Raw genomic sequence first — 53,709 nt, forward strand, 5'->3', positions numbered from 1 at the left:
GTTGCGCCGGGCCACCGCAACGGTGTGCGGTGGCCCGGCGCAGCGCTCGTGTCAGCTGGCGTAGGACCGCAAGCGATCGGCGCGTTCGCCGTGCCGCAGCTTGGCCATCACCTCACGCTCGATCTGGCGGACCCGCTCGCGGGACAGGCCGAACAACTTGCCGATCTGATCCAGCGTGCGGGGCTGTCCGTCATCGAGGCCGAACCGCAGCCGGATCACCTGGTGCTCACGCTCGTCCAGCGTCGCCAGCACGCTGCGGATGTCGGTGTGCAGCAGTTCGGAGATCACCGCGTTCTCCGCGGACATCGCCTCGGAGTCCTCGATGAAGTCACCCAGCGGCGCCTCCTCGTCGGAGCCCACCGGCATGTCCAGGCTGACCGGGTCGCGGCTGTGTTCCAGCAGGTCGTTGATCTTCTCCGCCGGAATGCCTGATTCTGCGGCGAGTTCCTCGTCGGTGGCCTCACGGCCGAGCTGCTGGTGCATCTCCCGCTTGATCCTGGCCAGCTTGTTCACCTGCTCGACCAGGTGCACCGGCAGCCGGATGGTGCGGCTCTGGTCGGCCATACCACGGGTGATGGCCTGGCGAATCCACCACGTCGCGTAGGTGGAGAACTTGAATCCCTTTGCGTAGTCGAACTTCTCCATCGCGCGGATCAGCCCGAGGTTGCCTTCCTGGATCAGGTCCAGCAACGGCATGCCCCGCCCGGTGTAACGCTTGGCCAGCGAGACCACCAGGCGCAGGTTGGCTTCCAGCAGATGCCGGCGGGCGGCCTCGCCGTCGCGGACCACGATGGCCAGCTCGCGCTTGCGCTTCTCGCCGAAGCGCTTGCGGGTCTCCAGCAGGTGCTTCGCGTACAGCCCGGCCTCGATGCGCTTGGCGAGCTCCACCTCGTCGGCGGCGTTGAGCAGTGCGGTCTTGCCGATACCATTGAGGTACACCCGCACCAGATCCGCGGCTGGACTCTGCGCATCCAGATCGCCATCGATCCGACTGATGGTGGCATCTGCCTTTGCCATTACGGCCTCCCGTTGATCGGCTTCAGCTGTCACAGGTGTCAACGTCCGACACGGGTGCAGAGTTCCCGCCCGATCGCTTTTCCACACCACTTGACGTGCGGGAATACGGCGATGACTTTGAGAATGTGCTAAGAACCGCTACCTTGCGGCGGTTCGCCGGCCCCGTCGGCGCCGGCGGGCCCCGGCCCGAACTCCGGCTCAGGACCGGCCGGTTCAGGCTGCGGCGATCGCGGATGTTCCAGCTCGCGGCGCGGCGCGGTGGGGAACAAGGGCGTGCGCGTCGGGGCGGCGTCGTAGCGCCGCGGCTCATCGGCGCTGCGGGGCGGCCGGTCGTTGGCGATCAGCACCGCGATCCACGGCAACGGTATCGAGGCGATCAGGATCGCCAGGGAGATCCAGCCGTTGTGCCAGATACCGTAGGCGGCCGCGGCCAGAATCAGCGCCGGGACCCGGAACGCCATCAGCGTCAGGTACTTACGTACCCGCTCACGGTGCTGCTGTTCGAAAGACGGGGCGGCCGCGGTGATGAGCACCGGCCGACCGTCGTCGTCGAAACCCAGCTCGGGGCCGTGCTTCATCACTCCACTGTCGCACACGGATCGGCCCGCAGCCACGAAGGGTTTTAAGATCCGCTGAGTTGCGGGCACAATGGGGCAATGGGCATACAGACCGACACCCTCGAACGCACCGATGCCGAGGAACGCGTCGATGACGGGACCGGCGACGACACCCCCAAACACTTCCACTACGTCAAGAAGGACAAGATCGCCGAGAGCGCGGTCATGGGCACCCACGTGGTGGCCCTGTGTGGCGAGGTCTTCCCGGTGACCAAGTCGGCGAAGCCCGGATCGCCGGTCTGCCCGGACTGCAAGCGGATCTACGCGACACTCAAGAAGAGCTGACCGGGTCGTTCACCGGCTCGTCGCCGGGGCCGCTTCGGCCCGTCCGCGACACCAGCCAGACGCGCAGCTGACGCAGGTGGGTGGCCTCCGCCGGCCATTCCTCCTGAATGGCGGCATTCAGTTCGGCGCCCAGCATGATGGCGAAACCGAGCAGAAACGCAAACAGCAGGAAGGCGATCGGCGTCGCCAGCGCACCGTAGGTGTAGCCGGTGCTGGTGATGTAGCGCAGGTAGACCCGCAGCCCGAGAGTGGCCACGACGAACACCGTGGTGGCCAGCAATGCCCCGATCACCAGGCGGTGTGACGGCAGCGGTTTGGGCAACGAGACCCGATAGAGCACGGTCACCGCCAGCAGCAATCCCAGCACCAACGTCGGGTAGTAACCGAACCGCAGCAGATCTGTCCACCGCGCGGGAAGGTGCTCGGCGATCGCGTGCGGCCCCAACGCGGCGAACGGCGCCCCGGCGACGGCGATCACCAGCATCGCCACGTACAAGCCGAGCGCGAAGAACCGTTGCCGCACCGGATGGCGTAGCGGGGTCTGATCGTGTGCCTCGACCACTGAGTCGACGAAAGCCGAGATCGCCGAGGAACCGGCCCACAGCGAAATCACGAAGCCCAGCGAGACCACCTCACCGCGCGCGTTGGAGACGATGTCGCGCACGGTGGGTTCGATGATCTCCGCCACCACGTTCTGCGAGAAGAAGCTGCTGGCCATCCCGATCAGCCGGTCCTGGATGGTGGCCAACGTATCCGGGCCGAACAACGGCGCCACATACGACAGGCTGCCCAGCATCCCGAGCAGCAGTGGCGGCAGCGACAGCACCGACCAGAAACCGGCCTGCGCGGACTCGGCGAAGATGGAATCGTCCCAGCTCTTCGCCAAGGTGCGGCGTGCGATGCGCAGCAGGTGATGCCGGGAAGGTTTGGGGATTTGGTCAGCCATGACCAGCCCAGCATTCCTGACGAATGGTGCTAGCGCCCAATTCCCTCCATAGGGCGTGTTGCGCGCGGATCCGGGGCTGCGATCGGCTAGTCCTCGACGGGGGCGCTGACCTGCAGCACGGCAGCCAGCTCAATCAGCTTGGCTTCGTGCTCGTTGGCGTGGTGCTGGCAGAACAGCAACTCGGCTCCGGAGGGCAGCGTGGCTCGCACTCGGGCCGCGGCACCGCACCGGTCGCATCGATCAGCCCGAGTGAGTTCGGGACTGGTCAGAGTCGCGTTCATGGGCTCCTCCGTTTCTCGCGGGTCTGTCAAGTGTGTCAGACGCTCGGGCGTTCGGCGTTGTTCCCCGCTTCGGCTGTGTCGTGTCTCACCCCCCGCGCGGCGCTGGGGCAGGATCAGCAGCGATGGAACACGACATTCTGGTACACCTGTGCGGCACCCGGGATTGGGCGGCGGCACAGGCGTCCGGCGCGCTGCGGCCGGAATCGCTCTACAGCGCGGGGTTCGTGCACCTGTCGACCCCACAGCAGGTGCATCTGCCCGCCAATCGTCTCTATCGGGGGCGCACCGATCTGGTGTTGCTGCAGGTGGACCCGGTAAAGGTGGCGTCGCCGGTGCGCTGGGAGCCGGGCGTGCCGGGTGATCCCGAGGCGATGCTGTTCCCGCATCTGTACGGACCGCTGCCCGTGGATGCGGTGATCGGCGTCAGGTCGTATCGGCCCGGCCCGGACGGCGCGTTCGGGCCGGCGGATTGAGTTTGAACGGGGTGGTGGGCTTGGCCGCCGACGCCCGGGTGAGTTCGCTACGGGCGAACGTGGTCTGAGCCTTGTTGATTAGCGCGGCGGGCACCCGCGGCCAGGCGGCGGCCACGGCGTTCAGCGCGGAGATCACGGCCGGATCCAGGCCGGCCTCGGCCGGAACCCGGTGACCGTGGCGCACCGCGCGGTTGAGCAGCGCGGCGAAGGTCTGGGCGTCGCCATCGGTCGGCATGCTCGGCGATATTACCGGCGGGACCGGCGACCGGGCGTCAAACCGGAGCGGCCACGATGATCGACATCGGGCTGGCGGTCGGCACCACCCGCTGCAGCCGGAATCCCGCTCGCGAGAGCAGCTCGGCGTATTCGCGCCGGGTGCGTTCCAAGCCACCGGCGGCCGCCAGCATTTCCAGATCGAGCAGCAGGCCCAGGTGGGCGGGCGCGCCCTCGGGCAGCACCATCTCCAGCAGCAGCAGGGTGCCGTCCGGGGCGATGGCGCTGCGGACGTTGCGCAGAATCGCGCACGAACGCTCGTCGTCCCAGTCGTGGATGACGGTCTTGAGCAGATAAGTGTCACCGCCGGCCGGCACCGATTCGAAGAACGACCCACCGGCGACATCACACCGCGACGTCACGCCGGCGGCCGCCAGGGTGGCCTCAGCCCCGGCCACCACCGCGGGCAGGTCGAACAGCACGCCGCGGGCGCCGGGCGCGGCGCGCAGCACCGCGGCCAACAGCGCACCGTGGCCGCCGCCCACGTCGATGATCAGTTTGCTGGCGCTGAAATCATATGCGGGCACCGCACTTTCGATCGCCACGGCGGACGCCCCGGTCATCGCATTGTTGAAGACCTGCGCCAGTTCGGGGTCGGTGTCCAAGTAGGAGAAGAACGACATCCCGCGCACCTTGTCGACCGCGGTCTCGCCGGTGCGCACCGAGTGTTCCAGGTGTGACCAGTGCTCCCGGTGCGCCGGGTCGCCGATGAACGCGATCATCGGCGCCACGCTGGCGGGATCATCGGCGACCAGGGCGCGCCCGATGCGGGTCAGTGCGAACCGGCCGTCCCGGCGCAGTTTGAGCACCGATTGGCTGGCCAGCGCCCGCATCAGCCGGTAAGTGGCTGCGGGGTCGGTGCCGACCCGCCGTGCGGTCTCGTCGGCGGTCAGCGGGCCGGCTCGGAGCGCATCGGGGATTCCCAGCCGTACCGCGACGTGCATCGCCTGGGCCAGCCATGCCCCGAATCCCAGTTCCAAGACGGCGACACCGGCGGGCACCGTCGCATAACGCAGTCGCTGCAGGCCGCCGCGCATCGCGGTGAGGGCGGCCAGCAGCGCCGCCGGTGGGGGTTTTGCCACAGCCGGCTAGTCGAGGTAGTCGCGCAGGACCTGGGAGCGGCTCGGGTGCCGCAGCTTCGACATCGTCTTGGACTCGATCTGCCGGATCCGCTCGCGGGTGACGCCGTAGACCTGGCCGATCTCGTCGAGGGTGCGCGGCTGGCCGTCGGTGAGCCCGAACCGCAGCCGAACCACGCCGGCCTCTCGCTCGGAGAGCGTCTCGAGCACCGACTGCAGCTGGTCCTGTAGGAGCGTGAACGAGACGGCGTCGACGGCTACCACCGCCTCGGAGTCCTCGATGAAGTCGCCGAGCTGCGAGTCGCCCTCGTCGCCGATGGTCTGGTCCAGCGAGATCGGTTCCCGGGCGTACTGCTGAATCTCCAGCACCTTCTCCGGGGTGATGTCCATCTCCCGGGCCAGTTCCTCCGGGGTGGGTTCGCGGCCGAGATCCTGCAGCAGCTCACGCTGGATGCGGCCGAGCTTGTTGATCACCTCGACCATGTGGACCGGGATGCGGATGGTGCGCGCCTGGTCGGCCATGGCCCGGGTGATGGCCTGGCGGATCCACCAGGTGGCGTAGGTGGAGAACTTGTAGCCCTTGGTGTAGTCGAACTTCTCCACCGCACGGATCAGGCCGAGGTTGCCCTCCTGGATCAGGTCCAGAAACGCCATGCCCCGGCCGGTGTAACGCTTGGCCAGCGAGACCACCAACCGCAGGTTGGCCTCCAGCAGGTGGTTCTTGGCCCGGTCGCCGTCACGGCAGATCCAGGCCATGTCGCGCCGGTAGGCGACGGCCAGCTTCTCGCCCTTCTCGGCGTGCTCGGCCATCTTCTGGGTGGCGAACAGCCCGGCCTCGATCCGTTTGGCCAGCTCCACTTCCTCTTCGGCGTTGAGCAGCGCCACCTTGCCGATCTGCTTGAGGTAGGCGCGCACCGAGTCGGCCGAGGCGGTGAGCTCGGCGTCCTTGCGGGCCTGGCGCAGCGCCTCGGACTCCTCTTCGTCCCAGACGAAATCACCTGAAGCCTTGTCCTTCTCGCTGGGCTCGGCGATCTCGTCGTCGTCGTCGGCTGCCTCCTCGCCGGCTTCCTCGGTCGCCGTCCCGGCGGCCACCACGGCTTCGTCGGCGCCGGAGTCCTCGGCGTCCTCGTCCAGCTCTTCCAGGTTCAGGTCGGTGTCGTCGATGTCCTCGTCGCCGGGTTCGGCGTCCAGTTCGGTGTCGGCGTCCAGCTCCTCGTTCGCGAGGCCGACCTCGGTGTTCTTGGCTGCGCCCTTGGCGCCCCGGGCGGCGGCCTTCTTCGCCGGGCCCCGGGCCGAACGGGTCTTGGGCTTGGTGTCGCCGTCGTCGGCGGTCTTGGCGGCCGCCCGCGCGGTGCTCTTGGCGGCCTTCTTGGCCGGTGCGGCCTTGGTGGCCTTCGCCGCGGTCCGCTTGGCGGGTGCGGCGGCGGCCTTGGCGGGGGCCTTCGCAGTCGACTTGGCGGCGGCCTTGGCGGGTGCCTTGGCGGGTGCCTTGGTGGCACTGCGCTTCTTGGGCTCCTCGGTCGCCGGCTTTGCCTTGCTCGCTGCCACGTCCACCCCTTCGGTCGGACTGACTTTCGGGTCGCAGCGCTGTGCGCCACCGAAAGTGTCGGGTATATCGGATGTCGGCTCTATTTCAGTTGGGTGATCAACTTGGATAGTCGCCGCTATCGGTTAGGCGGCCGCCGCGGACCATTGTAACGACAGCGTGCCGCAACAATCGCTGAGCGGGCGCTATTCAGCGGGTCACGTCGGCCGTGGCGGCCATCGCGGCCCCGACGATCCCGGCGGTGTTCTGCAATGTCGCGGCGACCACCGGAGTCCGGTTGCGCAGCAGTGGCACCCACTGGTCAGCTTTGCGGCTGATGCCGCCGCCCGCGATGATCAGGTCCGGGCACAGCGCGTCCTCGATCGCCACCAACACCTTGGTCACCTGCTTGGCCCACTTCTTCATGCTCCAGTTCTTGCGCTCCTTGACCGACGCGGCGGCCCGGTGCTCGGCCTCCTTGCCGGCCACGTCGATGTGCCCGAGTTCGGTGTTGGGCAGCAGTTTTCCGTTGTGGATCACCGCCGAGCCGATCCCGGTGCCGAAGGTGAGCAAAACGACGACGCCGGTGTTGTCCCTGCCCGCGCCGAACCGCTCTTCGGCCAGTCCGGCGGCGTCCGCGTCGTTGAGGACGACGACGGGCTGCCCATCGAGCGCGGCCTGGATCGCGGCTTGCGCGTTCACCCCGATCCAGGACTTGTCGACGTTGGCGGCGGTTCGCACCACGCCGTCGATCACCACACCGGGGTAGGTGACCCCCAGCGGACCGGTCCAGCCGAACTTCCGGACCACCTGGGCGACGGTCTCGGCAACCGCGGCCGGGGTCGCGGGGCTCGGTGTCGGCAGTTTGTAGCGTTCGCCGATCAGTGCACCGGTGTCGAGGTCGACCACGCCGCCTTTGATGCCGCTGCCGCCGACATCGACGCCGAAACCGCGTCGGTGCGGTCGCCCGTCGCCGGTCCCGGCAGCGGGCGCGCCGGGCGGGGAATCGGTCGGGTCTGTGCCGGTCATGGATCTCCTCGGCGGGTTGTCAGCAGGTACCGGAATGGATCTTGGTCAGCAGTGCCGGGTCGGGCAGCCCGGTGGCGTCCGGACGCAAGCCCGCCAGCGCCGCCTCGATGTCGTCGCTGTGGGCCAGGCTCACGAAGTCGCTGCCGACCGCGAGGTCAACGGAGTCGTCGAGGCGGTCATCGCGGAACAACTCGGTGCACGGCGCCACCAGCCACAAGGCCGCAGCGGCGGCCTGTCCCGCCTCACCGAAGCGGATCTGGCCGTTGCAGTCCAGGCGGCTGTTGGCATAGACCGGGTCGTTGGCGGCGGTCGGCTGGGCAAAGCCGTCGTCACGCAGGGCGTCGGCGACGTCGGCGGCCTGCCCGGCGCGGCCGCTGGCGTTGAGGACACGCGCTTTGATGTCGGCGAGTTTGGCCGGGGTGGTGGTGATCATCGCGGCGCGGGGCACCTGGGTGCCCAATCGCGGCTGGTCGGGCTCGGTGGGTGCCGGCGGTGCGTTGCATACCGCGACCTCGTGGATGTCGGCCGGTCGGGTCAACGCCACCGCCCATGCCACCGCGGTCAACAGCGCCAGGGCGGCCAGGGCGTAGGCGGCGGGGCGGTAATTGCGTCGCCGGAACGGCAGACCATGCTTGTCGAACTCGGTACCGGAAGTGATTTGCGTGACCACGTACGCACTCTAGAGGGCGCGGGCGACCCCGATGGCCGTGGTCAGCAAGGTGATGTGACGTAAATCACACTTGATCTGGGCGGGATCGGGGCACGAATCATTTGGTGGATGCGTTCGACGCTGGTACAAAGCTCGCGCAGGGTTACCGAGGGGACTGAGGGGAGAAGACGATGGCTACCGACTACGACGCCCCGCGGCGCACCGAGACCGACGACGTTTCTGAGGACTCGCTCGAGGAACTCAAAGCGCGGCGGAACGAGGCGCAATCCGCCGTGGTCGACGTCGATGAATCGGAATCGGCCGAGTCCTTCGAACTGCCCGGCGCGGATTTGTCCGGTGAAGAGTTGTCAGTGCGCGTCGTGCCCAAGCAGGCCGACGAGTTCACCTGCTCGAGCTGTTTTCTGGTTCAGCACCGCAGCCGGCTGGCCAGCGAGAAGAACGGCGTGATGATCTGCACCGACTGCGCGGCCTGACCCGCACCGTCCCTCAACCCTGCAAGGCCGCCAACACGCGCTGCGGATGACGGCAGCTGATCAGCCAGTACGGCGTCGGGTCGTCGGGATCGTCGAGCACGATCAGCACCATTGGCCCAACCCAGCCGCGATGCACGACGTAGGCCGCCGGATCGAGTTGGCGGCCCAGCGCCGCCGACTTGGCTGACTGCGGGACCTCGGCGGAACGGGCGATCACGCCGGCCGGCAGGTGCGCCTCGCCCACCCAGAGTTCGACCTCGCCGCCGGTTTCGACGACGCGGACTTCGATGCGTCCCAGCCACAGCAGGGCGGCCACGGTGATCGCGAAGAACACCGCGAACGGCAGCCAACCCGGCAGGCTGCGCAGCCCCAGCCGCACCTCGTAGGCCATCAGCCCGTTGCCCACGAACCCCAGCGGCCACCACCACCAGGGCACCCACAGTTGCTCGCGGTACCGCACGGTTTGCGGTGCCCGGTGGTTCACACGCGATCCCGACATCCGGTTAAGAGTAGTCTTGCGCCTCGTGTCGCCCAGTCTCGCGGTTGTTCGCCTAGATCCTGATCTCCCGCTGCCGAGCCGTGCCCACGCCGGCGACGCCGGCGTCGACCTGTACAGCGCGGTCGATGTCGAACTGGCCCCTGGCCACCGTGCGCTGGTGCCCACCGGTATCGCGGTGGCGATTCCGTTCGGCATGGTCGGCCTGGTGCACCCGCGGTCGGGTCTGGCTGCGAGGGTAGGTCTTTCAATCGTCAACAGCCCGGGAACGATCGACGCGGGTTACCGCGGTGAGGTTAAGGTGGCGTTGATCAACCTGGACCCGGCGACCCCGATCGAGATCCACCGGGGGGACCGGATCGCCCAGCTGGTGGTGCAGCGGGTCGAGCTACCAGAACTGGTCGAGGTGACCTCGTTCGACGAGGCCGGTCTGGCCGGGACCACCCGGGGCGGTGACGGCCACGGCTCGTCGGGCGGGCACGCGAGTTTGTGACGGCATGTGTAACCGCTGGTGACGGCAGAAGTGACGGAGATGGGCGGCTGTGATGGCATTCGGTAGGGGCAAGAGCAAGGTGGGCGGCGACGAGCCGACGCGCGCCGTGCCGGCACCCGAGGAGCTGGAGGACCTCGACGAGGACGCGGGCGAGGAACTCGAGGGCCCGTTCGACATCGAGGATTTCGACGACCCGGCGGCGGCGGCGACGGCCCGGCTCGATCTGGGTTCGGTGCTGGTGCCGATGCCCGCAGGCGCCCAGGTCCAAGTCGAGCTCAGTGAGGCGGGCGTGCCCAGCGCGGTCTGGATGGTGACGCCCAATGGCCGGTTCAACATCGCCGCCTACGCCGCGCCCAAATCGGCGGGGCTGTGGCGTGAGGTCGCCGCCGAGCTTGCCGAGGCGCTGCGGCGGGACTCCGCGAGCGTCAGCGTCATCGACGGCCCGTGGGGCCGCGAGGTGGTCGGATCGGCGGCCGGCGCGGTCCGGTTCATCGGGGTCGACGGCTATCGCTGGATGGTGCGTTGCGTAGTCAACGGCCCCCACGAGTCGTTGGAGGCGCTGTCCCAGCAGGCGCGAGAAGCCCTGGCGGACACCGTCGTCCGGCGTGGCGACACGCCGCTACCGGTGCGTACCCCGTTGCCGGTGCGGCTGCCCGAGCCGATGGCCGAGCAATTGCGAGCCGCCGCGGCCGCGCAGGCCGCCAGGGGCGCGGCGCCCGGTGGTGGTCAGCAGCCCGGGGGGGTCCAGCCCGGCCCCGGCGGCGATGTACCGCCGCCCGCGCCGACCGCGCGCCGCAGCGTGGAGGGATCCGCGATGCAGCAGTTGCGCACCATCACCGGCGGTTAGCGAGGCTCGACGCAGGAGAGCCGAAGCTGGACCGCCGAATCAGCCCCGGCGGTTAGCGAGGCTCGACGCAGGAGAGCCGAAGCTGGACCGCCGAATCAAGCCCGGCGGTTAGCGAGGCTCGACGCGGCGATCAGCGCCGTCACGCAGGCGGCGCCCAGGGCGGACGGGTCGGCACCGATCTGTGCCAGCGTGACTGTGCGCAGCGCCGCCCGTGGCGCGGCGGATACCCACTCGGTGGCAGTGTGCAACGGATGGACCGGGTCGTCGACGGCCGCGGTCACGCCCAGCGGCGCCGTCAGCGTCGCCAGCTCGACACGGGTCGGCGCCGTATAGGCCGCCGCCTGCTCCAGCGCGTCGGGCAGCAGCGGCCACTGGGCGGTCCACGACCGGGTCAGCTCGTCGGCGAGCCATGCCGGGCTGGACGCCCGCATGCGGGCCACCACGGCCGGCAGGCCGTCCCGGCGCAGCTCCTCGGCGCTGAGGCGGGCGGCGTGCGCGGCCGGTGCGCCATCGGGGGCACCCGTCCATGCTGGCAGCGCGGCCAGCACCCCGCGCACTCGCCCGGGATGCCGCAGCGCCCACGCGGCGGCCACCGCCGCGCCGATCGACACGCCGCCGGCGATGATCGGGACGCCTCGCGAGGCTGCGGTGTCCAACGCGGCCAGGTAGCCCTCGACGAGGCCGTCAGGTTGCGGCCGGTGGACCACCAACTCGGCGCCTACCTGCTGCAACGGTTGCGAAAACACCCGGTGGATGTAGTCGTCGTCGGATCCGGTTCCCGGCAGCAGGACTGCCGTCACACCGTGCAAATCGAATGCCACCCCTCGATGGTGCCGGGTGCTGCTCGGCGCGCCGTAGGCCGGTCTTGTGGCATTAGGTAATCAACAGGTCTACCCTAGCGTGCGCACACAACTGAGGGAGAGTGCAATGGCTGCGCCCAAAGGCTATCTGCGGCGGCTGACTCGGAGACTGACCGAAGACCCCGAGCTGCGCGATGTCGAGGAACTGTCCGACGAGGCGCTCAACACCGGCGCGCAGCGCGCCATCGACTGCGAACGCGGTCAAGAAGTCACCATGGTCGGGGTGCTGCGCAGCGTGGAAGCCAACGCCAAGGGCTGTGTGGGCGGGGTCCGCGCCGAGTTGTTCGACGGCACCGACACCGTGACATTGGTGTGGCTGGGGCAGCGCCGCATTCCCGGCATCGACTCGGGCCGCACGCTGCGGGTGCACGGCCGGCTCGGCAAGCTCGACAGCGGCTGCAAGGCCATCTACAACCCCCACTACGAAATTCAGCAGTGACGGGCGGAGACCGTCAGGCCGGTGTGACGATGACCGACGGGTTCGGCGCCCAAGGGCCGCAGCGACTGCTCGAGCAGATCGGCGGAGTGTCCGGCCTGATCTACTCGTCGCTGCCGATCGTGGTGTTCGTGCCGACCTCCAGTGTCTTCGGGCTGCGAGCCGCCGTGGTGGCGGCGCTGACGGTGGCCGCGGCGGTGCTGGCCTGGCGGCTCATCCGCCGAGAAACGACCCAGCCGGCGGTGTCGGGGTTCTTCGGGGTGGCGGTCTGTGCCGTGATCGCCTACCGGATGGGCGACTCCAAAGGCTATTTCCTGCTCGGCATCTGGACGTCGCTGGCATGGGCGCTGGTCTTCGCCGGATCCATCCTGATCCGGCGACCGGCGGTCGGCTACATCTGGAGCTGGGCCAGCGGGCAGAGCCGAGCCTGGCGCGGGGTGCGCGCCGCGGTCTACGCCTACGACATCGCGACCCTGACCTGGGTGCTGGTCTTCGGTTCCCGCTTCGTGGTGCAACGACTGCTCTACGACGCCGACCAGACCGGGTGGTTGGGGGTGGCCCGCATCGCCATGGGCTGGCCGCTGACCGCGCTGGCGGCGGTGATGACCTACCTGGCGGTCAAATACGTGCAGCGGACACTGGACGAGCAGCCCGGCTCACACCCGGCAGACGACTGCGAACCCCGGTCAGTGCGCCGGTAGCAACAGCTCGCGCAGCGCGTCCTCGACGCCGGTGGACGCGACGAACAGCAACTCGTCGCCGCCTTCCAGCGGCTCGTCGTCCTGCGGCACGATCACCCGGGTGCCCCGCAGGATCGTCACCAGTGCGGCGTCGCGGGGCAGCGTCAACTTGCGCACCGGTTTGCCGCCCCAGGGGGTGTCGTCGGGCAGCGTGATCTCCAGCAGGTTGGTTTCGCTCTTGCGGAATTCCATGAGCCGCACCAGATCCCCGACCGCGACGGCCTCCTCGACCAGCGAGGCCAACATCCGCGGCGTGGACACCGCCACGTCCACGCCCCAGGCATCGGTGAACAGCCATTCGTTGCGGGGATCGTTCACCCGGGCCACCACCCGGGGAACGGCGAATTCGGTCTTGGCCAGTAGCGACAGCACCACATTGGCCTTGTCGTCGCCGGTGGCGGCGATGACGACGTCGAAGTCTTCCAGGTGCACCGATTCCAGCAGAGTCAACTCGCAGGCGTCACCGAGATGCCACTGCGCCTCGGCGATGTCCTCGACGTCGATGTGCTCCGGATTGCGCTCGATCAGCGTCACCTGATGCTCGCTGTCGAGCAGTTCCCGTGCGATCGACCGGCCGACGGCCCCGGCTCCGGCCACGGCGACCTTCATTCGTCCAGGTCCTCGCTCGGCGGCAGCGCGGCGATAGCGATCGCCTCGGCGACGCGGCCCGACACCGCGACGATGTAGACCTGGTCGCTGGCCTGGATGACGGTCTTGGGCTCGGGCAGGATGCCGGTGCCGAACCGGATCAGGAACGCCACCCGAGCGTTGGTGGCCGCCTCCAGGTCGGTGACGGGGCGGCCGATCCAGTCCTCGTGCAGGACGACTTCGGCGACGGCGACGGTGCCGGTGGGGTCACGCCATTTGGTGGTCTCGCTCTCCCGGGTCAGCGCGTCGAGCAGCCGGTCGGTGGTCCAGGGCACGGTGGCGATGGTCGGAATCCCGAGCCGCTCGTAGACGGCGGCCCGCTTGGCGTCGTAGATCCGGGCGACCACTCGCGCCACGCCGAACGTCTCGCGGGCCAGCCGCGCGGCGATGATGTTGGAGTTGTCACCCGAGGAGACCGCCGCGAACGCACCGGCCTCTTCGATGCCGGCGCGCAGCAGCACGTCGCGGTCGAAGCCCATGCCCAATACCCGTTCGCCGTTGAACTCCGGGCTGAGTCGGTTGAACGCGGTGGAGTCGCGGTCGATGATGGCGACCTCGTGGCCGATCCGGGACAGTCCGTCGGCAACCGAGGCCCCCACCCGGCCGCATCCCATCACAACTACCCGCACGTGCACGGTCCTTTCGGCTGGTTCGACTAGTTTTCGACTGCAGTCGTGCCCGTATTCGGTGAACGCTACCGCCAGCGCCGGCCTGGCTTACCCTTGGCTCTCGTGTCGAAGATTTCCACCGCTGCTCGCCGGCTGGTGCTGGGGCGGCCGTTCCGCAGCGATCGGCTCAGTCACACCCTGTTGCCCAAGCGTATCGCGCTGCCGGTGTTCGCCTCCGACGCGCTGTCCTCGGTGGCCTACGGGCCTGAAGAGGTCTTCCTGGTGCTATCGGTGGCCGGCATCGCGGCCTACCGGATGACGCCATGGGTCGGTCTGGCGGTGGCGTTCGTGTTCATCACCGTGGTGGCCTCCTACCGGCAGAACGTGCATGCCTACCCCTCCGGGGGCGGTGACTACGAGGTGGTCACCACCAACCTGGGCGGCACCGCGGGCTTGACCGTCGCGAGTGCACTGATGGTGGATTATGTTCTGACCGTTGCCGTTTCGATCTCATCGGGGGTAGCCAACATCGGCTCGGCGATTCCCTACATCGCCGACCACAAGGTGGCGTTCGCGGTGGGGACCGTCGTCGTGGTGGCCGCGGCCAATCTGCGCGGCATCCGGGAATCGGGTACCGCGTTCGCCTTCCCCACCTATGCGTTCATGATCGGGGTCTTCGCGATGCTGGGCTGGGGGCTGTTCCAGATCTTCGTACTGGGCCACCAACTTCAGGCCGATTCGGCATCGTTCAAGATCCACTCGGCGCACGGCGAGGTGGTCGGGCTGGCCCTGGTGTTCCTGGTGGCGAAGTCGTTCTCGTCGGGGTGTGCGGCGCTGACCGGGGTGGAGGCTATCAGCAACGGCGTGCCGGCGTTTCGCAAGCCGAAGTCGCGCAACGCCGCCACCACCTTGCTGATGCTGGGCGTGATCGCGGTGACGCTGATGATGGGCATCATCGTGCTGGCTCGCCAGACCGGTGTGAAAATCGCCGCACGGCCGCACGAACAGCTGATCGGGGCGCCGGCAGACTACGACCAGAAGACGCTGCTGGCGCAGTTGGCCGAGACGGTGTTTCGCGGTTTTCCGCCCGGTCTGTGGATCATCGCCGGCGTGACCGCGCTCATCCTGGCGCTGGCGGCGAACACCGCGTTCAACGGTTTTCCGGTGCTGGGATCGATCCTGGCCCAGGACCGGTATCTGCCGCGTCAGCTGCACACCCGTGGTGACCGGCTGGCCTTCTCCAACGGCATCGTGTTCCTGGCGGTCGTGGCCATTGCCTTCATCGTGGCGTTCGGGGCCGAGGTGACCGCACTGATCCAGCTCTACATCGTCGGGGTGTTCGTCTCCTTCACCTTGAGTCAGATCGGCATGGTCCGGCACTGGAACCGATTGCTGCGCACCGAAACCGACCGTGCGGCCCGCGCCAAGATGGTGCGTTCCCGGGTGGTCAACACCATCGGGTTCGTCGCCACCGGGACGGTGCTGCTGGTCGTGATCGCCACCAAGTTCGTGGCCGGCGCCTGGATCGCGATCGTCGCGATGTCGGTGCTGTTCGCCATGATGAAACTGATCCGCCGCCACTACGATGGCGTCAGCGAGGAGTTGGCCGCGCAGTCCGCCGCCCTCGAAGACCAGGCGGTGTTGCCCAGTCGCAACCACGCCCTGGTCCTGGTCTCCAAGCTGCACCTGCCGACCCGCCGTGCGCTGGCCTACGCGCGGGCCACCCGCCCGGACACCCTGGAGGCGATCACCGTCAACGTCGACGACACCGAGACCCGGGCCCTGGTCCGCGAATGGGAGGACAGCGATATCACCGTGCCGCTCAAGGTGATCGCGTCGCCGTACCGGGAGGTCACCCGGCCGGTGCTCGAGTACGTCAGACGGCTCAGCAAGGAGTCGCCACGCACCGTGGTGACCGTCTATATCCCGGAGTACGTGGTGGGCCACTGGTGGGAGCAGGTGCTGCACAATCAGAGCGCGTTGCGGCTCAAGACCAGGCTGCTGTTCATGCCGCAGGTGATGGTCACCTCGGTGCCCTGGCAGCTGAACTCCTCGGAGCGGCGCAAGGAGTTGGCGCCGCACCACGCGCCCGGCGACACCCGGAGAGGCTTCACGGAGTGACCGAATTGATCCTGGACGTGGGCCCACCGGCCAACCGGGGCAGTTGTGTGGCCCGCCATGACGGTCGGGTGGTGTTCGTGCGCTACGCGCTGCCCGGCGAACGGGTGCGGGCCCGCATCACCGCCGAGCGCGGCTCCTACTGGCACGCCGAATGCGTCGAGGTGCTCGAAGCGGCGGACGGGCGGATCGCCTCGCTGTGTCCGATCGCCGGCGTCGACGGCGCCGGCTGCTGCGACCTGGCGTTCGCCGAGCCCGCCGCGGCGCGGGCGCTCAAAGCGGAGGTGGTCACCAACCAGCTGGGCCGGCTCGGCGGGCACGACTGGCACGGCGAGGCCGAACCGCTGGGTGAGGACGGTCCGACCGGCTGGCGCACCCGGGTCCGGCTGGAGGTCGGCGCCGACGGACGGGCCGGATTTCACCGGTATCACAGCGACGAACTGGTCACCGATCTGCGGTGCGGCCAATTGCCCGCCGGGATGACCAAGGGGCTGGCTGAGCAGACTTGGCGGCCGGGCGATCAGCTGCACGTGGTGACGGACGACGACGGCGTCCGGCATGTGGTGGGCACCAGCCGCAACCACCGTCCGCAGGTCCTCGAGGGCGACTATCACGCCACCCAGTGGGTCGGGCGCCGACGCTGGCGGATCCCGGTGACCGCGTTCTGGCAGGCGCATCGCCGGGCGGCCGCGCTCTACAGTGCGCTGATCTCCGACTGGGCGCAACCGGAGGCGGGCATGACCGCCTGGGACCTCTACGGCGGGGCCGGGATCTTCGCTGCGGCACTGGCCGAGGCGGTGGGGACCTCCGGCGAGGTGGTCAGCATCGACACCTCACGGGCCGCAACGGCCGCCGCCCGGGCCGCCCTCGCCGATCTGCCGCAGGTATCGGTGCGCACCGACTCGGTGCGCCGGGTGTTGGCCGCACAGCCGAAGGCTGCCGACGTCGCGGTGCTGGACCCGCCGCGCGCCGGCGCCGGCCGTGAGGTGATCGAGGCGCTGGCGGCCGCGGAGGTGCCGCGGCTGGTGCACATCGGTTGCGAGGTGGCGGCGTTCGCCCGCGACATCGGGCTGTACCGCGATCACGGCTACGCCGTCGAGCAGATCCGGGTGTTCGACGCGTTCCCGCTCACCCACCACGTGGAGTGCGTGGCGCTGTTGACGCGGACTTAAGAACCTCCCGCGAGCAGACGCGAAAACCCCTAAATCCTGGTTTTTTTGGGGGCTTTCGCGTCTGTTCGCGCCGGACAAAATCAGCCGAATACGAAGTAGCGCAACCACAGATACAGCGCGGACAGTGCGACCGAGACCGCGGTGACCACGATGCCCTTGCGGGTGAACTCCCAGAACGAGATGGGATGGCCGGCGCGACGGGCGATTCCGAGCATCACCACGTTGGCGCTGGCGCCGACCGCGGTCAGGTTCCCGCCGAAGTCGGCGCCGAGCGCCAGCGCCCACCACAGCGCATCCGGGTGCAGGTCATTGGGCAGCGTGGTGCTCAGCTCGGCCACGATCGGCGTCATGGTTGCGACGTAGGGGATGTTGTCGATGATCCCGGACACCGGCGCGGACACCCCCAAGATGCCCATCGTGGTCAGCAGCGCGTTGCCCCCGGTGAGGTCGGTTGCCGCGTTGGCCAGGGTGGCGATCGCGCCGGTGTCCACCAGGGCGCCGACCATCACGAACAACCCGGCGAAGAACAGCAGGGTCTCCCATTCGACGCCGGAGAGATAGTCCGAACGCTCCAGCCTGGAGATCACGATCAGCGCCCCGGCTCCGAGCAACGCCACCACCGACGGTTCCAGGTGCAGCGCGCCATGCCCCAAGAACCCGGTGAACACCGCGGCCAGCACCACGCCGCACTTGATCAGCAGGCTGCGGTCGCGGATCGCCTCACGTTCCTCCAGGGCCATCACGTCGGCGACGCGGTCGGCCTCGACGGTGAACGATCCGGGAAACAGCCAGCGCAGCATGATGACGAACACCACCATCACGATGAGCACGATCGGAGCCAGATGGATCAGAAACGCGTTGAACGTCAACCCAGCCCGGCTCGCGATGATGATGTTCGGCGGATCGCCCACCAGGGTGGCGGCGCCGCCGATGTTGGAGGCGAACACCTCGGCGATCAGAAACGGTGCGGCGCCGATCTCGAGGCGATCGCAGACCAGCAGGGTGACCGGGGCGATCAACAACACGGTGGTGACGTTGTCCAGCAGCGCCGAGGCCACCGCCGTCACCAGCACCAGCAGGATCATGATCCGCAGCGGGGACCCGTTGGCGCGTTTGGCGGCCCAGATCGCGATGTACTCGAACACCCCGGTCTGGCGCAGCACGCTGACGATGATCATCATCCCCAGCAGCAGGAAGATGACGTCCCAGTCGATCCCGGTCGTGTGCGAGTAGAAGATGTCATGGGAGCTGATCACCGGTAGGACGACGACGGCCGCCGCTCCGGCCAATGCCACCAGGGCTTTGTTGACGCGGTCAGCGGCGATGAATGCGTAGGCGATCACAAAGACCGCTACCGCGAAATAGGCCATCCGGGGAGGATCAGGCTTTCAGCGCCGTGGCCAGCAAACGCGACGCGGTGATCACGCCGTGCAGTTTACCGTCCTTGACGACGGCGACCAGCGGGGTGCGCAGCCGGGCCATGGTCGAAGCGACTTCGATGAGGGTGTGGGCGGGCCCGGCGGTCGGCAGCTCGGGCAGGTGTTCGGGCAGCACGTCGCGCACCGTCTTGCCGCGCAGCTTCTCGGCGGCACGATCGGCCACGCTCTCGCTGAGCACGCCGGCCAGCGACGGGTCGTCCTGGACGTAGCCCGGCACGATGAAACGCACCACCTGGGAGGCCGGCAGCACCGCGTGCGGCTTGCCGTCCTCGTCGGCGACCACGATGCCGGGCAGCCGGTGCTCGGCCAGTAACCGGGCCGCGTCCAGGGCGTCGGAGTCGATGGCCACCACCGGGAATTCCTCAGCGATCTCCTCGGCCTGCATAGGACGACCATACGGGTGGTGCCGGTCGCCATGCGTAGACTAGCCGGATGCTTGAAGGGATCCGCGGCCCCGCCGATCTGCAGCACCTCTCGCAGGCGCAGTTGACCGCTCTGGCGGCGGAGATCCGGGAATTCCTGATCCACAAGGTCGCCGCGACCGGGGGACACCTGGGCCCCAATCTGGGTGTGGTGGAGCTGACGCTGGCGCTGCATCGGGTCTTCGACTCCCCGCACGACCCGATCATCTTCGACACCGGCCACCAGGCCTACGTGCACAAGATGCTCACCGGCCGCAGCCCCGACTTTCACAGCCTGCGCCGCAAGGGCGGGCTGTCGGGGTACCCGTCGCGCGCCGAGAGCGAGCACGACTGGGTGGAGTCCAGCCACGCCAGCGCGGCGCTGTCCTACGCCGACGGACTGGCCAAGGCCTTCGAGCTGACCGGCCACCGCAACCGGCACGTGGTGGCCGTCGTCGGCGACGGCGCCCTGACCGGCGGCATGTGCTGGGAGGCGTTGAACAACATCGCCGCCGGTAACCGGCCGGTGGTGATCGTGGTCAACGACAACGGCCGCAGCTACGCGCCCACCATCGGCGGTTTCGCCGACCACCTGGCCGCGTTGCGGCTGCAGCCCGCCTACGAACGGCTGCTCGAGCGCGGCCGCGCCGCGGTGCGCGGGGTGCCGGTCGTCGGCGAGATCGGTTACCAGGTGATCCACAGCTTCAAGGCGGGCCTCAAGGATGCGCTGGCCCCGCAGGCGCTCTTCACCGATCTGGGCCTGAAATACCTGGGCCCGATCGACGGGCACGACGAGGCCGCGGTGGAGTCCGCGCTGCGCCGTGCGCGGGGCTTCGGCGCGCCGGTGATCGTGCACGTGGTGACCCGCAAGGGCAAGGGTTACGGGCCGGCCGAGGACGACGAGGCCGAGCAGATGCATGCCTGCGGCGTGATCGACCCGCTGACCGGGTCTGCGACCGAGACCGCCGGCCGCGGCTGGACGGCGGTGTTCTCCGATGCACTCATCGAGTACGGCGCCAAGCGCCGCGACGTCGTCGCGATCACCGCCGCCATGCCCGGCCCCACCGGGCTGACCCCGTTCGGCCAGCGGTTCCCGGACCGCATGTTCGACGTCGGGATTGCCGAACAGCATGCGCTCACCTCGGCGGCCGGGCTGGCGATGGGCGGGCTGCACCCGGTGGTGGCGGTCTATTCGACCTTCCTCAACCGCGCCTTCGACCAGCTGCTGATGGATGTCGCGCTGCATAAGCTGCCGGTCACCGTGGTGCTCGACCGAGCCGGGATCACCGGTCCCGACGGCGCCAGCCACAACGGCATGTGGGATCTGTCGATCCTGGGCATCGTTCCGGGCATACGGGTGGCCGCACCGCGCGACGGTGTCCGGCTGCGCGAGGAACTCGGGGAGGCGCTGGACATCCATGACGGACCCAGCGCGGTTCGGTTCCCGAAAGGGGATGTGGGCGAAGACGTCCCGGCGATCGAGCGACGGTCCGGGGTGGATCTGCTGGCGCTGCCGGCCGACGGGCTGCCCGCCGACGTGCTGCTGGTCGCGGTCGGCGCGTTCGCGCCCATGGCGCTGGCGGTGGCCGACCGGCTGCACAACCAGGGCATCGGCGTGACGGTGGTCGATCCCCGCTGGGTGCTGCCGGTTCCCGCGGTGATCATCGAGATGGCCGGCGCCCATAGGCTGGTGGTCACCTGCGAGGACAACGGCGTCGCCGGTGGTGTCGGCTCGGCGGTGTCGGCCGCGCTGCGGCACGCCGAGATCGACGTGCCCTGCCGTGACGTCGGGTTGCCGCAGCGTTTCTACGACCACGCCTCCCGCGGTGAGCTGCTGGCCGAGGTGGGCCTGACCGCCCAGGACGTGGCCCGCCAGATCACCGGCTGGGTGGCGGCGATGAGCAGTAGCAACTGCGTCGAAGAGGTCAGCGAGCGGCTGGATTAGGGCGTGGCCCGGTGGGCGGCCACACCTTGTCGAACACCCAGGTGAATACGAACGTGTAGACCAGGAAGAACACCAGCAGGCCGGCCTCGAGAGCGAACGCCTGCGGCAGCGACACCTGCAGGATCCAGGCGACTATCGGCAACAAGAACACGACCAGTCCGCCTTCGAAACCGATGGCGTGCGCCACCCGGCGCCGCAGCGTGCGGGCCCGGGAGCGCTGCCGCCGCTCCCACGCCTCGAACATGGTGTTCCAGAGGTAGTTCCACAGCACCGCGACGGTCGATGCCGTCACGGCCATGACACCGGAACTGCCGCCGCCGAATCCCAGGACGACAAAACCCAGGGCGGTGAGCACGATGGCGACGATCTCGTAGCTGATGACGTAGCTGACCCGGCGAACAACTGGTGACACGAGGTGCTCCAAGGAAAATCGACCATGGGAAGTCCTCGAAGGTTCGCGTCCATGGTGGTCGTGGCGTGAGAAGCGATGGCCGATCGACGAATACGGCTGACGCTTCCAGCAGTCTAGCAACACGTCGACCGCGCCGCCGGGCGCAGCAAGCCGGCCGCGCTAGCCGCCGGCGACCGTAGCCCCGAGGGCCTGGGCGAGCAGCGGCACCGTCAACTGCCGCTGCCAGGGCCGGGCGCCGCCGGTGTTGAGGAACTCCTCGATCGCGGCCGTGGGATCCGGTGTCGCCGCATTCCAGTCCCAACACAGTCGGCGCAGCAGGTCGGGGGAGAGCAGGTTCTCGGTGGGCACGTTCACCTGCTCGGACAGTTGCCCGAGCGCGGCGCGGGCCGCCTCCAGTCGCGTGGCCGCCTCGGGTTTGCGCCGCGACCAGCGCGAGGGTGGCGGTGGGCCGCTCGGGGGTTCGGCGGAGTCCGGCGGTTCCGGGTTGTCGCGAGCGGCAGCCAGCGCTTCCAGCCAGGTCGCCGCGCTGCGGCGCTGCTTGGGTCCGCCGAATACCGGCAGCGCGAGCAATTCGTCGACGGTGGTGGGATCGGCGACGGCTGCGGCGATGATCGCCGCATCGGGCAGGATGCGCCCAGGCGCGATATCGCGGCGCTCGGCGATCCGGTCGCGCACCGTCCACAGTTCACGAACGGCGGCCAGCCCGCGCCGGTCGCGCACCTTGTGGATGCCCGAGGTGCGCCGCCAGCGGTCCCGGCGCGTCGAGGTGGTGAAGTCGGTGCTCCGCAGATGATTGAATTCCTGTGCCGCCCAATCGCTTTTACCCTGACCGGACAGCACCTCGGCGATGGCTTCACGCAGTTCGATGAGGACCTCGACGTCCAGCGCCGCGTAGTTGAGCCACTCGGCGGGCAGCGGACGCTTCGACCAGTCGGCGGCGCCGTGGCCCTTGGCCAGGCCCAGACCCAACAGCCGCTGCACCATCGCCGCCAGGTTGACCCGGTCGAAGCCGGCCAGCCGGCCGGCCAGTTCGGTGTCATAGAGCGCCTTCGGCCACATGCCGACCTCGGCCAGACAGGCCAGATCCTGATCGGCGGCGTGCAGAATCCACTCGTCGTCGTCGAGCACCTCGGCGACCGGGCGCAGCAGGACCGCCGGATCCGAGCCGGCCCCGACCGGGTCGATCAGCACGGTGCCGGCACCGGCGCGCCGGATCTGGATCAGGTAGGCGCGGTTGGAGTAGCGAAAGCCCGACGCGCGTTCGGCGTCCACCGCGAACGGACCGTGGCCGCCGGCCAGCTTCTCGGCGGCGGCGCCGATCTGCCGGGTGGTGACCGACACCTCCGGTACGCCGCCGGCGGGATACGGCAGCGGCGTCGGTTCGGGCGCTTCGGTGGCCGGTTCGGTGGTCTGTCCGGTCATCTCAGACGCGGGTTCGCGAGCTCAGGTCGGTGATCCCGACCGGCGGCAGGCCTGCGGCATGTTCGAGGACCTCGCAGAACGCCTGAACGTGCGTGCCCAGCTCCGGAGTGGTGGCGGTCCAGGACGCTCGCAACTCCAGCTGGTGTCCGCGGGGCGGACCGGAGATGTCGCCGTAGCGCACCGATGTGGTCGCGGTGACGGTGCCGCCCAGCGCGGTCATGTGTTCGGTGCGCGAGGCCAGCGCTTCGACCAGCCAACTCCAGGCGACTTCCGGCAGCAGCGGGTCGATCGCCTCCTGCGGGTCCAGGTCGGCCTGGATGAAGGCCACCAGGCGCATGGTGCCGTCCCAGGCGTCGGTGCCGTCCGGGTCGTAGAGCAGGATCAGCCGGCCGAACGCATCGCCGTCGGAGTCCTGCGGGACGAAATCGGCTTCGGGATGTTTGACCTCGGCACCCAGCGCATAGCTGTAAGGCGCCAGCCGCTGGGGTGGCCGGATCGGGCCGAGCTCGATCTCGGACCGGACCGTTGCGGCGTGCATGGTCGCCACCGCTTCGCGGAAGGGGGCAGGCTCGGCTGATGTCACGGGTGCCGCTCCTTAACTGATCGCTCTGCCCCGCGCCGCCAGCGGCCGGCCCCCGGGTGCTGTTGCGCACCGCCGCGACGCGGGTCGCCGAATCTCACGCTAACCCCCGACGCCGGCCGGCGCAGAAAGGCGCGCCGAATCACCGGCGGTTCGGCGAGGCTCGGTGGAGTCGGCCCCCGGGCCGGCGGAGGCGAGGGGAAGCCGGGACCGCCGCGCCAAACACCGGCGGTTCGGCGAGGCTCGGTGGAGTCGGCCCCCGGGCCGGCGGAGGCGAGGGGAAGCCGGGACCGCCGCGTCAAACACGGGCCGTTCCCGCGCCGTAACCGGTCGTGGCAGCATTGAGGCCGATGAGTGCCCGTCGAGAACTGCCCGATTCGCCCTACCTGGCCGCCGCTGCGGGCCGGCAACCCGCCCGGGTGCCGGTCTGGTTCATGCGGCAGGCCGGCCGGTCGCTGCCGGAATACCGAGTGTTGCGCGCCCAGCACCGCATGCTGGAGGCCTGCTTCGACCCCGAGCTGGTCTGCGAGATCACGCTGCAGCCGGTCCGCCGCCACGGCGTGGACGCGGCGATCCTGTTCTCCGACATCGTGGTGCCGCTGCGCGGGGCCGGGGTGGATCTGGACATCGTGCCCGACGTCGGGCCGGTGATCGCCGAGCCGCTGCGCAGCGCGGCCGATGTCGCTGCGCTGCGGCCGCTGGAACCGCAAAGCGTGACCGCCGTCGCCGAGGCGGTGTCGCTGCTGGTGGACGCGCTGGGCGACGTGCCACTGATCGGTTTCGCCGGAGCGCCGTTCACACTGGCGTCCTACCTGGTCGAGGGCGGGCCCAGCCGGAACCACGCGCGGACCAAGATGATGATGCTGGCCGAACCGGACACCTGGCATCAGCTGATGACCAGGCTCACCGACCTGACCATCGCGTTCCTGACGGTGCAGCTCGACCACGGCGTGGACGCCATCCAGCTGTTCGACTCCTGGGCTGGCACGTTGAGCCTGGCCGACTACCGCAAATTCGTGTTGCCGCACAGCGCCCGGGTGTTCGCCGCGCTGGCCGACGCCGGCGTGCCGATGACGCACTTCGGGGTGCAGACCGCCGAGCTGTTGGGCGCCATGGCCGAAGCCGGAGCCACCGTGGTGGGAGTCGACTGGCGGACTCGGCTGACCGATGCCGCCGCCCGGGTCGGAGCCGGCGTCGCCCTGCAGGGCAATCTGGACCCGGCGGTGGTGCTGGCGGGCTGGCCGGTGGCGGAGCGCGCGGCCCGCGCCGTCGTCGCGGACGGTCGCGCCGCGGTGGCCGCCGGCGCGTCCGGGCATGTGTTCAACCTCGGGCACGGCGTGCTGCCGGAATCGGACCCCGGTGTGCTCACCGACCTGGTGGAGCTGGTCCACTCGTTGTGACGTCGACCTACTGCGTCGTCGGGGGCGGGATTTCCGGTCTGGCCGCCGCCTACCGGCTGCGCGCGACGCTCGGTGACGCGGCGACCATCACCGTCTTCGACCCGGCCGACCGGCTCGGCGGGGTGCTGCGCACCGAGACGCTGGGCGGTATCGGCGTCGACGTGGGGGCCGAAGCGTTCGTGGCTCGCCGTCCCGAGGTGCCCGCCCTGCTGTCCGAGCTGGGCCTGGCAGATCGGGAGCGCACCACCACCGGGGTCCGCCCGCTGCTGTACCGCGGTCGGCGGTTGCATCCGCTTCCGACGGGCACGCTCAGCGGGATTCCATCGTCGCCGGGGGCGATGGCCGGGCTGGTGGACGAGAAGACCATCGCCCGCATCGCCGGCGAACCCAACCGCCAGCTGAGCTTCGAGCCTGGCAGCGACCCGGCACTGGGGGCCCTGGTCGGCGACCGCTTCGGCGAGCAGGTGGTGGCCGCCTCGGTCGATCCGCTGATCGGCGGGGTGTATGCCGGGTCGGCGGCAACGGTCGGGTTGCGCGCGGCGGTGCCAGGCCTGGCCGCCGCGCTGGACGCCGGCGCGCCCAGCCTCACCGCGGCGGTGGCACAGGCGTTGCCGAGGGCTACCGGCACGCCGGTGTTCGGCGCCATCGCCGGTGGCTATCAGGTGCTGATCGACGCGCTGGTGCGCCGCAGCGGGCTGCGCTGGGTGCAGGCGGCGGTCACGCAGATCGACCCGGTGGCCAACGGCTGGCTGTTGCGGGATGCCGCCGGCGGCTTCCACCGTGCCGACCGGGTGGTGATGGCCGTGCCGGCCCAGACGCTGGCACGGCTGGCAACCGGATTCGCGCCCCGCACCGCGGCGGCGGCCAGCGGCATCGTCAGCGCGTCGTCGGTGGTGGTGGCGCTGGCGGTACCCACCGGCGCGGCGTTCCCGGACAACTCCGGGGTGCTGGTCGCGACCGGGGAGCGATTGCACGCCAAGGCGCTCACCCTGACCTCACGCAAGTGGGGGAACTGGGGCTATGGCGGCAAGGTCGAACTGCTGCGACTGTCGTTCGGCCGGTTCGGCGACGCCCGCACCCATGCCACCGAGGCTGAGTTGGTGGGGTGGGCCATGCAGGATCTGGAGACCCTGTTCGGGGTCATGGTGGACCCGGTCGAGGTCCGGGTGCAGCGCTGGCCTGCGGCGATGCCGCAGTACCGTCCCGGGCACGCGGCCCTGGTCGGCGACCTGCGCGCCGGGCTGCCGCCGACGGTGGCGGTCGCGGGCAACTACCTCGACGGGATCGGTGTGCCGGCCTGCATCGCGGCGGCCGATCGCGCGGTGGCGGCAGTGATCAGCGCCACCCCGGCCCCCTAGCGGCGGCGTGTCGTGGCAGCATGTGGGGCATGGCGCACCTCGATTACGACAAGCTGAATTCCACCATCCGCTACGTGATGTTCTCGGTGTTCTCGGTTCGTTCCGGGGCCCTCGACGAGGGATCCGCCAGTCGCGACGAGGTCGCCGACCAGGCCGCCACCTTCCTGAAACAGCAGGAGGAGCGCGGTGTGGTGATCCGCGGCGTCTACGACGTGGCCGGCCTGCGCGCGGATGCGGACTTCATGATCTGGTCGCACGCCGAGCGGGTGGAGGACCTGCAGGCCACCTACGCCGGCTTCCGGCGCACTGCGCTGGGCCGGTCCTGCACGCCGGTGTGGAGCAACGTGGGGCTGCACCGGCCCGCCGAGTTCAACAAGAGTCACGTCCCGGCGTTCATCGCCGGTGAGCCGGCCGGCGCCTACATCTGCGTCTACCCGTTCGTGCGTTCGCACGAGTGGTATGTGCTGCCCGAGGAGGACCGCCGCCGGATGCTGGCGGAGCACGGCATGGCGGCCCGGCCCTACAAGGACGTTCGCGCCAACACCGTGCCGGCCTTCGCGCTCGGCGACTACGAGTGGATTCTGGCGTTCGAGGCGCCCGAACTCGACCTGATCGTCGACCTGATGCGCGACCTGCGCAACACCGAGGCTCGGCTGCACGCCCGCGAGGAGACCCCCTTCTTCACCGGTCCCCGGGTCGACGTCGAGCAGTTGGTGGCCGCCCTGCCGTGACCGGCGCATCCGGCCCGCCGGCCGGCGATGCCGAACGCTTCGAAGAGATCTACCGCGCCGCGGCGGGGTCGCCCGCCGCCACCCCATGGGACATCGGTGGCGCCCAGCCGGTGGTGCGGCGGCTGGTCGCACTGGGCGCGATCAAAGGTGCGGTTCTCGACCCGGGGACCGGCCCGGGCCACCATGCCGTCCACTTCGCCGAACACGGCTTCGCGGCGACCGGCATCGACGTGTCGGAGACGGCGATCGAGCGGGCCCGCGCCAACGCCCGGGCGGCGGGCGTCTCGGTCGACTTTCAAGTGGGCGACGCCAAGACCCTCGACGGTTTCACCGACTGCTTCGACACCGTCGTCGACGCCGCTTTCTACAACACGTTCGGCGGCCCGGCCCAGCACGACTACCTGCGGGCGCTGCACCGGGCGACCAGGCCCGGCGCCCGGCTCTACCTGATCGCGGCCGCCGACTACAACATCAACGGGTTCTTCATGCCGCCGGCGATGTCGGTCGACGAGCTGCGCGCAGGGCTGCCGGCCGGCGGCTGGCAGATCAGCTACCTGGGGCCCACCAGCTATCTGGTCAACGTCAACGCGGCGAGGTTCGCCGCCCAGGCCGAGCAGAGTCCGGCCGTGCCGCCCCGGATCGGGGAGATCGCGCGGCGACTGGCGGTCATCGAACCGCTGCTGGACGGCCAGCTGGCGCACGCGCCGTTCTGGGAAGTCCACGCCACGCGTATCGACTAGCTTTCGCCGCGGCCGTGGGCGCCTCCCACTCGCCGAGCCTGTAGTCAGCGTGGAAAAGTGCGAGTGGCGACCTCGGTAACTACAGCCTCGGCGCTCAGGGGGCCGGAATCAGCCGCAGGCAAATGCTATTGATGCAGTAACGCTGGTCGGTCGGAGTGGGATAGCCCTCGCCTTCGAACACATGCCCCAGGTGGCTGTGGCAGGACGCGCACAACACCTCGGTTCGCCGCATCCCCAGCGAGTCATCCGGGCGCAGGATCACCGCCTCGGAATCGGCCGGGTCGAAGAACGACGGCCAGCCGCAATGCGAGTGGAATTTCGCTGTGCTGCGGAACAATTCGGCACCGCACGCCCGGCACTCGTAGACCCCTTCGGTGGTGGTGTCGGTGTATTCGCCGGTGTTCGGCGGTTCGGTACCGGCACGACGCAGCACCGCGAACTCTTCGGGGGTCAGCTTCGCCCGCCACTCGTCGTCGGTGAGGGAAACCTTGGGAGACGTCATGGCTCCACGGTAGCTCGCGCCCGCTCGTTCGCCAGCCATGCCGGATCGATCCCGTCGTCCAGGCGGTCTTGTTCACGGGCGTCGAGGTAGCGGTAGCACAGCACCGCGCACACCACGATCAGCAACAGTGACCAACCGTAGGTGATCTTGAGGTAGTCCAGCGGGCGCCCGACGTTCATCCACCGGAAGATCAGCCATTTGTCCAACGTCATGAACCCGTAGACCCCCAGCCACGCCGGCCAGTTGCGCAGCACCGAGTTCGGCAGCACCACCGTCATCAGGAACGGGAACAGCACGATCGAGTAGTAGCCCTGGCCCAATGACAGCACCAGGAAGGACGCGGTAAGCAGCACACCGGAGGAGGTCAGCATCCAGAACCGCGGGTCACGGGTGCGGTAGTAGCGATACAGCAGCCACAGGCTGACCGCCGCGAGCACGGTGAACAACACGCGCAGGAACAGGATCAGCCCCGGTGGCAGGCCGAAGAACACGCCATTGCCCAGGATCGAGGAGTTGAAGTAGTCGCGGGTGCCCATGATGTAGGGCACCGTCTGGGTGAAGTAACTGGTGGGATCGCTGGACAGCGGAAACGCGACCGCGTTGAACGCCGCCGGCACCGCGACGGCGCCCACGAACGGCCGCCACTGCCGGCTCAGCAGCGGCAGCAGCAGCAGTGGCGCCAGCACCGGCTTGACCACCAGGGTCAGCCCGATCGCGACACCGGCCCACCACTGCCGGCTGGGTCTGCCGTCGAGCAGCCAGCGCAAGAACAGCACCTCCGCCAGCAGGATCACACCGTTGATGTTGGTGAACACCAGTGTGCTGGAAACACTTTCGGTGAGAAACATCGCCGCCAGCAGCGCGGGAGCCGCCACCGAGGTCAGCCCGAAGCCGAACATCCGCAGCAGCAGGTAGGCGGCGATCAGGATCGCGACGGTGTTGGTGGCGATGAAGGTGTAGCGCGACAAGGTCTCCGGCAGGTAGCCGAACGGCGACATCAGCAGCGTGCCGCCGGGGGAGTAGAGATAGTGCGGGTCGACGTAGTCGAAGTGCTCGTTGTAGATGTCCAGGCCGTGCCGGAAGTTCAGCACCGCCCGGTACACCGGCTTGAAGTCGTCGGTGATGTTGCCGTTGAGCGGCAGCACCACCGAGCGGTGAATCAGCGACATGATGGCCAGCGGCCACAGCACCGACCGCAGCACGGTCGCGGTGCTCGGCGCCGTGGTGGGTGGCCGAAACGCTGTCAGCAGGGCGGTGCGCGCCCGGTTCGTAAGGGAGTCGGCTGCCGTCACCAGCGCACCGTACACCGAAGCGGGGTCAGGCCGGGCAGTAGACGTCGGTCTCGGGCAGCTCGCCGGTGTCGAGGTAGCCGACCAACGGAGGCACGGTGCACGCCGAGTACACCGTCGCCCCGTGCCCGATGCCCTGCCACATCACCCGCTTGCTGGCGGCGCCGGCGTTGATGACGGCCGCTGCGGTGGCCGCCACGCCGTCCTCGCCGACGATCGGGTCGTTCTGCACGCCCAGCAGCAGCGCATCGATCTTGAGTTCCTTGGGCTGCTCGGGGGTGGTGCTGGTGGGCCAACTCAGGCACTGCGCCATGTCGAGGGCGCCGACGGCGCCGAACTGTGGGTACTCCTTACCCCAGGCGACGACCAGTTCGCGGACGCGGTCCGGGGTGGGCCGGTTGAGCGCGTCGGCGCAGGAATTGATGAAGTGGCCGTCGCTGCCGACGGTGCCCTGCGCCCGGTTGATCAGGTTGTTCAGCAGGTTGACGTCGCCGTCGCGCGCCGCGGCCAGCGCCCGGGCCAGTTCGTTGGTGGTGTTGACGCGATCACCGGTGGGGTAGCCCAGCGCGGTGACGATGGCATGGGTCACCGCGGCCACCGAGGCGCCGCCGGGGCCGTGCCCGGACCGGGCGGAGTCCAGCACCGCGTCCACGGCGCCTTTCGGGTCCGGGGCCAGCGCGCAGTCCACCGCGACGCACTGCGAGGCGAACGCGTCGAAGGCCGCCTGCTGGCCCTTGACCCGCTGCTCGGCGGCGGCCTCGGCGGCCACACCGAGCGGGATGGGGGAGTCCAGTGCCAGCCGGGCCACCTTGCCCGGATGCGAGCCGGCGTAGGCCAGGGCGACCTGGGCGCCGTTGCCGATGCCCAGCAGTGCCAGCGCCGGCACGTCCCAGATGCTGCGCAGCCGCTCCAGGTCGGTGGCGGCGTGGGTGTTGTCGTAGGAGGATTCGCCCGGTGAGATGGAGTCGGTGCAGTCGGTGGTCGCCGCCATCGCCACGGTGCCCAGATTGGCCACCGGATCGTCGCCGGGGGTGAACTGAGCCAGGTTCCACATCTCGTCGCGCTGGCTGCGCTCGCGGCAGTCCACCGGGCTCGACATCCCGGTGCCGCGCCGGTCCACCGCGACGATCGGATGGCCGTTGAGCACGTCGGCGCCGCCACGTGCCAGCCAGACCGGTAGCTGCAGTGATGACGGCAGGTCCCAGCCGGTGGTGAAGACGACCGGTCCGGCATCGGCCGGCGTCTGCACCGACCGGGCCCGCACCACGCCGATACTGATCGCCGAGGAGCCGCCGCCGAGCGGGTCGACGTCGGCGTCGTAGCTCGCGCAGTCCAACCGCACGCCGGGTGTGGCGGGCACCGCGGCGTCCCCGAACACCCTGGCGGTGCAGTCATGCCAGGGCAGATCGTTCTTGGGCACCGCGACAGGCGGTGGCCCGGGCTTGTCGGAGGTGGACTCGGGTTGCCCCTGCGGGCCGGCGCCGGAGTCGGTGGCGAAGCGCGGGTTGGCGGCCAGTCCGGGAGCGCAACCGGTTAGCAGGGTGGCCGTCGCGAGTGCGATCGCGATCCTGGAGTGCCGACGCATGCCGGCCAGCTTATAGGCGCGCGCCTTTGACGTAGCGGCCGTAGAGGTAGCCGGATTCGTCGACCAGCAGATGCGCACAACGCATCGGGGTCGCCACCTCGCCGGGGCCGGTGGCGATGCGCCGGGCCAGTCCCCCGACGAGGTACGGGGCGACGGTCAGGCACAGTTCGTCGAGCAGATCGCGTTCGACGAACGAACCCAGCAGGGTCGGGCCGCCCTCGGTGAGCACCCGATGGTGTCCACGGGCGGCCAGCGCGGCCAGCACCGCGGCCTCGTCGACCCGGTCGCGGTCGCGGTCTGAACAGTTCAGCACCTCCGCGCGGCCGTCGAGTCGCCGCCGGGTGGCCTCGGCCGCCGACGCGCTGGTCAGCACCAGCGGTGGCAGTTCGGTGTCGGTGAAGACGCGAGCGTCCCGATCCAGTTGCCCCGACCGGCTCACGATCGCCAGCCCGGGCACCTCGGACTGTCCGCGGTCGCGGCGGCGCAGGCGCTCGGTGACGTTGAGGCGGGCGCCACCGTAGTTCTCGACCCGGACGGTGCCCGCGCCGACCAGCACGACGTCGGCGAGCGCTCGCAGCAGCATGAACACGGCCCGATCGCCCGGGCTTCCCAACCCGCCGGACTTGCCGGCCATCGTGGCACCGCCGTCGATGCTGCCGATGAAGTTGGCCCGCAGCCAGCTGCGCGAGCCATCGGTTTCGGGGTAGGCATACAGCCGGGCCAGTTCGGCGTCGTCGACGGGTTGTGTCGAGTCCAGCCGGGTGAAACCGGGGTCTGCGCTGAGGTCGGACATGGCCACGATTGCACCATGTGGCTACAGTTCCTGCGTGCCCAATCCCGACGTCGAGGCGAGCGCTCGCCTGGTGGACCGGCATCCGGCCGTCTCACCGGAGCGGTTGATCGCGCAGCTCACGCCGCCGCCGACGTTCGCCGAGGCCAGCTTCGCCAGCTACCGGCCGGACCCGGCCGAACCGACCCAGGCGGCGGCCGTGGCGGCCTGCCGGGCGTTCTGCACGCAGGCGGTGGAGCGACGGGCCGGGCGGCGCAGGCTGCTCGGCAAGCGCGAGGTGCTGCCGGGTGTCGGGTTGTACCTCGACGGCGGGTTCGGGGTCGGCAAAACCCACCTGCTGGCGTCGGTCTACCGCCAGGTCGCCGAGAGCGCCCACGGGACGCAACCGCATCGGACGGCGTTCGCGACGTTCATGGAACTCACCCAACTCGCCGGTGTGTTCGGGTTCACCGAATGCATCGAGTTGCTCGGCGGCTACACGGTGGTCTGCATCGACGAATTCGAACTCGACGACCCGGGCAACACCACCTTGGTGTCGCGGCTGCTGTCGGAACTGGTGGCAAAGGGGGTGTCGGTTGCAGCCACGTCGAACACGCTGCCCGAGCAACTCGGCGAGGGACGCTTCGCCGTTCAGGATTTTCTACGTGAAATCAGCGCGTTGGCAAGCATTTTCACCCCGGTGCGGGTCGACGGTCCGGACTACCGGCATCGGGACCTGCCGCCGGCGCCCGAACCGCCGTCGGCGCGGCAGGTCGCGCAGCGCGCCGCCGCCCTACCGGGTTCGACCCTCGACGACTTCGACGCGCTGTGCGCGCACCTGGCCACCATGCACCCGTCGCGGTATCTGACGCTGATCGAAGGAGTCACGGGCGTCTTCCTCACCGGTGCGCATCCCATCGAGGATCAGAACGTGGCGCTGCGACTGGTGGCGCTGACCGACCGGCTCTATGACGCCGGTATCCCGGTGGTGGCCGCCGGAGCGAAGCTGGACGGCATCTTCAGCGCCGAGATGCTGGCGGGGGGTTACCGAAAGAAGTACTTGCGGGCCACATCTCGGCTGCTGGCGTTGAGCGCCGGCTGACTCACAGATTCCACTGCGCCAGCCGCAGGCCGGTGTTGCGGGAGAGCATCACCACATGGGTGACCAAGCCGCGGTAGACATCCCAGTAAACCCCGCCGGTGACCGTGGAGCCCTCCGGCGCGTTGGTCAGCACCGCATCCAGCGCGGTGGGGTCGTCGGTGTGCTTGGACACGTAGGCGTCACCGCCCGGGGTGACACCGCTGAAGGTGGTCGAGGCCGCCATGATGTAGCTGTTGGGCACCGAGATGGGGTGGATCGTGAGGTTCGCCCGCCACGGACCGCCCTGGGCGCGCCACCGCGGCGACCCGTTCTGGCCCCAGCCGGGCGGGATCTCGCTGGGCACCACGTCGTGCAGGGTCACGTCCGCGATGATTTTGCCGAAGGCCTCATCCTGGTACTGGATCCGCAGCGTGTCGCCGAGCCGGCCGATCGGGGCTTCCGGAGTCAGGGTGGGCGTGGCGTTCCCGGCCGCCGGCACCAGCAGGGCCAACGTGGTGACTAGCGAGGTGACGACGGCCAGAATCCAGCGATGCATCATGTCCTTCTTCGGTTTACCTGTGGGCATGATGGCACATCGCGGTGGCAGGTGCAGCAGCTTGGCCAGCCTGATCTAGGCATTGGTCAGTTCGGGGCGGCGGCGTCGCCGTCGGCCGAGTTTGCGGTGATCGAGGCCAAGGCGTGCGCCAGGTCGGTCTCGATCCTTTCCGGATCCACCCCGGCACGATGCAGCGGCCCGGTGCCGTCTTCGACTTCGAACAGGGCCAGCAGCAGGTGCTCGGTGCCGATGTAGTTGTGCCCGAGTCGAAGTGCGGTGCGGAAGGTGAGCTCCAGGGCCTTGCGTGCCGTGCCGCTGAACGGGATCAACGCGGGGGGCTCGGCGTCGCCGGCGGGGAGCGCGACGGTGGCCGCGACGGCCCCCGGCTCGATGTGCTGTGCGGTGAGCAAGGCGGTGGCCAGCGCGTCGGGATCGTTTAAAACGCCCAGGATCAGATGATCCGGGGTGATCTCGGCGTTGCGGGCGCGGTGGGCGGCGTTCTGGGCGGCCACCACCGCGTTGCGTGCCCGCGGTGTGAAACGGGCGAAGCCCTGCTCGGCATCGAGGACGGCGGCTTCGGCGCGCGGGACGAACCGCTTCTGCGCCGCCTGCTTGGTGACCCCCATGCAGTTGCCGATCTCCGTCCACGAGGCACCGGACCGGCGTGCCTGGTCGACGAAATGCCCGATCAGGTGGTCGGCGACCTCACCGAGATGCTCGGCTGCCAGCACCGCGTCGGTCAGCCGCTCCAGCGGGTTTTCGTGCACCCCGGCGATGGCGTTGATTAGGTCGTCGAGGCGGACCGGCGGAGCGAGGCGCGTCGGATCGACCATGCCGTCAACTGTAGGTTGACGAACACAGATCGTCAACCCTTGGTTGACGGCAAGGGTGGCTCAGGAGACCAGCCATTCCCCGAAGTCATCAGCGAAACCCGAGGAGGGTGCGTACTTCACCTTCGCCGGACTGACGCCATGCGGCAGCGCGAACACCACGCAACCGGTTGCGGCATCGCCCGGGGAGACATGGAACATGCCGGAGTCGAAATTGGTGCATTCGCTGACGTTGTTCAGATCCGGTTCGTAGCTGTGATCGTCGGAACCGATCACCCAGACGTTGGTGTTGGCGTTGCCGTTCATCGTCGCCGTGCCCTGGTTGGCGATCTTGAGTTCGGTCGCGATGTAGGTGACCGCCGGGTCGCCCTTGCCGGGGGCGACGGTCGCCGGGCTGATGACGCGTTCCAGGGTGACGGTGATGGTGCTGCCGTCGGCTCGGGTCAGCGTCAGGGTGTCACCGGTGTGCCCCGGCTTCGATGCGGCCGTCCCGGGTCCGGTGCTGTCCGACGACATTGCCCCGCGCTCCGATTCGGCGGGACCCGAACATGCCGCCAGCACACCGGCAGCCAACAGGGCGGCCGCCGACAGGGCGGCGATGGGTCGATTCGTGGGGCTCATCTCTCGCTACCTTTCCACCTGCGTGCGCGTTGCCATCGATTCTGCTGCCTGGCTGCTCGTTGGTGCGGACCGGCCCACGCTTCGGGTCGGTTCCCGCTAGATGCGGCTTCACCGGCGGAGTCCGCCGGGGCCAGGCAGTGTTCGTGGCACCGCACCAGCCCGGTATGGGCCGACCGGCCGGCAAGTGCGGTCAGGGGGTCATTGCGGCGCCATCGTTGCCGCAGGCGTGCCGCAGCATCTCACGGTAGATCAGCCCACCGAACGGGTTTGACATGTCGACCCGTGGATCGGCAGGCACCAACCGGTCGCCGCATTGCGCCCAACCGGAGGCGAAGCCGCCGCCGGGCCCTGGCGGTGCGGGCGTCGGGCCGGGATCGGCGCCGGCGGGACCAGGGGCCGCAGCACAGAGCGTGACGATCGCAGCAGCGACAACGGTGATAAGGCGAGTCATGTGGCCACCATGGCACGCGGCACCGACAACGGCCGGCCGCATCGGCGCGGGCTCCTCATGGTGGTGCGAATCTGGTGCGGCACCGGTGTTGAGGTCAGAAAGTGAGCGCTGACCTGCATGAAATCTGGTGCGCGGTACTGGGATTGAACCAGCGACCTCTTCCGTGTCAGGGAAGCGCTCTCCCGCTGAGCTAACCGCGCTTAGAGCCAAGGAACGGAGGTGGAGACGGGAATCGAACCCGTGTGCACGGCTTTGCAGGCCGTTGCCTCACCACTCGGCCACTCCACCGCAAGGGGTTGATGCCACTTGACACCCTCGAGCGGATGACGGGATTCGAACCCGCGACCCTCACCTTGGCAAGGTGATGCGCTACCAACTGCGCTACATCCGCGTGCCACGAGCGAGATCGTCGCTCGTCGCGAAGCAGAACATTAGTCCACTGATGTGAGACAACACAACTTGCCCTGTCAGAACGGCGAGTCGAGCGACGATCAGGCTGCGCGTTGAGGTGGTGGGCGCCGGGCGTGCTAGTCTTCGACCTCGTTCATCCGGTCTCGTAGCTCAGGGGGAGAGCGTCCGCCTCACACGCGGAAGGTCGCTGGTTCGATCCCAGCCGGGACCACAACATAAATATGCAGGTCAGAGGCAGTTTTTGCCCGATTTGATAGCCCGATGGGCTATCAACGGGCTATCCGGTGATGCCGTGACCTGTTTGCTGACCTGCCGCCACCACCACACCGCGATCCGCGAAGCTCACCGGCGTTTCCCCCGTCCAATATGGCTCAACAGGTAGCCCTTTGGTGCCAACGCAGGTAAGTTCGGGCATAGCGGTTTAGCCCATCGCAATCGGCCCGACGTGAGCGCCGAATACTGACCGGAGTATTCAAGTCACGTAAAAACGCTAGCGGTCCCGATGACATGCCTTTAGAGCGTTGGCTATACAACCAACCACGTTTGTAAAGGGTAGTCCATGAGTGAGAAACGCTATCTATCGACGGTTGAGGCCGCGAAATACCTTGGCGTATCAAAGAATACGCTGCGTAAGTACGTCACCAAAGGTCAAGTGCCAGCGCACCGGGTAGGCGAACGGCTCTTGAAGTTTGACACTGCCGAATTAGATGACTTTGTAAAGGCTTTGACCCGATGACTACGCCAACGTATCTAGGTGACGGCCTGTACGTCACGCACAACAGCTATCAGGTAGAGCTGTACGCACACAACGGCCTTGAAAAGACAAACAGCGTCTACCTTGCACCGGCAGAGATACAATCATTTCTCAACTACCTCAAGAGACAAGGAATCGCGGAATGAAACGAATTCTATTGCTATGTGCGGCAATCGCTTTCGCACCTATCGCGAGTGCTGACCCGCCACCGTCACCGTTTGACCCGCACGTACCGAACATCAGCGTAGGTAACTGTCCCGGCGGTAACGGCGGTTTTGTCTTCGGGTTCTGCGATGGCGAGCGTTACCCTGACGGTTCGTATTGGCACCAAGTTTTCACCGCCGGAAACTTTGCACCCATCAGCTATGACTGTGTGATTGAAGGTGGCGCACCTGCGCCACCGGGCGGCTGTGGCAGTGCAGTCAAGGCACCGGCAGAACCGGCACCGGAGTAGTTAGCAGCGGTTCAATCTTTCGCTTTGATCCGCATAGAGCTACGAAACGTGTTGATATCCAAGCGAATAGGGTTAGTGAACTTTTTACCGTCGCGATCCTGGTAGTTGACCGTGCCGCTGAACACGCTCTTTAGCTCGCTCATCTCCAACTGTGAATGTAGTTTTTGTACCGTTTCATAGTCAGACCGCCGCGTGCCTGATTCCCAGACCGTGCGCCATTCCTGACCCGGTGCGAGGACAACAATCTCCGGCGGTACATACAACGAAGTGACCTTCTTGCCTGTAATCGCGCTGTCGTACGGTGCGTGTTCTAGCGGTTCAATGTCCAAAGTGATGTTGTAGGCCGGTGTCTGTCCAAAGTTCTTGATTACCAGGTCAAGGTAATGAAACTGCGTCGGGTTGATGTCTGGAAAAACCACGACGTTGGGTTGCGCGACCTCTTCGCGTGTCTTGCGCGCTTCGCCTACTTGGCGGTATGCAAACAGTGCCGCAGCACCAGCGATGCCGACCGTCACCCATTGAGCTATCGCGGCCCAAGCGTCAGCGGAAAGAGACAGAAAAGTACAGATCATGGTTCGCGAGCTTAGGCGGTCGGGCAATCAATCTGGCGGATTGAATCGTGCCCGATTCAAACCCCCACCGCTATCCGCGATGCTCACCAGCCGACCTGCTGGGATGGCGATTGCTGGCCGCTGTGCGGGTTGCTCGCTGCCTGATGAGCGTGCCCGGTGTCATTGCACCGGGCAGACCCGAAAAACCGTTCTCCGGAGAACGGTTTGGCTACCAATCGATGAGTCGGCGCAGGCGTTGGCGGTCTGCTTGCCTACGCCGGTAATCCATGTGACCCAAGTACAGCCGTCTTCCGGCCAGTTTGATCGCGGACCACTGTTTTTCAAGCTGTTGTGACCAGCCGGCCAAAATCTCTGACGGTGTGTCTGCGTAGCGTTCGTAGTCGGTTGAATCGTCGGCTGCCATCTCTACGCCATCCAGACGGGCCGTTGCCCACGGCCCGCCGTAAGAGATGAACGCTAGATCAGCGGCATACCGGGCACGCTCTGCCTCTTGCTCGGTTTCGGGCAGCTCTACCCGACCGCGAAGCTGTGCGGAATACCGGAACTTTCGCGGCGCGGGGATGTTGGGCCTAGTTACTCCCGGTTCAACGCTGACACCGGCAATCGTGTAGCCAAGCATCAACGTTGCGACAACATGACCGGCCTCATGGATTGCGGTGCGTAGCAACTGTTCTGTCACGGTATACCCGCAATGATCGGTATGCCAGCAACACCGATCACCGTGGCGCCTTTGGCCGGTAATCGCTTGGATCGCAATAGTTTTCCGGCAACCCGAATTCGCTTGGCTCTTGTGACCGTTGGTAGGCATCGCAAAATCTGTCTACGTCGTCGTATGACGGCCCAACTTGGCCGACACCGCTGTTGCGTTTCATTAGACCGGAGACACGTAACCGTAGATCGACGGTGCTTCGTAGCTTGTTTCCGTGGTGATTTGCATACAAGCAGCTTGGCCGCGCCGACGGACACCAGTGCCAAACGCTCTGGTGTAGAACGCATCTTGAATCGGATACTCGCTGTTACCGGGAATGGTCCGAAATCCCTGATATTGCGCGTTCGGATGTTGGCGAACCGCAACACAGTTGTCGGGATTGTTGGCACCATACGTTGCTACCACGGTCAGGTAGCCCTCTGGAATGTAGTCTGACTCGACAACCCAAAGGTTTCCGTAGCTGCCTTGAATTTTCAACTTTTCGTAGGCCGCTGGTGCAACCTCGCCCACGATTTCCTGCGGCGAAAAGTACGCTGGCGCACCTTGACTCGGAATATAGTCATGCTTAGCGACGACACCGCTTGCCGACTCTTGACCCGCTTTCCATTGACTGACAACCTCTGCCTGCGCCGGATTCATCAAAGCCAACAGTTGCGCGTTAGGTTCTGTCCCAAAACCATGCTCAGTCACCGTCTTTGCCAGTAGCTCAAGGTCGCCGGAATCAATCACGGTGCCACCGCTAGCCAGGTAGTGAGTATGTGCTGTGCTGAAACGCTTGCCAAGATGGTCGGGTGGCAACATCGAATCACCGTTGTAAAGCGGATAGACCGTATGCCCGTGCTCATTCGTTCGCACGCCATCATTGAAGATTTGATGCAAGATCGCCGAATTAACTAGACGGTTGTCAGCTTCAAGCGCATAGTTCAGCGTCGCAAGAATCTGCTCATGCGTTGAGTCCCGCAGAGCGAAGCGAGTCCAACGCGACGCTTTGTCGTAATCGTAAAAATCAAACCCCATAAGCGCGTATTCCGCTGGCGGACGCATTGATTCGGGCTGACCATGCTCGCTGGCTAGCTCGAAGTGGTCCAAACTCCGCGATTGGGGGATCGCTTCAGCTGTGTTGATAGTTGAATAGCTCAGCAAAGAAGCGAGCGCGTCGCGCTCCGCGTTCCAAGTTGCCAACGTCTGCTGAACTTCAGACCAAATGACATTGAGGTCTACGCCATCAATACTCGTAGAAACAAGCGCGTCGGACTCTGTGGCAATTCCGCCCTCTGCGCCGAACGGCGGCACGGTAGGCCAACCGCGTTGACTAGTAAGCATTTTCAATACCCTTCGGTTACGTCTGCTAGAAAACGCCGTAGACCCTGCGCGCAACGCTGAAAGGTTAAACCGTTCGCGCAGGGTCGGCGCGCCGACTTCCCGTACTCGTCCAAGCGGCTGGCAACCCTATTGGCCTATTGCCAGTGTGCCCGCTGCTCACGCTGCCGTCAAGGGGCGACACGCCGAAATACCCTGTGCACCAACGGCTTTCACGCGCTATGCTGATGGGGTCACACCCGCTATGGGTGTGCTCTTAGGCCGGTTCGGGCCGATTCAATTGGAAGGAAATTCAAGGTGTCTCACGTTGCGCCGACTATTGATTCTGATGAAGTCTATTTCACTGCCGCTGAGGTAGTCGAATACTGCCGCGAAGTTCGTAACCTCAAGACCATTACAGAGGGAACGATTCGCCGCGCTACATATGAGGGCCGAAAGCTGTTGAAGCCGACCAAAATTAGCAATCGTCTCTACTATGCACGTTCCGACGTTGACCGTTGGCTCGCTGCCTGCAAGCAGGTCTAGACCATGACCAGCAACGAAGATAAACAGCGCAAGGCAGAGCTATCGCAGCGGATGAAAGATGCGTGCTACCTAGATTCACCAGAAAAGTATCAGGTGTTCAATCAGGTTGCCTCACAGGCGGAACCGGATGATGGTCTATCCGTTGTGATGCCGGACGATTGGCAGGAAATCGGCGCGATGCCGCCGCAGTGCAAAGAATTTCGTTGGTGGGCAAGACTGGTTGTTGAACAGCACCTAGATAACCGCGATGACGGTAGCGACGGTACGTTTCTTATGGCGTTTGACCCGCGTGTCGCATTACCCGCACCGCACGAACACTACGCGAAGACAAAACGTTGTGACATCTGTCGAGAAAATGCTAGTTCAATAAGGCTGTATCACTTAGGTTTTGGTGAGTTCACGGTGGTTACTGCGATCTGTGACAAGTTCCATCAGGTTCCATGGCGACCGGACTATACGAGTGATCTAGACCCGTTTCCGATGAAACGTCACGTAGCGCAAGTGTTTCGGCAATATGATCCGCTTACCTGATACCAACGGTTTAAGTGTCTTTGCCGCTGCTATGGCCTACGCGGACGCTGGAATACCCGTTGCACCGTTTGACCCAAAGGCCGGCAACGGCAAAGAGTGCGGAAACTTGCTTGGTAACAAACGTATTCGCGAGCTTTTAGGGCTAGTGGACGGTTCGCGCTGGTATGACTACGCCACAACAGATCAGCGGACGCTAAGGCGGTGGGCTAAAACTTTAGGCGGTTTTGAAGCCATCGCGACTAGTCCAGGGCGATTCAACGCTTGTGTCTTGGACATCGACAGACCCGACAAATTTCCAAAGCCGCACCGCATGGCCTGCGAGACTACGGCCCACGTTCTGACCCGACCAAACGAACACGTTCGCCGTGGGCACTACTTTTTTGCCCTGCCGCCGGAATTACCGGCAATCGGTAACCATAAGGATAAGTGGGGCGAAATTCGTTGTCTCGGCGGTGGTTTGGTTCTACCGCCCTCCCCTAACGATTCACGCCACGTTGCCAGAGCCGGAAAGATGGCCCGCTTGCCCGCTGGCCTGTATCGCGGTAGCGGTTGTGTTGGTGCGGCTGTTGATCTGGACAAATTTTGCGCCAAGTACACAACGATGAAATATCCCGGCAAGCTCAAAGGGCAAGCCGGAATCTACCGCAATGAGCTAGCCAAGGGTAATAACCCGCATGACGCAATGCGTAAAGCTTTGCAGGCCGGTATGGCAGAGGCCGTGATCGGTTTTGTACCGGCTAAAGATGTCCTCAAGACGTTGCGGCCCTTGTGGAACCGCAGTGCTCGGGAGTTTCATTCGCTGGCGGTTTGGTGCGCTACGGCTGCAATGAACGCCGAAACCGATGACATCGAAGCGTGCTCACGTAGGTCTAAGGGCACCGACTCGCGGCTGTACCGAGACAAGTTCAGCAAATAGCCCTAGCGCCAGACCGGGAAATCAAACGCTAGGGCTATTCGACAAAGGAGATAGGCCGATGGTAGCACCAAACGCCAAGAGCGCCAAGGGCATTTGGGACAGTCATGATGCCGATGACATTGACGCTCAAGCGGTGTCGGAGCTTGATAGCGAAGATTTTTGGGAATCAACATCTATCATGCGAGATGTTCGCCAGTTTGCGCGTTCGCGACGTATTGGCCCGTATGCCTTGCTAGGCAACGCTTTAACCCTCGCTACGTCAGCAATTCCGCCGCATGTCGTCTTGCCACCTGAACGCGGTAGCTTTGCCAGCTTGAATCTTTTTGTTGGGCTGGTAGGTCCAAGCGGTGCAACTAAAAGCGCATCAACCGCCGCAGCTCGCGACTGGTTAACCGTAGACCCGATGGTTGATGCTTCAAAACCCGGCAGCGGCGAAGGTCTAGCCAAATGCTTTGCCTACGTGAGAAATAAGCCAGCACCACCAACGCAGATCGGAAAGGCATGGAGTGTCATTGCTTTCATACCTGAAGTCGAAACATTGCTTGCAACAGGTGGTCGCAACGGTTCCACCATGATGAGTGAGTTTCGGTCTGGTTGGTCTGGTGAGCGTTTGGGACACGATTTCAGCGACGCCACGAAAGTTGTTGTGCTGCGGGACCACCGATATCGTCTGTGCTACGTCATCGGGATACAGCCAATGCTTGCAAAGGCGTTGTTTGATGGCGCCGAAGTTGGTACACCGCAACGAATTTTGTGGTTGCCGGTGGCTGATCCAAGTTCGCCGAAAGTGCGGCCAGATGAACCGAAAGCCAAGCATAAGCTCAGCGCGTGGCCAGAGCTTCGCGAGCTAAAGAATTCAAAAATCAAGTTCACGCCACCGGACCCCGAAGTTGCACGGTTGGCGCAGTTGAACGTTCGCGCTGACCCGAATTCATTTGAGAGTCTACAAATTCCAGAATTGGCACGTCGCGCAATCGATGATGAGGCTTACGCGGCGTTGCGACGCGGCCTGACTGATGACACCGAAAACGGGCACCGCATCTTAAGCCAGTTGAAAACCGCCGCGTCGCTTATGTTTCTACACAAGCGAACACGCGAGATTACAGAGCTGGATTGGCAGCTAGCGGGCCATCTTTTAGACGTTAGCGACAGGTTACGCAAAGATACCCGAAATCTGATTGCTACCAACGTCAGTCAACGGAGACATAGCGTCGCGGTATCGCAGGGCATCATGGCCGACGTAACGGAGACAACCAAGGAAGAGCAAGCCGTCATTAGAGTGCGGGAAAAGATCATTTTTCATCTTAAAGCGGCACCAATGGACATGCGCCGCAATGAGTTACGCAAGAAGTTTGCTTCTCGCGACAGGCCATATCTTGACGCCGCGATAGAAGCACTGGCAGATGATGGCGTAGTTGAAGTTTACCCCGCAACGAATAAGGGACCAGATGGATTGATGATTGGAATGATCGACCGTGACTAAGAGTTTGCCGATTGGCACACCGTGGACAAGTGGACACCGTGGACAAGGGTGGACAGTGTGGACAAAAATCGAGACACCGCCGAGAACAAAACCCCAGGACAAATGAATTTTTTGAAGGGTTTTCAGCGTTTTGCACAAGGCGTGTCCACCCTGTCCACCTGTCCACGGTGCGTGATTGTCCACCCTTGTGTCCACGGTGATGAGGGTTAGCTGACCTGGTATACGTCTGAAAGATAGTGAGAAACAACATGATTGAAGAGAGTAGGTAAAGATGCAAGGAATGATTCCGGTGCCAGACGTTGACGGTGCGTTTGTGGATGACGACAACAAACACTTGTCTGAGATGGGAATTGCGCTATGGGCATTGGTTCAGAGGCTAGATGTTCTGATCGCTTTGGCGGTAGAGCATGACAGTTGAAAGTGTGACCTACGGTGAAAACGGAGTGAGAACGCTAGAGGTTGATTGTTCGACATGCGGTGTGGTGCATGAGGTCATTTGGCCGGCTGGTATTAGATGCATTGAATTACTGTGCGGTGGAACGCTTTACGTGCCTAGTTGGTGCTACCCGCGAGGTATCGAAGATAGCGAGCCGAATTATAGCTGCGGGAATCGTAAGGTGCGAGCCAACGTAGTTGGTGAGGACTCCGCGCATCGCGGTAGCGGTGGTGTGGTGAATTTAGAGCCTAGTGATAGCGAACGTGTTTACACGTTGGCGGCAGACAGGGAACGGAGTTAGACAATGAATACTCAACAGCGAGCGGAGTACAAGCGTAAGCGTAATCGGGCTATCAAGATGATGCGTGATGCTGGAATGAGTGAGGAGGATATTCAGAATGAACTAGCGAAGATTCGCGAAGATCTGGGAATTACAGGTGATTCGGTTGCGAACCTACCGGCGGTAGTGGATACGGGCCGCGATGGGCAGACAAGAGACAGCGCGTCGAGTCAGAAACGTATCAAAACGCCCTACGGTGGAATAGCACCGGAAGATCGACCCGAAGGTTATGCAGCACACTATGAAAAGGGCTACGCCAATAAGCCTGAAAGACGTTGCACCGCAACAAATCGACGCGGTGAGCAGTGCCGCAAGTTTGCCATCAACGGTAGTAGTGTCTGCCGAACACACGGCGGTGCGACTAGGCACGTAAAGAACAAAGCTCGCGTGCGGATCGAGATGGCGGCAAATCGATTGGTAGGCAAGGAATTAGAGATTGCTTTCGATGACAACAGACCGCCAGCGGTTCAACTTGACGCAATCAAAGACTCATTGAACCGTGCGGGCATAGTCAAACCGACGCAAGTAGAGGTCGGGCCGATGACCTCGTTTGAAACCGTCTTTGATGACATCGTGAGCGGCCCGCCGTACCAAGATGTTTCGCATGATTCCATGCTCAACGATTCAATTGGCTCGAATTATCAAGAGCCACAACCGGATTACCACACCGCCCCCGCGATGCCCGCGAGCGAACACGTCGGCCCGGTCAGCGATGGCGATTACGCCCCGCCAGCGTCCACGCACAGCCACGAACAGCGCACCGCGAGGTCAATGCACCACGTCACCGGGGATGATGCCGTGCGGCTGGCGAACGTGACCAACGCTCGCATTGGCGCGTTGCGGGCACTACCACCGGGCCGGTCTGACCGGTGAGCAATGGCGGCTGTACGGCCCTCTGGCGCACGTTCACGGTTGGCCGGTGCCCATCCCATGCGGGCCGGTTGGCTAAACCGGCCAGCGGGCCAGCGAGCGAACGCACCGCTAGCTGATAGCCCATAGATAGCCCGCCAGCGGGCCAGCGATGCCGATTAGGTGCGTTGACCTGCGGTAACGCCGACGGTCCCGGCTGGTATTGACACAGCCGCGCTACTAAACCGCTTGTTTTTCAAGGGCATTCGCTGTTTCTGCCGCTGTTGAATCGTCAGGCAATTCGGGCACGTTCGCAAGGGCCGACAACGCAGCGGCAATCTCTACGTCACGGCCCGAAACCTGACCCTGATAGCGCAGCGATGCCGTAGACGTGCTGTGTCCTAGCCGCTTCATTGTTTCCGGCAAGTTGGCAACGCGGGCGGTCTGGTGACCTGCAAAGTGCCGCATGTCGTGAATCCTCATGCCGGTGATGCCAGCAGCATCGCAAGCCAAACGGAACGCATCGCGGACAACACGGTCGGAAACGTGGCAACCACCGCGAACAGGCACGAACAACTGTGCATCGGGGTCCGGGCCGACGTAGGTATCTAGGTGCGATTGAATGTCGTCACGAAATAGCTTGGGAACTATGACCGTTCGGCCCTTGCCCGATTTCGGTGTGCTGATGATGCAACGTGTTTCACCGGCCCGATGGGTTACACCGCGTGCAACGGTGATGACCTCGCAATCATCGCTGATGTCTTTGCGACGTAGTTCGATGACCTCGCCGAAACGCAGACCGCACCATGCCGAAATCAGAACCAACGCTTTAAATTTCGGTTCGATCTTGTCGGCAATGATTGCGAGCTGTGCAACCGTGGGAACTACAGCTTGCCGCTTGGCTTTGACGGACGTTGCACCTTCAATCATGCAAGGGTTTTTGTCTAGCAAGTCATCGGCAACGGCGGTTTTACAGATCGCATGTAGCAACTGATAAGCGTGAGAACGGTACGTCGGCCGATCTTTCAACGTGGTGGCATACCAGTTGCGAACAGTCGCGCTGTTCAACTGGCGCACTAGGACATTGCCCAACTTTGGCGCTATGTGCTTTTCAAGCAGCGTTGTGTACTGAATCGTGGTACGTGGCTTAAGGTTTCGCTGTGCTATCCATTGCTTTGCGTACTCTTCAAGCGTCTTGTCTTGCTCAAGCATCGCCGCGATAGCAAGTTCGCGCTGTTTCGGGCTGACCCAATCAAGACGCGGTGTCTTGCCGCTACGTACCTGCGCTATCGCCGTTTCGATCCCGCGACGTTCGTTGGCTAACCATTCTTCAGCGTCCATCTTGCGCTCAAAGGTGTTCGGCGCAAAATGACGCATGTTGTCCGGCCCGACGTAAGACGCTTGGTAACGACCGCTTGACCGCTTGCGTATCCATCCCCAACCGCGCCGACCCTCTTTGCCGCTCATTGCTCAACCTCCATGATGTTGGTAACCACCGGGTAGGGGATCGGCAGATCGCCGCGTTTGTCAACAAGACTCTGAATCTCGTTGGGGTCGGCAGTCTCGACTACGGTGGTACAACTTTCGCCGGTCATGCGGTCAAGCATCCAAACGCGATAGTGCGTCATTGTTTCCCTACCTGTTCAATCGGTGGTGTTGATTCGTGCCTATTCAATTTTGCTAGCGTCACAGCCGGGGGAGTAGCTGACCAGCGGGGTAGCTGTACCGGGCTATCTGTGGGCTATCTAGAACAGCATACCCTTGGTTTTTGGTGGTGCGTATTGGTTCATGGAACGCGGCGAAAAGCTAAGGCGCACAACGGAAACCGCTGGTCAGACGGTGTATCTAGCGTACCCGATTGGCTAATTCGATCCCAGCCGGGACCACAACAAGTGAGACGCACTCAACTGCGCAGCGCAATGTCACCGGGGAGTCGTTAGGCGATCATCGGGTCGATCGCAGACCGGGGCACCAGCACGTGTAACGCCCCGGCCGAGGCGGGCAACAACACCCCCTGGTCGAAGAAGAAGATCACCCCGTCGTTGACCACCGCGAAATTCTGATAGTTGGCGGGGTCATACAGCGCGGATTGTGCGAACGGTAACGGTGCTGGCGCCGTGGTGGACGTGGTCGTCGTCGACTGTCCTGGGTCGGCGGACGGCGGTGCCAGCTGCTGCTGCAGCTCCGCCTGGACGATCGGCGCGACGGTCTTCAGCGGATCATCCACCTGCCACAACGGCGCATGTTCTTTGTCGTCCGATGCGGCCGAGAAGGTGATCGCCTTGCGATAGGTCTGGTCCCAGTTGAACGCCTTGTACTTCGTCTGTGGCTGTGCCCCGCCGACGTTTTGGTTCACCGTGAACACCACCGTCTGCGTGCCGCGCGGGGGGATCGATGAGGTGTATTCCGTCGGCTTGATGCTCAACTCGGATGGTGCGCTGTGAGGCGCGCCGGACCTGGCCGTGTTGAGGAACGCCTCGCGGGTCTGGGCGATGTACTCGGCGATCGGCTTCTGGTCTGGGTAGTTCAGCGGGATGCTGATGTCGACGCTGTACCCGGGGTCGGAGAGTTGGATCTCACACGTGCGGCCGGTATTGCCGCCCTTGAGCTCGGCGCAGTAATCCGTCGGGGCCGCCCCCGCGATGTCGGGACAACCGAGCATGGCGGCAACCGTCACGACCACGGCTACGGTGAAAGACCGCATGGGTGATACCTCCTGGCAAAGGCGGCGACGCGCCACGACCAAAGGTTAACGTGAGGTCACCCCTCCCGATTCACGCTCGCGCAAGGTTGAGGCGCAACGGCCCACCGATGACATGGCGTTGTGCGGTGTTCCTGCCGGTGCGAGTCGATCCGCATCGCCCAGTGCCTGCGCGACATAGGCTGCGGCGGTGACGAAGTCTGCTCGCGTCGTTGCTGCCCTGGCCGGATTGGTTCTATCCGTCACGTATGCCGGATGTGCGCACGGCACCGGCGGCAAGCCTGTCGCCGTCAAGGCTCCCGCAACCGCCACGCTGCCGCCATTGCCGACACCCCTGACCCGGATTCCGCTGCCGACCGCGAGCACGCCCGCGCCCGGCGGCCCACCGGTGGGTACCGCGACCATGAAGGTCATGGGCGCGCCGGACACCCCGGTCACCATCACTTACCGCATCAACGGCGAGCCGGAACAGACCGAGACCAACGTGCGCCTGCCGTGGGAGAGGCAGTACCCGGTCTACGACGAGGTGGAGACCTCGGTCAGCGCCGACGCCGGCGACGAAGAACTCACCTGCACCATCATCCTCGACGGCAAGCTGGCGTCGTTCAAGACCGAACCGCGCCCCACCTGCAGTTTCGCCTACTACGGCTAGCGATGGCTACACCATCTCGGGCGCGTTCAGATGCGCGATCGCCAGGTCGAACTCGGCGACCTCCAGCACATCGGCGCCGACATCGTTGATGGCCCGGGCCCAGATCGCCTGCTCGCCGCCGCGGCTGGCCACCATCGCCGCACGGTCCTCGAAGCTGATCGAGGACACCGCGCGCCCCGACGAGCGGTCGACCAGCAGGGTGGTGCTGCAGAACCCGTGCATGTCGGCCATCTGCGGGATCAGCGCCAGTTTGTAGGTGTCGATCAACCGCTCGCAGCTGGCCGGGTCGGTCCGCAGCCAGGTGACCCGCACGCCGGCGTGGCGCCGTGACCGGTGATCGCGGCGTACCGCGGCGATCTCCCAGCGGGTGATCTCGGCGGTGGCGTGGAAGATCTCGGTGGCACGGTCGCAGAGTTGCTGGGCACCGGCCTCGCTGGCCCGCAGCGTGTCCTCATCGAGCCAGGACGAGGTCACGATGCACCGGCCGGCGTCGCGGTCGACGAGCATTGACATCCCCGCGCAGCCGTCCATGTCGGCCAGGGCCGGCATCACCACGCCGCGGACGTGGGTGATGCCCTCGTCGAGGAAGGACGGATGGGCGTGGATGGTGGTTGCGCGCGCGAACATATCGGCCTCCGAGGAGATCGGGGCGACGCCCCGGCGGCGCCGCCGGTCCCTTCCACCATGCTCCGGCGACGGCGCGAGGACAACCCCTATCCGGCCGCTATTCGGCGGGTTCCTGAACGACATCGGACTGGCGGCGATGCTGCGCCTCGAGTTCGGCGATGTGCGCGCCGATGCGTCCCCGCAGCGCGAGGGTGCCGATGACACCGCCAAGCACCGCTACCGACAGCGCGACCCAGGAGAACCGGGACAACCAGTGCTCGGCGGCCATCCCGGCGTAGTAAACCAGGGCGGTGGTGCCGCCGGCCCAGCAGATCGCGCCGGTCACATTGGCGATGAGAAAGTGCGAATAGCGCATCTTCAACGCCCCGGCCAGCGGACCGGCCAAGATGCGCAGCAGCGCGACGAACCGGCCGAAGAACACCGCGCTGGTTCCCCAGCGGGCAAACAGATGTTCCGCGTAGGCGATGTGACCGGGGCCGAAGTGGTTGGGAAACCGCCGGCCCAGCCGGTCGAAGAGCGGCATGCCGAAGCGACGACCGATCGAATATCCGATTGAGTCGCCGATCACCGCGCCGGTGATCGCCGCCGCCGCGACCCCGGCGGGGTCGACCGCCAACTCGTGGCGGGAAGACAACAATGCGGCGCCTACCAACATGACTTCGCCCGGCAACGGGATGCCCAGGCTCTCCAGGCCGATCACCCCGCCGACGAGCAGGTAAACCAGCAAGGGCGGGATCGACTGCAGCAGGGCGTCCACCGACATGCGGCAAGCATGCCTGACGGTGCTGTGATGCGCCCCCCGAGACCGTCATCGGCCGAATAGGAGTCAGCTAGTAGCGTAATCCGGGCGCGGGCCGGTGGTCGATCGAGGAGCGGCAATGGAATTCAATCTCGCCCAGGTTTTCTCGGCGGTGGCCGCGGCGATCCCCGACCGCGAGTGCGTGGTGTTCGGTGACCGGCGGCTGACCTACGCCCAGATCGAAGACCGTGCGCGCCGGCTGGCGCGGGCCCTGCACGAGCGTGGCCTGGGGGTGCGCCGCGAGCGCCCGGAACTGACCGGCCATGAATCCGGGCAGAGTCATCTCGCGCTGTACCTGGCCAACGGCAACGAATACCTGGAGGGCATGCTCGGGGCCTACCACGCCCGGGTCGCCCCGTTCAACGTCAACTACCGCTATGTGGCCGACGAACTGGTCTATGTGCTGACCGATGCCGCCGCCGAGGCGGTCATGTACCACGCCCGCTACGCCGCGACGCTGGCCGACGCACTGGGGCGGGCCGGCGATCGGCTGCCGCCGCTGACGCTGATCCATGTCGACGACGACTCCGGCAACGATCCGCTGCCCGGCGCGGTGCGCTACGAGGAGCTGCTGGCCGCCACCTCCGCCGACCCGTTGGAGCTGGCGCCGTCGCCGGATGACCTCTACCTGCTCTACACCGGCGGCACCACCGGCATGCCCAAGGGCGTGTTGTGGCGCCAGCACGACATCTTCATCAACGCGATGGGCGGCCGGGAGTTCGGCAGCGGTGCCGTGCCCACCAGCCTGACCGAGATCGTCGATCGCACCCGCGCCGGAGGCCCCGGTTCGATGACGGTGGCGCCGCTGATGCACGGCGCCGCGCAGTGGGCGGCGTTCATCACGCTGCTGGGCGGCCGGCCGTTCGTCATGTCCGCGACGACCGACCGGTTCGACCCGGTGGCGACCTGGGAGTTGGCCGCCAGGGAGCGGGTCATTTCGCTGTCGATCGTCGGGGACGCCTTCGCGCGGCCGCTTGCCGACGCGCTGGAGGCCGGTGGCCCCGAGCTGGCCGAAGCCCTGTCGGGGCTGTTCGTGCTGGCCAGCGGTGGCGCGCCGCTGACCGTCCCGATCAAGCAACGGATCTTGGAGCTGCTGCCGCAGCTGTCGATCCTGGATGCCGGCGGCTCGTCGGAGACCGGTGCGCAGATGGGCCAGACCACCAGCCGCGGGCAGCCGTCCACCGGTCGGTTCACCCCGAACCCGGGCGCGGTCGTGGTCAGCGAGGACCTCACCCGCATCTTGTCGCCCGGCGACGACGAGATCGGCTGGCTGGCGCAGCAGGGTTATGTCCCGCTGGGATACCTGGGCGACCCGGAGAAGAGCGCGCGCACCTTCCCGATCATCGAGGGCATCCGGCACTCGGTCCCCGGTGACCGGGCACGCTGGCATGCCGACGGCGGCATCGAGCTGCTCGGCCGTGACTCGGTGACCATCAACTCCGGCGGCGAGAAGATCTTCGCCGAGGAGGTCGAAGCCGCGGTGTGCCGCCACCCCGCCGTCTACGACGTCGTGGTGGTGGGGCGGCCCAGTCAACGGTGGGGCCACGAGGTCGTCGCCGTGGTGCAGCTGGCGGAGGGAGCCGGCGCCGAGGCCGACGACATCGTCGCCGAGGCGGCCCGCCACATCGCCCGCTACAAGCTGCCCAAGGACGTGGTGTTCTGCGAGCGTGTGCAGCGCTCGGCGTCCGGCAAGGCCGACTACCGCTGGGCCACGGCGCAGGCGATCGGGGTCGATGCCTAGCTGAACCGGGGCTTGCGCTTCTCCCGGATGGCGGCCAGTCCCTCGTGCACATCCGGGCCGGAGAAGCCGAGGAACTCCAGCCCCAGCGCGGTCTCGAAGGCCGGTGCGAACTGGCGGTACCAGTAGTTGAGGCTGTGCTTGGTGAAGCGCAGCGCGTCCTGAGCGCCGTGCGCCAGATCGTCGGCGATACCGGTCGCGGTGGCCAGCACCTCGTCGTCGTCGACGCACTTGGAGACCAGCCCGATGCGTTCGGCCTCCTCGCCGTGCAGCGTCTCGCAGGTCAACAGGTAGTACTTGGCCTTGGCCATGCCGACCAGCAGCGGCCAGCAGATGGCGGCGTGATCGCCGGCGGCCACCCCGAGCTTGGTGTGGCCGTCGATGAGCCGAGCGGTGCGCCCAGCCACCGAGATGTCCGACAACAGCGCCACCACCAGCCCGGCGCCGACGGCGGGGCCGTTGATCGCCGAGATCACCGGCTTGGAGAAGTTGACCAGGTTCAGCACCAGGTCGCGGGCCTCGCGCAGCACCTGCATCCGCCCGGGGTAGTCGCCGATGGTCTTCTCGATCAGTTCGAAGCTGCCGCCGGCGGAGAATGCCTTGCCCTCGCCCCGGACCAGCACCGCGCGCACCGCGTCGTCGCGGTCGATGACCGGCCACACGTCGGCCAGGTCCTGGTGCATCTGCGGGCCCACCGAATTGAGCCCCGGCGCGTCCAGCACTAGCTGCAGCACACCGTTGTCGCCGGTTTCGAGTCGAAGGGTGGGGAAGTCGCGGTACCTGTCAGCCATCAGTCGTTTCTACCCGAGGCTGACCGCCGTGGTCCAGCACTGGTCTGTCAGCCCGCTGCCAGCGGGTTCAGGAACTGAAGTTTCCGGCGAATCATCAAGCAGCGCAACCCATCCGGGCCGACGTGCTCCCGGCCGTAGCTGCCGGGGCGTTGGCGTTCGAACTCGAGGCGCAACGGCTCCGGTTCGTGGTCGTTGAGCAGTGCAACCGACTCGCCGGCCGCCGGCTCGGCGAAGATCGCGACGATGGTCTTGTTCTTCCCGGATCTGGGCAGCACCCGGGCGTCGAGTTCGGCCTCCGACAAATGGGTCGCCCTTCTAGTTTCTACAAAATCCCTTGTGTAAACTCACGCCCATGGCATATGTGATCGGGAAGCCGTGCGTTGACGTGATGGACCGGGCCTGCGTGGAGGAGTGCCCCGTCGACTGCATCTACGAAGGCGGGCGAGCCCTCTACATCCATCCTGACGAATGTGTGGATTGTGGTGCCTGCGAACCGGTTTGCCCGGTCGAGGCCATCTACTACGAGGATGACCTTCCGGAGGAGTTGCAACCGCACCTGGCCGACAACGCGGAGTTCTTCACCGAGGCGCTGCCCGGCCGCGATGAGGCGCTCGGCTCACCCGGTGGGGCCGCCAAGATCGGACCGCTCGGCATCGACACCCCGCTAGTGGCCAGCTTCCCTCCCCAGGGGGAGTGAGCGACATCGCCAAACCGCCTGGGCCGCCCGGAGGACGTCGCCTCGACGTGCTTCGGCTGGTGCAGGCCGCGGACGAGCCGCTGAGCATCGCGCAGATCGCCGACGAGTTGGGGGTGCACCCCAACACGGTGCGTTTTCACCTGGACACCCTGGTGGAGGAAGGCCGCGTCGAGCACACCGAGCCCGACCACAAGGGTCGCGGCCGGCCGGCGTTGATGTTCCGGGCGATCCGGCAGATGGACCGCGGTGGCACGCGCCGGTTCCGGCTGCTCGCCGAGATCCTCACCATCGGCCTGGCCGCCGACTCCGACCCCAGTGGCAAAGCGCTGGCGGCCGGCCGGGCGTGGGGTCAGCGGTTGCGGCCGCTGAACCGCCCGGCCGATCCCGTCGGCGCCGACGAGTCGACCGATCAGCTCGTCGACATGCTCGACGAGCTCGGTTTCCAGCCCGAGCAGCTCGAACCCGACGATGCCGGTGAGAAGCAGCTCGGATTGCGGCACTGTCCGTTCCTGGAGCTCGCCGAGACCTCCACCGACGTGGTCTGCCCGATCCACCTGGGGCTGATGCAAGGCGCGCTGGAAGCCTGGGACGCACCGGTGACCGTCGATCGTCTCGACTCGTTCGCCCAGCCGGATCTGTGTGTGGCGCACTTGAAGTCGATGGAATTCGATGGGGCCGAGCCGGCCCCGAACGGGGTCCGCATCGGGCAGTCGCCCGCTGGTCCGGTGCCGGTGGAAGGAACCACCGGGTGAGCATTGCCGCCGCCGTTGCGATCGCCGCGACATTCCTCTGGCTGGGCATGGTGGCCGCGATCTCGTTCATGGAGGCGCCGCTGAAGTTCCGCGCGCCCAACGCGACGATCCCGATCTGCCTGGGTATCGGCCGGCTGGTGTTTCGGGCCCTCAACTCCGCGGAACTCATCCTGGCGGCCGCCATCGCGGCGTCGTTCGTCTCCGAGCGCCCGACCGCGCCCATTGTGGTCACGTTCGCGGTCGCGGTGACGATGCTGGTCGCCCAACTGGTGATGGTGCGTCCGGGGCTGAGCCGTCGCGCCGATCAGGTGCTGGCCGGGCTGGATGCCCCGCGCTCCCGCGCGCACTACGCCTACATCGTCCTGGAGTTGATCAAGGTCGCCGCGCTGGTGCCGCTGGGCATTCTGTTGCTGGCCCGCTGAATTGTTTGAACCGAACACCTGTCCGCCCGCCT

61 protein-coding genes and 4 tRNA genes are annotated in these 53,709 nt (G+C 66.3%); 26 read left to right on the forward strand and 39 right to left on the reverse strand.

All coding sequences use genetic code 11. The annotated features are described in order from the left end of the window. Positions 1-51 precede the first annotated feature (51 nt). Positions 52-1,017, reverse strand: coding sequence for a sigma-70 family RNA polymerase sigma factor (locus ACAG20_RS17655; protein ID WP_370493506.1), 966 nt, complete (start codon positions 1,015-1,017; stop codon positions 52-54). A 128-nt stretch (positions 1,018-1,145) separates the two neighbouring features. After that, positions 1,146-1,595, reverse strand: coding sequence for a DUF3099 domain-containing protein (locus ACAG20_RS17660; RefSeq protein ID WP_370493507.1), 450 nt, complete (start codon positions 1,593-1,595; stop codon positions 1,146-1,148). Positions 1,596-1,679: 84 nt separating this feature from the next. Here ACAG20_RS17660 and ACAG20_RS17665 point away from each other — a divergent pair, with 84 nt between their 5' ends. Further along, positions 1,680-1,919: a DUF3039 domain-containing protein gene (locus ACAG20_RS17665; protein WP_193466434.1), complete on the forward strand. Its 240-nt coding sequence runs from the start codon at positions 1,680-1,682 to the stop codon at positions 1,917-1,919. Here ACAG20_RS17665 and ACAG20_RS17670 read toward each other — a convergent pair. Further along, positions 1,906-2,865, reverse strand: a complete 960-nt coding sequence (locus tag ACAG20_RS17670; RefSeq protein WP_370493508.1) for a YihY/virulence factor BrkB family protein — start codon at positions 2,863-2,865, stop codon at positions 1,906-1,908. The genes ACAG20_RS17665 and ACAG20_RS17670 overlap by 14 nt on opposite strands. A gap of 86 nt (positions 2,866-2,951) precedes the next feature. After that, positions 2,952-3,146: a hypothetical protein gene (locus ACAG20_RS17675; RefSeq protein WP_370493509.1), complete on the reverse strand. Its 195-nt coding sequence runs from the start codon at positions 3,144-3,146 to the stop codon at positions 2,952-2,954. A 122-nt stretch (positions 3,147-3,268) separates the two neighbouring features. Here ACAG20_RS17675 and ACAG20_RS17680 point away from each other — a divergent pair, with 122 nt between their 5' ends. Further along, a complete protein-coding gene (locus tag ACAG20_RS17680) occupies positions 3,269-3,619 on the forward strand; it encodes a DUF952 domain-containing protein (RefSeq protein WP_370493510.1) in 351 nt (116 codons plus the stop codon). Here ACAG20_RS17680 and ACAG20_RS17685 read toward each other — a convergent pair. The 5 genes from ACAG20_RS17685 to cei all read right to left on the reverse strand — a co-directional run bounded on the left by ACAG20_RS17685 (position 3,570) and on the right by cei (position 8,195). Then, positions 3,570-3,854: a hypothetical protein gene (locus tag ACAG20_RS17685; protein ID WP_370493511.1), complete on the reverse strand. Its 285-nt coding sequence runs from the start codon at positions 3,852-3,854 to the stop codon at positions 3,570-3,572. The genes ACAG20_RS17680 and ACAG20_RS17685 overlap by 50 nt on opposite strands. Before the next feature lie 37 nt (positions 3,855-3,891). Then, positions 3,892-4,974: a methyltransferase gene (locus tag ACAG20_RS17690; protein ID WP_370493512.1), complete on the reverse strand. Its 1,083-nt coding sequence runs from the start codon at positions 4,972-4,974 to the stop codon at positions 3,892-3,894. A 6-nt stretch (positions 4,975-4,980) separates the two neighbouring features. Next, the gene (locus ACAG20_RS17695) at positions 4,981-6,519 is read right to left on the reverse strand and encodes an RNA polymerase sigma factor (RefSeq protein ID WP_370493513.1); all 1,539 of its coding nucleotides are present in this window, start codon (positions 6,517-6,519) and stop codon (positions 4,981-4,983) included. A 187-nt stretch (positions 6,520-6,706) separates the two neighbouring features. Next, on the reverse strand, positions 6,707-7,525 hold the full coding sequence (ppgK, locus tag ACAG20_RS17700) for a polyphosphate--glucose phosphotransferase (protein WP_370493514.1): 819 nt from the start codon (positions 7,523-7,525) through the stop codon (positions 6,707-6,709). Positions 7,526-7,544: 19 nt separating this feature from the next. Further along, positions 7,545-8,195, reverse strand: coding sequence for an envelope integrity protein Cei (gene cei / locus ACAG20_RS17705; RefSeq protein WP_112687313.1), 651 nt, complete (start codon positions 8,193-8,195; stop codon positions 7,545-7,547). A 170-nt stretch (positions 8,196-8,365) separates the two neighbouring features. On the opposite strand from cei, the gene ACAG20_RS17710 reads away from it, so the two are divergent. Further along, positions 8,366-8,668, forward strand: coding sequence for a DUF4193 domain-containing protein (locus tag ACAG20_RS17710; protein ID WP_013829371.1), 303 nt, complete (start codon positions 8,366-8,368; stop codon positions 8,666-8,668). A 13-nt stretch (positions 8,669-8,681) separates the two neighbouring features. Here ACAG20_RS17710 and ACAG20_RS17715 read toward each other — a convergent pair whose 3' ends face one another. Then, entirely contained in the window at positions 8,682-9,167 is a 486-nt protein-coding gene (locus ACAG20_RS17715) for a DUF3093 domain-containing protein (protein WP_112687314.1), read from the reverse strand. Positions 9,168-9,192: 25 nt separating this feature from the next. Between ACAG20_RS17715 and dut the strand changes: the two genes are divergently transcribed. Beyond that, entirely contained in the window at positions 9,193-9,657 is a 465-nt protein-coding gene (gene dut / locus ACAG20_RS17720) for a dUTP diphosphatase (RefSeq protein ID WP_112687316.1), read from the forward strand. Between the two features lie 52 nt (positions 9,658-9,709). Further along, positions 9,710-10,504, forward strand: coding sequence for a DUF3710 domain-containing protein (locus ACAG20_RS17725; protein WP_370493515.1), 795 nt, complete (start codon positions 9,710-9,712; stop codon positions 10,502-10,504). 95 nt (positions 10,505-10,599) lie between these two features. On the opposite strand, the gene ACAG20_RS17730 is transcribed toward ACAG20_RS17725, so the two are convergent. After that, a complete protein-coding gene (locus tag ACAG20_RS17730) occupies positions 10,600-11,325 on the reverse strand; it encodes an alpha/beta hydrolase (protein WP_370493516.1) in 726 nt (241 codons plus the stop codon). Positions 11,326-11,431: 106 nt separating this feature from the next. Between ACAG20_RS17730 and ACAG20_RS17735 the strand changes: the two genes are divergently transcribed. Together ACAG20_RS17735 and ACAG20_RS17740 are read left to right on the forward strand one after the other, a co-directional pair. Next, positions 11,432-11,803, forward strand: a complete 372-nt coding sequence (locus tag ACAG20_RS17735; RefSeq protein WP_085086705.1) for an OB-fold nucleic acid binding domain-containing protein — start codon at positions 11,432-11,434, stop codon at positions 11,801-11,803. Between the two features lie 29 nt (positions 11,804-11,832). Next, positions 11,833-12,501: a DUF3159 domain-containing protein gene (locus ACAG20_RS17740; protein WP_112687781.1), complete on the forward strand. Its 669-nt coding sequence runs from the start codon at positions 11,833-11,835 to the stop codon at positions 12,499-12,501. Here the strand turns inward: ACAG20_RS17740 and ACAG20_RS17745 are convergent. Continuing rightward, positions 12,487-13,149: a TrkA family potassium uptake protein gene (locus ACAG20_RS17745; protein ID WP_112687779.1), complete on the reverse strand. Its 663-nt coding sequence runs from the start codon at positions 13,147-13,149 to the stop codon at positions 12,487-12,489. The two genes, ACAG20_RS17740 and ACAG20_RS17745, sit on opposite strands and share 15 nt — an antisense overlap. Further along, positions 13,146-13,817 (reverse strand): TrkA family potassium uptake protein, encoded by a 672-nt coding sequence (locus ACAG20_RS17750; RefSeq protein ID WP_112687777.1) that lies wholly within the window; start codon positions 13,815-13,817, stop codon positions 13,146-13,148. Before ACAG20_RS17750 ends, ACAG20_RS17745 begins: the two co-directional genes overlap by 4 nt. Before the next feature lie 102 nt (positions 13,818-13,919). Here ACAG20_RS17750 and ACAG20_RS17755 point away from each other — a divergent pair, with 102 nt between their 5' ends. Both ACAG20_RS17755 and ACAG20_RS17760 read left to right on the forward strand, forming a co-directional pair. Then, positions 13,920-15,917, forward strand: a complete 1,998-nt coding sequence (locus ACAG20_RS17755; RefSeq protein ID WP_370493517.1) for an APC family permease — start codon at positions 13,920-13,922, stop codon at positions 15,915-15,917. Further along, positions 15,914-17,086 carry a class I SAM-dependent RNA methyltransferase gene (locus tag ACAG20_RS17760; RefSeq protein ID WP_370493518.1) on the forward strand — a complete coding sequence of 391 codons (1,173 nt, stop codon included), beginning with the start codon at positions 15,914-15,916 and terminating at the stop codon, positions 17,084-17,086. Before ACAG20_RS17755 ends, ACAG20_RS17760 begins: the two co-directional genes overlap by 4 nt. A gap of 80 nt (positions 17,087-17,166) precedes the next feature. On the opposite strand, the gene ACAG20_RS17765 is transcribed toward ACAG20_RS17760, so the two are convergent. Next, positions 17,167-18,456, reverse strand: a complete 1,290-nt coding sequence (locus ACAG20_RS17765) for an ArsB/NhaD family transporter (protein WP_370493519.1) — start codon at positions 18,454-18,456, stop codon at positions 17,167-17,169. Positions 18,457-18,466: 10 nt separating this feature from the next. Next, entirely contained in the window at positions 18,467-18,910 is a 444-nt protein-coding gene (locus tag ACAG20_RS17770) for a CBS domain-containing protein (RefSeq protein WP_112687770.1), read from the reverse strand. Between the two features lie 47 nt (positions 18,911-18,957). Between ACAG20_RS17770 and dxs the strand changes: the two genes are divergently transcribed. Continuing rightward, a complete protein-coding gene (gene dxs / locus ACAG20_RS17775) occupies positions 18,958-20,871 on the forward strand; it encodes a 1-deoxy-D-xylulose-5-phosphate synthase (protein WP_370493520.1) in 1,914 nt (637 codons plus the stop codon). Here the strand turns inward: dxs and ACAG20_RS17780 are convergent. The 3 genes from ACAG20_RS17780 to ACAG20_RS17790 form a co-directional block, all read right to left on the reverse strand. Next, positions 20,852-21,283: a PACE efflux transporter gene (locus ACAG20_RS17780; RefSeq protein WP_370493521.1), complete on the reverse strand. Its 432-nt coding sequence runs from the start codon at positions 21,281-21,283 to the stop codon at positions 20,852-20,854. The genes dxs and ACAG20_RS17780 overlap by 20 nt on opposite strands. A gap of 159 nt (positions 21,284-21,442) precedes the next feature. After that, positions 21,443-22,705, reverse strand: coding sequence for a ribonuclease D (locus ACAG20_RS17785; RefSeq protein WP_112687763.1), 1,263 nt, complete (start codon positions 22,703-22,705; stop codon positions 21,443-21,445). Between the two features lies 1 nt (position 22,706). Then, positions 22,707-23,243, reverse strand: a complete 537-nt coding sequence (locus ACAG20_RS17790) for a DUF3000 domain-containing protein (RefSeq protein ID WP_234825719.1) — start codon at positions 23,241-23,243, stop codon at positions 22,707-22,709. Positions 23,244-23,635: 392 nt separating this feature from the next. Here ACAG20_RS17790 and hemE point away from each other — a divergent pair, with 392 nt between their 5' ends. The 4 genes from hemE to ACAG20_RS17810 are packed head-to-tail and all read left to right on the forward strand — an operon-like array spanning position 23,636 to position 27,514. After that, a complete protein-coding gene (gene hemE, locus ACAG20_RS17795; RefSeq protein ID WP_370493522.1) occupies positions 23,636-24,685 on the forward strand; it encodes a uroporphyrinogen decarboxylase in 1,050 nt (349 codons plus the stop codon). Continuing rightward, on the forward strand, positions 24,682-26,043 hold the full coding sequence (locus tag ACAG20_RS17800; protein WP_370493523.1) for a protoporphyrinogen oxidase: 1,362 nt from the start codon (positions 24,682-24,684) through the stop codon (positions 26,041-26,043). Before hemE ends, ACAG20_RS17800 begins: the two co-directional genes overlap by 4 nt. A gap of 29 nt (positions 26,044-26,072) precedes the next feature. After that, complete coding sequence (hemQ, locus tag ACAG20_RS17805) at positions 26,073-26,774, forward strand: hydrogen peroxide-dependent heme synthase (RefSeq protein ID WP_370493524.1); 702 nt, start codon at positions 26,073-26,075, stop codon at positions 26,772-26,774. After that, positions 26,771-27,514, forward strand: coding sequence for a class I SAM-dependent methyltransferase (locus ACAG20_RS17810; protein ID WP_370493525.1), 744 nt, complete (start codon positions 26,771-26,773; stop codon positions 27,512-27,514). Before hemQ ends, ACAG20_RS17810 begins: the two co-directional genes overlap by 4 nt. A 94-nt stretch (positions 27,515-27,608) precedes the next feature. On the opposite strand, the gene msrB is transcribed toward ACAG20_RS17810, so the two are convergent. Genes msrB through ACAG20_RS17830 form a run of 4 tightly spaced genes read right to left on the reverse strand, consistent with a single transcriptional unit; the run spans position 27,609 to position 31,683 of the window. After that, positions 27,609-28,016 (reverse strand): peptide-methionine (R)-S-oxide reductase MsrB, encoded by a 408-nt coding sequence (gene msrB, locus ACAG20_RS17815; protein WP_112687007.1) that lies wholly within the window; start codon positions 28,014-28,016, stop codon positions 27,609-27,611. After that, on the reverse strand, positions 28,013-29,323 hold the full coding sequence (gene aftC / locus ACAG20_RS17820) for an arabinofuranan 3-O-arabinosyltransferase (protein ID WP_370493526.1): 1,311 nt from the start codon (positions 29,321-29,323) through the stop codon (positions 28,013-28,015). The genes msrB and aftC overlap by 4 nt, the downstream gene beginning before the upstream one ends. A 10-nt stretch (positions 29,324-29,333) precedes the next feature. Further along, complete coding sequence (locus ACAG20_RS17825) at positions 29,334-30,890, reverse strand: alpha/beta hydrolase (RefSeq protein WP_370493527.1); 1,557 nt, start codon at positions 30,888-30,890, stop codon at positions 29,334-29,336. Positions 30,891-30,900: 10 nt separating this feature from the next. Further along, complete coding sequence (locus ACAG20_RS17830) at positions 30,901-31,683, reverse strand: pyrimidine reductase family protein (RefSeq protein WP_112687013.1); 783 nt, start codon at positions 31,681-31,683, stop codon at positions 30,901-30,903. Here ACAG20_RS17830 and zapE point away from each other — a divergent pair. After that, entirely contained in the window at positions 31,682-32,761 is a 1,080-nt protein-coding gene (gene zapE / locus ACAG20_RS17835) for a cell division protein ZapE (RefSeq protein WP_370493528.1), read from the forward strand. The genes ACAG20_RS17830 and zapE overlap by 2 nt on opposite strands. Before the next feature lies 1 nt (position 32,762). On the opposite strand, the gene ACAG20_RS17840 is transcribed toward zapE, so the two are convergent. The 7 genes from ACAG20_RS17840 to ACAG20_RS17870 form a co-directional block, all read right to left on the reverse strand. Beyond that, complete coding sequence (locus tag ACAG20_RS17840) at positions 32,763-33,296, reverse strand: hypothetical protein (RefSeq protein ID WP_370493573.1); 534 nt, start codon at positions 33,294-33,296, stop codon at positions 32,763-32,765. A gap of 86 nt (positions 33,297-33,382) precedes the next feature. After that, positions 33,383-34,129: a Clp protease N-terminal domain-containing protein gene (locus ACAG20_RS17845; protein WP_112687017.1), complete on the reverse strand. Its 747-nt coding sequence runs from the start codon at positions 34,127-34,129 to the stop codon at positions 33,383-33,385. A gap of 60 nt (positions 34,130-34,189) precedes the next feature. Continuing rightward, a complete protein-coding gene (locus ACAG20_RS17850; protein ID WP_234825697.1) occupies positions 34,190-34,747 on the reverse strand; it encodes a DUF4352 domain-containing protein in 558 nt (185 codons plus the stop codon). 190 nt (positions 34,748-34,937) lie between these two features. After that, positions 34,938-35,198 (reverse strand): hypothetical protein, encoded by a 261-nt coding sequence (locus ACAG20_RS17855; protein ID WP_133258944.1) that lies wholly within the window; start codon positions 35,196-35,198, stop codon positions 34,938-34,940. 125 nt (positions 35,199-35,323) lie between these two features. Next, positions 35,324-35,398, reverse strand: a tRNA-Val gene (locus ACAG20_RS17860). A 17-nt stretch (positions 35,399-35,415) separates the two neighbouring features. Then, positions 35,416-35,486, reverse strand: a tRNA-Cys gene (locus ACAG20_RS17865). A 30-nt stretch (positions 35,487-35,516) separates the two neighbouring features. Beyond that, positions 35,517-35,589, reverse strand: a tRNA-Gly gene (locus ACAG20_RS17870). A 159-nt stretch (positions 35,590-35,748) separates the two neighbouring features. Between ACAG20_RS17870 and ACAG20_RS17875 the strand changes: the two genes are divergently transcribed. Next, positions 35,749-35,820 (forward strand) — tRNA-Val (locus ACAG20_RS17875). Between the two features lie 348 nt (positions 35,821-36,168). After that, positions 36,169-36,345 (forward strand): helix-turn-helix transcriptional regulator, encoded by a 177-nt coding sequence (locus ACAG20_RS17880; protein WP_370493529.1) that lies wholly within the window; start codon positions 36,169-36,171, stop codon positions 36,343-36,345. A 483-nt stretch (positions 36,346-36,828) separates the two neighbouring features. Here the strand turns inward: ACAG20_RS17880 and ACAG20_RS17885 are convergent, their stop codons facing one another. From ACAG20_RS17885 to ACAG20_RS17895, 3 genes are all read right to left on the reverse strand, one after another. After that, entirely contained in the window at positions 36,829-37,389 is a 561-nt protein-coding gene (locus ACAG20_RS17885) for a hypothetical protein (RefSeq protein WP_370493530.1), read from the reverse strand. Between the two features lie 208 nt (positions 37,390-37,597). Then, entirely contained in the window at positions 37,598-38,068 is a 471-nt protein-coding gene (locus tag ACAG20_RS17890) for a hypothetical protein (RefSeq protein ID WP_370493531.1), read from the reverse strand. Between the two features lie 192 nt (positions 38,069-38,260). Beyond that, entirely contained in the window at positions 38,261-39,391 is a 1,131-nt protein-coding gene (locus ACAG20_RS17895) for a hypothetical protein (RefSeq protein WP_370493532.1), read from the reverse strand. 555 nt (positions 39,392-39,946) lie between these two features. Here ACAG20_RS17895 and ACAG20_RS17900 point away from each other — a divergent pair. The 4 genes from ACAG20_RS17900 (at position 39,947) to ACAG20_RS17915 (ending at position 44,522) form a co-directional block, all read left to right on the forward strand. Then, positions 39,947-40,474: a hypothetical protein gene (locus ACAG20_RS17900; RefSeq protein WP_370493533.1), complete on the forward strand. Its 528-nt coding sequence runs from the start codon at positions 39,947-39,949 to the stop codon at positions 40,472-40,474. Beyond that, entirely contained in the window at positions 40,458-41,390 is a 933-nt protein-coding gene (locus ACAG20_RS17905) for a bifunctional DNA primase/polymerase (RefSeq protein WP_370493534.1), read from the forward strand. Before ACAG20_RS17900 ends, ACAG20_RS17905 begins: the two co-directional genes overlap by 17 nt. A gap of 58 nt (positions 41,391-41,448) precedes the next feature. Next, positions 41,449-42,873: a hypothetical protein gene (locus tag ACAG20_RS17910; protein ID WP_370493535.1), complete on the forward strand. Its 1,425-nt coding sequence runs from the start codon at positions 41,449-41,451 to the stop codon at positions 42,871-42,873. Positions 42,874-43,613: 740 nt separating this feature from the next. Continuing rightward, positions 43,614-44,522 carry a hypothetical protein gene (locus ACAG20_RS17915; protein ID WP_370493536.1) on the forward strand — a complete coding sequence of 303 codons (909 nt, stop codon included), beginning with the start codon at positions 43,614-43,616 and terminating at the stop codon, positions 44,520-44,522. A gap of 216 nt (positions 44,523-44,738) precedes the next feature. On the opposite strand, the gene ACAG20_RS17920 is transcribed toward ACAG20_RS17915, so the two are convergent. From ACAG20_RS17920 to ACAG20_RS17930, 3 genes are all read right to left on the reverse strand, one after another. After that, positions 44,739-45,965 carry a tyrosine-type recombinase/integrase gene (locus ACAG20_RS17920; RefSeq protein ID WP_370493537.1) on the reverse strand — a complete coding sequence of 409 codons (1,227 nt, stop codon included), beginning with the start codon at positions 45,963-45,965 and terminating at the stop codon, positions 44,739-44,741. Beyond that, positions 45,962-46,126, reverse strand: a complete 165-nt coding sequence (locus ACAG20_RS17925) for a hypothetical protein (protein WP_370493538.1) — start codon at positions 46,124-46,126, stop codon at positions 45,962-45,964. Before ACAG20_RS17925 ends, ACAG20_RS17920 begins: the two co-directional genes overlap by 4 nt. A 308-nt stretch (positions 46,127-46,434) precedes the next feature. After that, positions 46,435-47,202 (reverse strand): esterase, encoded by a 768-nt coding sequence (locus tag ACAG20_RS17930; RefSeq protein ID WP_112687019.1) that lies wholly within the window; start codon positions 47,200-47,202, stop codon positions 46,435-46,437. A 187-nt stretch (positions 47,203-47,389) separates the two neighbouring features. Here ACAG20_RS17930 and ACAG20_RS17935 point away from each other — a divergent pair, with 187 nt between their 5' ends. Next, positions 47,390-47,851 (forward strand): hypothetical protein, encoded by a 462-nt coding sequence (locus tag ACAG20_RS17935; RefSeq protein WP_370493539.1) that lies wholly within the window; start codon positions 47,390-47,392, stop codon positions 47,849-47,851. Positions 47,852-47,857: 6 nt separating this feature from the next. On the opposite strand, the gene ACAG20_RS17940 is transcribed toward ACAG20_RS17935, so the two are convergent. Together ACAG20_RS17940 and ACAG20_RS17945 are read right to left on the reverse strand one after the other, a co-directional pair. Then, positions 47,858-48,478 (reverse strand): hypothetical protein, encoded by a 621-nt coding sequence (locus tag ACAG20_RS17940; RefSeq protein ID WP_112687021.1) that lies wholly within the window; start codon positions 48,476-48,478, stop codon positions 47,858-47,860. 97 nt (positions 48,479-48,575) lie between these two features. Next, positions 48,576-49,241 (reverse strand): DedA family protein, encoded by a 666-nt coding sequence (locus tag ACAG20_RS17945; RefSeq protein ID WP_112687023.1) that lies wholly within the window; start codon positions 49,239-49,241, stop codon positions 48,576-48,578. 115 nt (positions 49,242-49,356) lie between these two features. Between ACAG20_RS17945 and ACAG20_RS17950 the strand changes: the two genes are divergently transcribed. Next, positions 49,357-51,018, forward strand: a complete 1,662-nt coding sequence (locus tag ACAG20_RS17950) for an acyl-CoA synthetase (RefSeq protein WP_370493541.1) — start codon at positions 49,357-49,359, stop codon at positions 51,016-51,018. Here the strand turns inward: ACAG20_RS17950 and ACAG20_RS17955 are convergent. Further along, complete coding sequence (locus tag ACAG20_RS17955; RefSeq protein ID WP_112687027.1) at positions 51,015-51,806, reverse strand: enoyl-CoA hydratase/isomerase family protein; 792 nt, start codon at positions 51,804-51,806, stop codon at positions 51,015-51,017. The two genes, ACAG20_RS17950 and ACAG20_RS17955, sit on opposite strands and share 4 nt — an antisense overlap. Before the next feature lie 47 nt (positions 51,807-51,853). Next, positions 51,854-52,108: a DUF2249 domain-containing protein gene (locus ACAG20_RS17960; RefSeq protein WP_370493542.1), complete on the reverse strand. Its 255-nt coding sequence runs from the start codon at positions 52,106-52,108 to the stop codon at positions 51,854-51,856. Positions 52,109-52,158: 50 nt separating this feature from the next. Here ACAG20_RS17960 and fdxA point away from each other — a divergent pair, with 50 nt between their 5' ends. The 3 genes from fdxA to ACAG20_RS17975 are packed head-to-tail and all read left to right on the forward strand — an operon-like array spanning position 52,159 to position 53,677. Then, a complete protein-coding gene (fdxA, locus tag ACAG20_RS17965) occupies positions 52,159-52,503 on the forward strand; it encodes a ferredoxin (RefSeq protein ID WP_041318112.1) in 345 nt (114 codons plus the stop codon). Beyond that, the gene (locus ACAG20_RS17970; protein ID WP_370493543.1) at positions 52,500-53,255 is read left to right on the forward strand and encodes a helix-turn-helix transcriptional regulator; all 756 of its coding nucleotides are present in this window, start codon (positions 52,500-52,502) and stop codon (positions 53,253-53,255) included. The genes fdxA and ACAG20_RS17970 overlap by 4 nt, the downstream gene beginning before the upstream one ends. Continuing rightward, positions 53,252-53,677: a hypothetical protein gene (locus tag ACAG20_RS17975; RefSeq protein ID WP_112687031.1), complete on the forward strand. Its 426-nt coding sequence runs from the start codon at positions 53,252-53,254 to the stop codon at positions 53,675-53,677. Before ACAG20_RS17970 ends, ACAG20_RS17975 begins: the two co-directional genes overlap by 4 nt. The last annotated feature ends 32 nt before the right edge of the window (positions 53,678-53,709 follow it).

Source organism: Mycobacterium sp. pW045, from assembly GCF_041287085.1.
GTDB classification, from domain to species: domain Bacteria; phylum Actinomycetota; class Actinomycetes; order Mycobacteriales; family Mycobacteriaceae; genus Mycobacterium; species Mycobacterium algericum_A.

Coding starts and splice junctions, on each gene's coding strand:
- ACAG20_RS17655 (WP_370493506.1), bottom strand. CDS start 1,017: ATGGCAAAGGCAGATGCCACCATCAGTCGGATCGATGGCGATCTGGAT.
- ACAG20_RS17660 (WP_370493507.1), bottom strand. CDS start 1,595: ATGAAGCACGGCCCCGAGCTGGGTTTCGACGACGACGGTCGGCCGGTG.
- ACAG20_RS17670 (WP_370493508.1), bottom strand. CDS start 2,865: ATGGCTGACCAAATCCCCAAACCTTCCCGGCATCACCTGCTGCGCATC.
- ACAG20_RS17675 (WP_370493509.1), bottom strand. CDS start 3,146: ATGAACGCGACTCTGACCAGTCCCGAACTCACTCGGGCTGATCGATGC.
- ACAG20_RS17680 (WP_370493510.1), top strand. CDS start 3,269: ATGGAACACGACATTCTGGTACACCTGTGCGGCACCCGGGATTGGGCG.
- ACAG20_RS17685 (WP_370493511.1), bottom strand. CDS start 3,854: ATGCCGACCGATGGCGACGCCCAGACCTTCGCCGCGCTGCTCAACCGC.
- ppgK (WP_370493514.1), bottom strand. CDS start 7,525: ATGACCGGCACAGACCCGACCGATTCCCCGCCCGGCGCGCCCGCTGCC.
- ACAG20_RS17710 (WP_013829371.1), top strand. CDS start 8,366: ATGGCTACCGACTACGACGCCCCGCGGCGCACCGAGACCGACGACGTT.
- ACAG20_RS17715 (WP_112687314.1), bottom strand. CDS start 9,167: ATGTCGGGATCGCGTGTGAACCACCGGGCACCGCAAACCGTGCGGTAC.
- ACAG20_RS17725 (WP_370493515.1), top strand. CDS start 9,710: ATGGCATTCGGTAGGGGCAAGAGCAAGGTGGGCGGCGACGAGCCGACG.
- ACAG20_RS17735 (WP_085086705.1), top strand. CDS start 11,432: ATGGCTGCGCCCAAAGGCTATCTGCGGCGGCTGACTCGGAGACTGACC.
- ACAG20_RS17740 (WP_112687781.1), top strand. CDS start 11,833: ATGACCGACGGGTTCGGCGCCCAAGGGCCGCAGCGACTGCTCGAGCAG.
- ACAG20_RS17745 (WP_112687779.1), bottom strand. CDS start 13,149: ATGAAGGTCGCCGTGGCCGGAGCCGGGGCCGTCGGCCGGTCGATCGCA.
- ACAG20_RS17765 (WP_370493519.1), bottom strand. CDS start 18,456: ATGGCCTATTTCGCGGTAGCGGTCTTTGTGATCGCCTACGCATTCATC.
- ACAG20_RS17770 (WP_112687770.1), bottom strand. CDS start 18,910: ATGCAGGCCGAGGAGATCGCTGAGGAATTCCCGGTGGTGGCCATCGAC.
- dxs (WP_370493520.1), top strand. CDS start 18,958: ATGCTTGAAGGGATCCGCGGCCCCGCCGATCTGCAGCACCTCTCGCAG.
- ACAG20_RS17785 (WP_112687763.1), bottom strand. CDS start 22,705: ATGACCGGACAGACCACCGAACCGGCCACCGAAGCGCCCGAACCGACG.
- ACAG20_RS17790 (WP_234825719.1), bottom strand. CDS start 23,243: ATGCACGCCGCAACGGTCCGGTCCGAGATCGAGCTCGGCCCGATCCGG.
- hemE (WP_370493522.1), top strand. CDS start 23,636: ATGAGTGCCCGTCGAGAACTGCCCGATTCGCCCTACCTGGCCGCCGCT.
- hemQ (WP_370493524.1), top strand. CDS start 26,073: ATGGCGCACCTCGATTACGACAAGCTGAATTCCACCATCCGCTACGTG.
- msrB (WP_112687007.1), bottom strand. CDS start 28,016: ATGACGTCTCCCAAGGTTTCCCTCACCGACGACGAGTGGCGGGCGAAG.
- ACAG20_RS17825 (WP_370493527.1), bottom strand. CDS start 30,890: ATGCGTCGGCACTCCAGGATCGCGATCGCACTCGCGACGGCCACCCTG.
- zapE (WP_370493528.1), top strand. CDS start 31,682: ATGGCCACGATTGCACCATGTGGCTACAGTTCCTGCGTGCCCAATCCC.
- ACAG20_RS17830 (WP_112687013.1), bottom strand. CDS start 31,683: ATGTCCGACCTCAGCGCAGACCCCGGTTTCACCCGGCTGGACTCGACA.
- ACAG20_RS17840 (WP_370493573.1), bottom strand. CDS start 33,296: ATGCATCGCTGGATTCTGGCCGTCGTCACCTCGCTAGTCACCACGTTG.
- ACAG20_RS17845 (WP_112687017.1), bottom strand. CDS start 34,129: ATGGTCGATCCGACGCGCCTCGCTCCGCCGGTCCGCCTCGACGACCTA.
- ACAG20_RS17850 (WP_234825697.1), bottom strand. CDS start 34,747: ATGAGCCCCACGAATCGACCCATCGCCGCCCTGTCGGCGGCCGCCCTG.
- ACAG20_RS17855 (WP_133258944.1), bottom strand. CDS start 35,198: ATGACTCGCCTTATCACCGTTGTCGCTGCTGCGATCGTCACGCTCTGT.
- ACAG20_RS17880 (WP_370493529.1), top strand. CDS start 36,169: ATGAGTGAGAAACGCTATCTATCGACGGTTGAGGCCGCGAAATACCTT.
- ACAG20_RS17885 (WP_370493530.1), bottom strand. CDS start 37,389: ATGATCTGTACTTTTCTGTCTCTTTCCGCTGACGCTTGGGCCGCGATA.
- ACAG20_RS17900 (WP_370493533.1), top strand. CDS start 39,947: ATGACCAGCAACGAAGATAAACAGCGCAAGGCAGAGCTATCGCAGCGG.
- ACAG20_RS17905 (WP_370493534.1), top strand. CDS start 40,458: ATGATCCGCTTACCTGATACCAACGGTTTAAGTGTCTTTGCCGCTGCT.
- ACAG20_RS17910 (WP_370493535.1), top strand. CDS start 41,449: ATGGTAGCACCAAACGCCAAGAGCGCCAAGGGCATTTGGGACAGTCAT.
- ACAG20_RS17915 (WP_370493536.1), top strand. CDS start 43,614: ATGAATACTCAACAGCGAGCGGAGTACAAGCGTAAGCGTAATCGGGCT.
- ACAG20_RS17920 (WP_370493537.1), bottom strand. CDS start 45,965: ATGAGCGGCAAAGAGGGTCGGCGCGGTTGGGGATGGATACGCAAGCGG.
- ACAG20_RS17925 (WP_370493538.1), bottom strand. CDS start 46,126: ATGACGCACTATCGCGTTTGGATGCTTGACCGCATGACCGGCGAAAGT.
- ACAG20_RS17930 (WP_112687019.1), bottom strand. CDS start 47,202: ATGCGGTCTTTCACCGTAGCCGTGGTCGTGACGGTTGCCGCCATGCTC.
- ACAG20_RS17940 (WP_112687021.1), bottom strand. CDS start 48,478: ATGTTCGCGCGCGCAACCACCATCCACGCCCATCCGTCCTTCCTCGAC.
- ACAG20_RS17945 (WP_112687023.1), bottom strand. CDS start 49,241: ATGTCGGTGGACGCCCTGCTGCAGTCGATCCCGCCCTTGCTGGTTTAC.
- ACAG20_RS17950 (WP_370493541.1), top strand. CDS start 49,357: ATGGAATTCAATCTCGCCCAGGTTTTCTCGGCGGTGGCCGCGGCGATC.
- ACAG20_RS17955 (WP_112687027.1), bottom strand. CDS start 51,806: ATGGCTGACAGGTACCGCGACTTCCCCACCCTTCGACTCGAAACCGGC.
- fdxA (WP_041318112.1), top strand. CDS start 52,159: ATGGCATATGTGATCGGGAAGCCGTGCGTTGACGTGATGGACCGGGCC.